General features: G+C 69.7%; 47 protein-coding genes, 1 tRNA gene and 1 pseudogene (2 of these 49 running past the window's edge). 22 read left to right on the forward strand and 27 right to left on the reverse strand.

All coding sequences use genetic code 11. The features are described from left to right. Positions 1-194 carry the end of a heme-binding protein gene (locus G6N10_RS06785; protein ID WP_085100661.1) on the forward strand. Its footprint begins 208 nt before the window's first position, so the window shows 194 of its 402 coding nt (coding positions 209-402); the start codon falls outside the window, past its left edge; the stop codon is at positions 192-194. 15 nt (positions 195-209) lie between these two features. On the opposite strand, the gene G6N10_RS06790 is transcribed toward G6N10_RS06785, so the two are convergent. Together G6N10_RS06790 and G6N10_RS06795 are read right to left on the reverse strand one after the other, a co-directional pair. Continuing rightward, positions 210-1,046 (reverse strand): serine hydrolase domain-containing protein, encoded by an 837-nt coding sequence (locus G6N10_RS06790; protein WP_085100658.1) that lies wholly within the window; start codon positions 1,044-1,046, stop codon positions 210-212. Beyond that, positions 1,043-2,008, reverse strand: a complete 966-nt coding sequence (locus G6N10_RS06795; RefSeq protein ID WP_085100655.1) for a hypothetical protein — start codon at positions 2,006-2,008, stop codon at positions 1,043-1,045. Before G6N10_RS06795 ends, G6N10_RS06790 begins: the two co-directional genes overlap by 4 nt. A 159-nt stretch (positions 2,009-2,167) precedes the next feature. Here G6N10_RS06795 and G6N10_RS06800 point away from each other — a divergent pair, with 159 nt between their 5' ends. Both G6N10_RS06800 and G6N10_RS06805 read left to right on the forward strand, forming a co-directional pair. After that, positions 2,168-3,256: an S-(hydroxymethyl)mycothiol dehydrogenase gene (locus G6N10_RS06800; RefSeq protein WP_085100652.1), complete on the forward strand. Its 1,089-nt coding sequence runs from the start codon at positions 2,168-2,170 to the stop codon at positions 3,254-3,256. Further along, complete coding sequence (locus G6N10_RS06805) at positions 3,253-3,885, forward strand: MBL fold metallo-hydrolase (protein WP_085100649.1); 633 nt, start codon at positions 3,253-3,255, stop codon at positions 3,883-3,885. Before G6N10_RS06800 ends, G6N10_RS06805 begins: the two co-directional genes overlap by 4 nt. Positions 3,886-4,204: 319 nt before the next feature. On the opposite strand, the gene G6N10_RS20570 is transcribed toward G6N10_RS06805, so the two are convergent. Both G6N10_RS20570 and G6N10_RS06815 read right to left on the reverse strand, forming a co-directional pair. Next, positions 4,205-6,223: an Hsp70 family protein gene (locus G6N10_RS20570; RefSeq protein WP_085100646.1), complete on the reverse strand. Its 2,019-nt coding sequence runs from the start codon at positions 6,221-6,223 to the stop codon at positions 4,205-4,207. A 90-nt stretch (positions 6,224-6,313) separates the two neighbouring features. After that, the gene (locus tag G6N10_RS06815) at positions 6,314-7,384 is read right to left on the reverse strand and encodes an NAD(P)H-dependent amine dehydrogenase family protein (protein ID WP_085100643.1); all 1,071 of its coding nucleotides are present in this window, start codon (positions 7,382-7,384) and stop codon (positions 6,314-6,316) included. Between the two features lie 95 nt (positions 7,385-7,479). Here G6N10_RS06815 and G6N10_RS06820 point away from each other — a divergent pair, with 95 nt between their 5' ends. After that, entirely contained in the window at positions 7,480-8,907 is a 1,428-nt protein-coding gene (locus G6N10_RS06820) for a PE-PPE domain-containing protein (protein WP_085100640.1), read from the forward strand. 53 nt (positions 8,908-8,960) lie between these two features. Here the strand turns inward: G6N10_RS06820 and G6N10_RS20335 are convergent, their stop codons facing one another. From G6N10_RS20335 to G6N10_RS06860, 8 genes are all read right to left on the reverse strand, one after another. Beyond that, entirely contained in the window at positions 8,961-9,443 is a 483-nt protein-coding gene (locus G6N10_RS20335) for a TM2 domain-containing protein (RefSeq protein ID WP_407663973.1), read from the reverse strand. A 218-nt stretch (positions 9,444-9,661) separates the two neighbouring features. Further along, entirely contained in the window at positions 9,662-10,444 is a 783-nt protein-coding gene (locus G6N10_RS06830) for a hypothetical protein (protein ID WP_163742300.1), read from the reverse strand. Between the two features lie 192 nt (positions 10,445-10,636). Continuing rightward, the gene (locus G6N10_RS06835; protein WP_163742304.1) at positions 10,637-11,560 is read right to left on the reverse strand and encodes a serine hydrolase; all 924 of its coding nucleotides are present in this window, start codon (positions 11,558-11,560) and stop codon (positions 10,637-10,639) included. Positions 11,561-11,588: 28 nt separating this feature from the next. Continuing rightward, positions 11,589-13,187 (reverse strand): hypothetical protein, encoded by a 1,599-nt coding sequence (locus G6N10_RS06840; protein WP_085100627.1) that lies wholly within the window; start codon positions 13,185-13,187, stop codon positions 11,589-11,591. Then, a complete protein-coding gene (locus G6N10_RS06845) occupies positions 13,184-14,224 on the reverse strand; it encodes a PP2C family serine/threonine-protein phosphatase (protein WP_234810695.1) in 1,041 nt (346 codons plus the stop codon). The genes G6N10_RS06840 and G6N10_RS06845 overlap by 4 nt, the downstream gene beginning before the upstream one ends. Next, positions 14,221-14,928, reverse strand: coding sequence for a vWA domain-containing protein (locus G6N10_RS06850; protein ID WP_234810694.1), 708 nt, complete (start codon positions 14,926-14,928; stop codon positions 14,221-14,223). Before G6N10_RS06850 ends, G6N10_RS06845 begins: the two co-directional genes overlap by 4 nt. Before the next feature lie 116 nt (positions 14,929-15,044). Further along, entirely contained in the window at positions 15,045-15,788 is a 744-nt protein-coding gene (locus tag G6N10_RS06855) for a hypothetical protein (protein ID WP_133055200.1), read from the reverse strand. Between the two features lie 88 nt (positions 15,789-15,876). Then, on the reverse strand, positions 15,877-16,518 hold the full coding sequence (locus G6N10_RS06860) for an N-acetylmuramoyl-L-alanine amidase (RefSeq protein WP_234810693.1): 642 nt from the start codon (positions 16,516-16,518) through the stop codon (positions 15,877-15,879). Between the two features lie 916 nt (positions 16,519-17,434). Here G6N10_RS06860 and G6N10_RS20175 point away from each other — a divergent pair. Next, entirely contained in the window at positions 17,435-18,424 is a 990-nt protein-coding gene (locus G6N10_RS20175; protein ID WP_197745634.1) for a hypothetical protein, read from the forward strand. Between the two features lie 159 nt (positions 18,425-18,583). Then, positions 18,584-20,644, forward strand: a complete 2,061-nt coding sequence (locus G6N10_RS20110) for a hypothetical protein (protein ID WP_179962821.1) — start codon at positions 18,584-18,586, stop codon at positions 20,642-20,644. 11 nt (positions 20,645-20,655) lie between these two features. Here G6N10_RS20110 and G6N10_RS20340 read toward each other — a convergent pair whose 3' ends face one another. Together G6N10_RS20340 and G6N10_RS20345 are read right to left on the reverse strand one after the other, a co-directional pair. Then, on the reverse strand, positions 20,656-21,765 hold the full coding sequence (locus G6N10_RS20340) for a glycoside hydrolase family 3 N-terminal domain-containing protein (RefSeq protein WP_234810704.1): 1,110 nt from the start codon (positions 21,763-21,765) through the stop codon (positions 20,656-20,658). Positions 21,766-22,170: 405 nt separating this feature from the next. After that, a pseudogene (locus tag G6N10_RS20345) lies at positions 22,171-22,779 on the reverse strand (protein kinase domain-containing protein); the annotation flags it as partial. Positions 22,780-22,924: 145 nt separating this feature from the next. Between G6N10_RS20345 and arcD the strand changes: the two are divergent. From arcD to G6N10_RS06915, 8 genes are all read left to right on the forward strand, one after another. Then, positions 22,925-24,406 (forward strand): arginine-ornithine antiporter, encoded by a 1,482-nt coding sequence (gene arcD / locus G6N10_RS06880; RefSeq protein ID WP_085100611.1) that lies wholly within the window; start codon positions 22,925-22,927, stop codon positions 24,404-24,406. 35 nt (positions 24,407-24,441) lie between these two features. Further along, complete coding sequence (locus G6N10_RS06885; RefSeq protein WP_085100608.1) at positions 24,442-25,698, forward strand: arginine deiminase; 1,257 nt, start codon at positions 24,442-24,444, stop codon at positions 25,696-25,698. 25 nt (positions 25,699-25,723) lie between these two features. Continuing rightward, positions 25,724-26,728, forward strand: a complete 1,005-nt coding sequence (locus tag G6N10_RS06890) for an ornithine carbamoyltransferase (protein WP_085100605.1) — start codon at positions 25,724-25,726, stop codon at positions 26,726-26,728. An 8-nt stretch (positions 26,729-26,736) separates the two neighbouring features. Further along, on the forward strand, positions 26,737-27,642 hold the full coding sequence (arcC, locus tag G6N10_RS06895; protein WP_085100602.1) for a carbamate kinase: 906 nt from the start codon (positions 26,737-26,739) through the stop codon (positions 27,640-27,642). Between the two features lie 377 nt (positions 27,643-28,019). Continuing rightward, entirely contained in the window at positions 28,020-29,204 is a 1,185-nt protein-coding gene (locus G6N10_RS06900) for an esterase family protein (RefSeq protein WP_085100837.1), read from the forward strand. 94 nt (positions 29,205-29,298) lie between these two features. Then, positions 29,299-31,794, forward strand: a complete 2,496-nt coding sequence (locus tag G6N10_RS06905; RefSeq protein WP_085100599.1) for a glycogen/starch/alpha-glucan phosphorylase — start codon at positions 29,299-29,301, stop codon at positions 31,792-31,794. Between the two features lie 44 nt (positions 31,795-31,838). Then, complete coding sequence (locus tag G6N10_RS06910) at positions 31,839-33,251, forward strand: NCS2 family permease (RefSeq protein ID WP_085100833.1); 1,413 nt, start codon at positions 31,839-31,841, stop codon at positions 33,249-33,251. A gap of 49 nt (positions 33,252-33,300) precedes the next feature. Then, the gene (locus G6N10_RS06915) at positions 33,301-34,512 is read left to right on the forward strand and encodes an acyl-CoA dehydrogenase family protein (RefSeq protein WP_085100597.1); all 1,212 of its coding nucleotides are present in this window, start codon (positions 33,301-33,303) and stop codon (positions 34,510-34,512) included. A 10-nt stretch (positions 34,513-34,522) separates the two neighbouring features. Here G6N10_RS06915 and stpK7 read toward each other — a convergent pair whose 3' ends face one another. Next, positions 34,523-36,295, reverse strand: a complete 1,773-nt coding sequence (gene stpK7, locus G6N10_RS06920) for a serine/threonine protein kinase StpK7 (protein WP_085100594.1) — start codon at positions 36,293-36,295, stop codon at positions 34,523-34,525. A 189-nt stretch (positions 36,296-36,484) separates the two neighbouring features. Between stpK7 and G6N10_RS06925 the strand changes: the two genes are divergently transcribed. From G6N10_RS06925 to G6N10_RS06935, 3 genes are all read left to right on the forward strand, one after another. After that, a complete protein-coding gene (locus G6N10_RS06925; protein WP_085100830.1) occupies positions 36,485-38,143 on the forward strand; it encodes an SLC13 family permease in 1,659 nt (552 codons plus the stop codon). A 58-nt stretch (positions 38,144-38,201) separates the two neighbouring features. After that, positions 38,202-38,849, forward strand: a complete 648-nt coding sequence (locus G6N10_RS06930) for a cutinase family protein (protein ID WP_085100591.1) — start codon at positions 38,202-38,204, stop codon at positions 38,847-38,849. A 152-nt stretch (positions 38,850-39,001) separates the two neighbouring features. After that, the gene (locus G6N10_RS06935; RefSeq protein ID WP_234810692.1) at positions 39,002-41,887 is read left to right on the forward strand and encodes an MMPL/RND family transporter; all 2,886 of its coding nucleotides are present in this window, start codon (positions 39,002-39,004) and stop codon (positions 41,885-41,887) included. Here G6N10_RS06935 and G6N10_RS06940 read toward each other — a convergent pair. The 5 genes from G6N10_RS06940 to G6N10_RS06960 all read right to left on the reverse strand — a co-directional run bounded on the left by G6N10_RS06940 (position 41,884) and on the right by G6N10_RS06960 (position 47,621). After that, a complete protein-coding gene (locus tag G6N10_RS06940; RefSeq protein ID WP_085100588.1) occupies positions 41,884-42,921 on the reverse strand; it encodes an LLM class F420-dependent oxidoreductase in 1,038 nt (345 codons plus the stop codon). The two genes, G6N10_RS06935 and G6N10_RS06940, sit on opposite strands and share 4 nt — an antisense overlap. Before the next feature lie 12 nt (positions 42,922-42,933). Then, positions 42,934-43,344, reverse strand: coding sequence for a nuclear transport factor 2 family protein (locus tag G6N10_RS06945; protein ID WP_085100585.1), 411 nt, complete (start codon positions 43,342-43,344; stop codon positions 42,934-42,936). Positions 43,345-43,391: 47 nt separating this feature from the next. After that, positions 43,392-44,783, reverse strand: a complete 1,392-nt coding sequence (locus G6N10_RS06950) for a PepSY-associated TM helix domain-containing protein (RefSeq protein WP_085100823.1) — start codon at positions 44,781-44,783, stop codon at positions 43,392-43,394. A gap of 219 nt (positions 44,784-45,002) precedes the next feature. Then, positions 45,003-46,439 (reverse strand): wax ester/triacylglycerol synthase family O-acyltransferase, encoded by a 1,437-nt coding sequence (locus G6N10_RS06955; RefSeq protein WP_234810690.1) that lies wholly within the window; start codon positions 46,437-46,439, stop codon positions 45,003-45,005. A gap of 39 nt (positions 46,440-46,478) precedes the next feature. Then, a complete protein-coding gene (locus tag G6N10_RS06960; RefSeq protein ID WP_085100820.1) occupies positions 46,479-47,621 on the reverse strand; it encodes an alpha/beta hydrolase family protein in 1,143 nt (380 codons plus the stop codon). A gap of 269 nt (positions 47,622-47,890) precedes the next feature. Between G6N10_RS06960 and G6N10_RS06965 the strand changes: the two genes are divergently transcribed. After that, on the forward strand, positions 47,891-48,379 hold the full coding sequence (locus G6N10_RS06965; protein ID WP_085100578.1) for a hypothetical protein: 489 nt from the start codon (positions 47,891-47,893) through the stop codon (positions 48,377-48,379). 181 nt (positions 48,380-48,560) lie between these two features. After that, positions 48,561-48,764 carry a cold-shock protein gene (locus G6N10_RS06970; RefSeq protein WP_085100575.1) on the forward strand — a complete coding sequence of 68 codons (204 nt, stop codon included), beginning with the start codon at positions 48,561-48,563 and terminating at the stop codon, positions 48,762-48,764. Positions 48,765-48,851: 87 nt separating this feature from the next. Here the strand turns inward: G6N10_RS06970 and G6N10_RS06975 are convergent, their stop codons facing one another. The 5 genes from G6N10_RS06975 to G6N10_RS06995 form a co-directional block, all read right to left on the reverse strand. Then, positions 48,852-48,992, reverse strand: coding sequence for an SAF domain-containing protein (locus tag G6N10_RS06975; protein ID WP_163742307.1), 141 nt, complete (start codon positions 48,990-48,992; stop codon positions 48,852-48,854). A gap of 315 nt (positions 48,993-49,307) precedes the next feature. Beyond that, a tRNA-Ile gene (locus tag G6N10_RS06980) sits at positions 49,308-49,381 on the reverse strand. A gap of 86 nt (positions 49,382-49,467) precedes the next feature. Then, entirely contained in the window at positions 49,468-50,271 is an 804-nt protein-coding gene (locus G6N10_RS06985; protein ID WP_109750639.1) for a carboxymuconolactone decarboxylase family protein, read from the reverse strand. A 44-nt stretch (positions 50,272-50,315) separates the two neighbouring features. Next, positions 50,316-51,689: a metallopeptidase TldD-related protein gene (locus tag G6N10_RS06990; RefSeq protein ID WP_085100570.1), complete on the reverse strand. Its 1,374-nt coding sequence runs from the start codon at positions 51,687-51,689 to the stop codon at positions 50,316-50,318. Continuing rightward, positions 51,689-53,203 (reverse strand): TldD/PmbA family protein, encoded by a 1,515-nt coding sequence (locus G6N10_RS06995; RefSeq protein ID WP_085100567.1) that lies wholly within the window; start codon positions 53,201-53,203, stop codon positions 51,689-51,691. Before G6N10_RS06995 ends, G6N10_RS06990 begins: the two co-directional genes overlap by 1 nt. A 171-nt stretch (positions 53,204-53,374) precedes the next feature. On the opposite strand from G6N10_RS06995, the gene G6N10_RS07000 reads away from it, so the two are divergent. From G6N10_RS07000 to G6N10_RS07010, 3 genes are read left to right on the forward strand one after another with little or no spacing between them, the layout of a single operon-like run. Next, positions 53,375-54,241, forward strand: coding sequence for a carbohydrate ABC transporter permease (locus G6N10_RS07000; protein ID WP_085100564.1), 867 nt, complete (start codon positions 53,375-53,377; stop codon positions 54,239-54,241). Continuing rightward, positions 54,228-55,043 (forward strand): carbohydrate ABC transporter permease, encoded by an 816-nt coding sequence (locus G6N10_RS07005; protein WP_085100561.1) that lies wholly within the window; start codon positions 54,228-54,230, stop codon positions 55,041-55,043. Before G6N10_RS07000 ends, G6N10_RS07005 begins: the two co-directional genes overlap by 14 nt. Next, entirely contained in the window at positions 55,040-56,347 is a 1,308-nt protein-coding gene (locus G6N10_RS07010) for an ABC transporter substrate-binding protein (protein ID WP_085100559.1), read from the forward strand. The genes G6N10_RS07005 and G6N10_RS07010 overlap by 4 nt, the downstream gene beginning before the upstream one ends. Before the next feature lie 28 nt (positions 56,348-56,375). Here the strand turns inward: G6N10_RS07010 and G6N10_RS07015 are convergent, their stop codons facing one another. Continuing rightward, a complete protein-coding gene (locus G6N10_RS07015; protein WP_085100556.1) occupies positions 56,376-57,179 on the reverse strand; it encodes a CbiQ family ECF transporter T component in 804 nt (267 codons plus the stop codon). Next, a protein-coding gene (locus G6N10_RS07020; RefSeq protein ID WP_234810689.1) for an ABC transporter ATP-binding protein crosses the window boundary here: on the reverse strand, positions 57,176-57,671 show its final stretch. 1,598 nt of this gene lie beyond the right edge of the window; only the last 496 of its 2,094 coding nucleotides appear in the window; its start codon lies beyond the right edge, outside the window; it ends in the stop codon at positions 57,176-57,178. The genes G6N10_RS07015 and G6N10_RS07020 overlap by 4 nt, the downstream gene beginning before the upstream one ends.

Below are 57,671 nucleotides of genomic sequence, written 5' to 3' on the forward strand. Positions count from 1 at the left end.
CGGTAACCGCGGCGATGAGCCAGCCGCGGCCCGAAGCAGAGGCGAATCTGCGCGGCTATTTCACCGCCAATCCGACCGAGTACCACGACCTGCGCGGCATCCTCACACCGATCGGCGACGTGCAGCGCAACTGCAACATCACCGTGTTGCCGCCCGATCTCGGGTCCGCGTACGCCGCATTCATGGCCGGCTGAGCCCGCAGCGCGGGCCTACCGGGAGCCGAACTCCCGCAGTACGGCGTCGGAGAGTTCCGGCCACCGCGGCCTCGCCCAGTCGTCGAAGTTGCGGTCGGTCAGCACCACCAGCGCCAGGCCGACGGTCGGGTCGACCCAGAGGAAGGTGCCGGACTGGCCGAAGTGGCCGAACGTCGCCGGCGAATTGTTCGTCCCGGTCCAGTGCGGGGACTTGCCGTCGCGCAGCTCGAAGCCCAGTCCCCAATCGTTGGGACGCTGCACGCCGAAACCGGGCAGCACCCCGGCCAGGCCGGGGAACTGTACGGTGATCGCCTCGGTGTGCGTCTGCGGCGACACCGTCGTCGGGACCAGCAGGTCGGCGGCGAACCGGGACAGGTCCGCGACCGTCGACTCCCCGCCGTAGCCGGCGGCCGCGGCTCCCCCGACCAGCACCGAATCGGTCATGCCCAGCGGGGCGAAGATCGCCTCGGCCAGGTAGTCCTCGAAGGCGATGCCGGTCGCGGCCGTCACCGCCTCGGCGGCGACCCGGAACGCGGTGTTGGAGTAGATCCGCCGGGTCCCGGGTTCGGCCAGCACCTGGTCGTCGAGCAACGACAGGCCCGAGGCGTGCGCCAGCACGTGCCGCAGCGTCGAGCCGGGCGGTCCGGCCGGGCTGTCCCAGTCCAGCGCGCCCTCCTCGACGGCGACCTGCACGGCGCGGGCGGCCAAAGGTTTGGTCACCGAGGCCAGCCGGAACCGATGCCCGAGGTCGCCGCGGGAATCGAGCACCACCGGCACCGGGTCGGCATTGGCCACGACCGCGGCGGCAACCGTCGGGACCGGCCAGTCCGCGATGCGGTCCAGGGCACTCATTCGGCAAGCAACCGCAGGATGGCGCTGGCGCTGGCGGCGTCGTCCTCGGCGGCGGCGCCGTCGCCGAGGCTGCGGTGGGCCATCATCATCCACTCGTATACGTCGGCGGTGTCCCGGCTCGGCTGCAACGTCCGATATTCCCGCAGCGCAACGGCCAGCGAATCCAGTGCGCGGCGGTGCTCGCCGGTGCGGACCTGGACCGCACCGCGCGAGTGCGCTGCCCAACCCCGGTAAACCCCGGCCAGCCCGGCCTGCTCCCGCCAACGCTCCATCGCATCGACCCACTCGGCGCTGCGGTCGACGTCGACGTCGCGGCGACTGTGCCGCAACACGGTGCCGTACACCTCCCCGGCCCACTCGATCGGCAACCCGCCGGTGCGGGCCAGCCGTTCGGCCGCATCGAGCAGTTCGTGGGCCCGCTCGGTGCGGCCGCCGGCCAGCGCGGCGCGGGCACCGGCGACCAGCGCCAACGCGGTCACCGCCGGGCTCTGCAACTCCTCGCCCAACGCGCCGAGGGCACGAACCCGGTCATCGAGGTCCGGCGCGGGCGCATCGGCGGCCTGGACGACCTCCAGGTAGAGCAGGTAGCCGTGGGTGGGGGTGGCGGGCGCGCCGCCGATGAGTTCGCGGGCCCGCTGCATCCAGGTGCGCCCGATGTTGCGGTCGCCGCGGGTCAGCCACGCCAGCGCCAGCCCGACGGCCTTGTCCCCGGCGGCCACCGGATCCCGACGGGCGTACTGGGTGAAGACCCGTTCGGACAGCCGGACAGACTCGGCCAGCCGGCCCAGCCGCCACGCCGCGGCGGCCATCGCCGCCAGGTCATCGGCGTCCAGCGGACCCAGTGCGCTGGCCGCGTTGAAGCCGGCGTAACTGGCCTGCCAGTCAGATCCGGCATGCGCGACGCGGGCGGTTGCGGTCAGCTCGGGACGGGGATCGTTGCGGAGATCTGCGGAAGTAGCCATCGTCAGTCCACGGTACTGCCGGCACGCCGCGGAGAAAACGTGCGCCGCACCCGCTCAACGGCGGATATCCACCCGCGCCGGAGGCCCATCGACCCGATTCCCGAACTCATGTGTGGACACCAGTCCAGTTCCCTTGCGCGGGGCGCTAGGTTGATACCCATGAGCCAGACAGTGCGCGGTGTGATTTCTCGCAAAAAGGGTGAGCCGGTCGAGTTGGTGGACATCATCATCCCCGATCCGGGCCCGGGCGAGGTCGTCGTCGACGTCCACACCTGCGGGGTCTGCCACACCGACCTCACCTACCGCGACGGTGGCATCAACGACGAATACCCCTTCCTGCTCGGCCACGAGGCCGCCGGCCGCGTCGAATCCATCGGCCCCGGCGTCACCAACGTCGCCGTCGGCGACTTCGTCGTGCTGAACTGGCGCGCGGTCTGCGGACAGTGCCGGGCCTGCAAACGCGGCCGCCCGCAGTACTGCTTCGACACCTTCAACGCCACCCAGAAGATGACCCTGACCGACGGCACCGAACTCACCCCCGCCCTCGGCATCGGCGCATTCGCCGACAAAACCCTGGTCCACCAGGGCCAATGCACCAAGGTCGACGAGCGCGCCGACCCCGCGGTGGCCGGGCTGCTGGGCTGCGGCGTGATGGCCGGCCTCGGCGCGGCGGTCAACACCGGCAACGTCGGCCGCGATGACACCGTCGCGGTGATCGGCTGCGGCGGCGTCGGCGACGCGGCCATCGCCGGCGCCGCGCTGGTCGGCGCCCGCCGGATCATCGCCGTCGACCGCGACCCCCGCAAGCTGGCCTGGGCCCGCGAGCTCGGCGCCACCCACACCGTCAACGCCGCCGAGCTCGACGCCGTGGAAACCATCCAGGACCTCACCGACGGCTTCGGCGCCGACGTCGTGATCGACGCCGTCGGCCGCCCGGAAACCTGGAAGCAGGCCTTCTACGCGCGGGATCTGGCCGGCACCGTCGTGCTGGTCGGTGTCCCCACCCCCGAGATGACCCTGCAGATGCCGCTGGTGGACTTCTTCTCCCGCGGCGGAGCGCTGAAATCCTCCTGGTACGGCGACTGCCTGCCCGAACGCGACTTCCCCACCCTCATCGAGCTGTACCTGCAGGGCCGGCTGCCGCTGGACAAGTTCGTCACCGAACGCATCGGGATCACCGATATCGAGGACGCCTTCCACAAGATGCACAACGGCGAGGTGCTGCGCTCGGTGGTGGTGCTCAAATGAGCGCGCAGCCCGGCATCGAGCGGGTCGTCACCCACGGCACCTTCGAACTCGACGGAGGCAGCTGGGAGGTCGACAACAACATCTGGATCGTCGGTGACGCCAAGGAGGTGATTGTCATCGACGCCGCCCACGACGCCGCGGCCATCGAGTCCGCCGTCGGCAACCGGCACGTGGTGGCGATCGTCTGCACCCACGGTCACAACGACCACATCACCGTGGCCCCGGAACTGTCCGCCGCCTTCGACGCCCCGATCCTGATGAACCCGGCCGACGAGATGCTCTGGCAGATGACCCACCCAGGCAAGGAATTTCGCACGCTCGGCGACGGCGAGGTACTGCGCGCCGACGGCATCGAGCTGCACACCATCGCCACCCCCGGGCACTCCCCCGGCTCGACGTGCCTGTACGCGCCGGCACTGGGCGCGGTGTTCTCCGGGGACACCCTGTTTCAGGGCGGGCCGGGCGCGACGGGGCGCTCGTTCTCCGACTTCCCCACCATCCTGGGGTCGATCAAGGACAAGCTCGGCAAGCTGCCCGCCGACACCGTCGTCTACACCGGGCATGGGGACACCACCCGGATCGGCGACGAACTGGTGAACTACGACGACTGGGTTGCGCGCGGCCACTGAGCCCTCAGCGGCACTTTTCCGGCGCGCGGCAACCGTGCGCGCGGTCGCCGAGCCACGCGTCGCGGACCAGAAGCGGGGGTCACCCGGCTAGGCCTGCACAGATGTCCGCTGAGAGCGGAGCGAAGTGGATTATCCACATGGACCCCCCGATTTCACCCCATTTGTGCAGGGTTGCCGGGAGCACCCCCGCCGCAGACACGACTCCAAACGGCCCCGGGACCGCCAAGCAGTCACTCTGGTACCACCGGCCGCTTTCGTCACGGGGTAGCGCCCTGAGCTCGGGCTGATTCACCGCCACCGCGTTATTAATAGCCCCGAGCTACCGGTGGTGCGTTGAATTCGGAGCGTCCGCTGACTCAGTGACCGCCGACTCGGTGACCATCGGGGCGGGTTCCGATGGGGCCGGCGCACTCGTGGATGGCTGCGGCGTGGACGCGGGGCTCGAAGGCGCCGGGCTCGACGGCGCCGGGCTCGACGGCGCCGGGCTCGACGGCGCCGGGCTCGAAGGCGCCGGGCTCGACGGTGGTGGTGTGGTGGACTGCGGCGCCGGGGTGGCGGCCGTTTCCGGCGGCTCGGTCTCCCGCGGCGTCGGCGACGGCGCGGGCGTTTCGGTGTTGCGGAAGAACGGCAGCTGCGGCAGGCCCAGGGTGAGGTCCGGGATCTGCAGGTTCGGGATGGGCGGCAGCACCACCGGCACCGGATCGGCCGGCACCACCACGGGTGCGGCCGGCGGCGGCGCCACAACCGGCGGGGCCACAACCGGCGGGGCCACGACCGGCGGGGCCAATGGCGCGGGCGGCCGAACAATCGGCGCAGGTTGCTGGCGATTGACCTGCACGGCCTGAGCCGGTGCAGCGGCCGCCGGGGGCGACACCACCGACTGCGGGGCGGCCACCGGCCGCGGTTCGGCGATCACCGGTGCAGGCGCGGGCGCCGGGGCCGGGGCCGACGACGGCAGCGGCGCGACCGCCGGAGCCTGCATGGTTGCGGTGACCGACCGGGGACCGGACTCCGAGACGGCCGTCAGCCCGACCGCAACCGCGCTCACCCCACCCCCGATGACCACCGCGGCCAAGATCGCCGCGGCGACCGGATGCCGGAACCGCGGCGCCACCAATTCGGCAACCTTGGGAGCCGGCTCGAATTCCAGGTCCGGGCGGGCGACGTCGGGTTCTTCGACCTTCCGCACCGGTGCCGGGACCGACCCGGAAACATCGTCGAACGGCAATGGCTCAGGTACGTCGTCGGCCTCCGACCAGGCCAGCACCACCGGCGCAACCGGTGCTGCCACCGCAGCCTGCGCCGGCCGGGCGACCGTGTGCAGCGCGGTGGCCGTGGTGTCGGCGGGCCCGCGCAGCGCGCGCAGGGCGGCGCCGGTGGCCGCGGTCAATGCCGGATCGGCGGCGGTGACCACCGGAACCCGGAACCGCTGTGACAGCGCGGCGGTGACGGCGGGCATCGCCGCGCCCCCGCCGAGGGTGGCGATCGCCGCCAGGTCGAACACCCGGTTGCGCACCAGGGTCTCCTCGACCGCGTCCAGCAACCCGGTCAGCGACGGGGCGGCCAGCTCCTCCAGCTCCGCGCGGGTCAGCCGCAGCTCACCGTCGGCACCCGGCAGCGCGGTCACCGTCGCCGCGGACAGCCGTTCCTTGGCGATCCGGCCCGCCGCCCGGGCCCGGGTCAGCGCACCGATCATCGAGGTCGCCGAGACGTCGGTGCGGCCCAGCCCGGCCAGCACCTGGTCGAGCACGGCCCGGTCGAGCAGGTCGCCGGAGAAGTCGCCGTGGCGCACCGTCGGGGCCAGCCGGCGGAAGCCGTCGTCGGCGTTGACCAGGGTGATCCCGGTACCCGTGCCACCGAAATCGCAGACCGCGACGGTGCCGTGGATCGGCAGTCCGGGCCGGTGCGCCAGGGCCGTGGTCGCGGCGGCGTCGTCGGGCAGCAGGGTGACGGTGCGGCCCGCCCACTGCCCGGATGCGGCGATGGCACGGCGCAGCGCACCGACGGCGCCGGTGGGCCAGTGCGCGGGGCAGCTGACCGCCACCCGCGAGGGCAGCCGACCGCCGGTCACGGTCGCGGCCAGCTCGTAGAGCGCGGCGGCCAGCAGTTGTTCGCCGGAGTGGGTTTTGCCGTCGTCGGCGACGATGCCGACGGGGTCGCCGACCCGCTCCACGAATCCGCCGATGGTGGCGCCGCTGGGCAGTTGCACGACGGTATCGCGCAGCAGCGCACGATCGGCGGTGACCGCCGCCAGCCGGCTGGCGCCGACCGACAGACCGAGCGCCGGGATGGCGCGACGCGACGCCGGGTCCCCGCCGGGCCGAACCGGTTCCTTCATGCCACTCACCCGCGTCCAGGTTATTAGGCCGACAAACTTCTTTGATCTGTTGTCGGCGCCGGCGCCGGCGGCGTTACAGCCCGAACCGCGTCACCGGATGGTGCCCACCCCCGGGATCAGCGGGAGGTCCAGCGCCGTCACCCAGCCCGGCGGAAGCTCGTTGACCGCCGGCACCGCGTTCAGCGCCCGCAGGCCGGTGGCCAGGCAGCCGGCGGTGGCGGCGTCGCGCCCTGAGCCGTCGGTGAACCGGAACGCGGTCTCCTGCGAAATGCTCGGGGTGCCCTCGATGTCGACGCGGTACACGTCATCCTGGGTGCCCGACGGCCAATCCGGCGCCGCGTCGCTCCCGATCCGGTTGACATGCTCGATCTGGATCCGAGTTTCGCCCCGGTAGACGCCGTTGATGGTGAAGCGGACCGCGGCCACCCGGCCGGGCTCGATGACGCCCTTGACGGTCTCGCGCGGGGTGTCGGTCACCCACTTGTCCCAGGTGGTGGTGATCTCGTCGAGCTCGATACCGGCGGCGTGCGCGATCATCGGGACCGTCGCGCCCCACGCCATCACCAGAACGTCACGGTGTTCGAGCATCGGACGGTACTGCGGCTCACGCCCGATGCCCATCTCGAACTCGTAGTCGCCCTCGTAGTTGGTGTAGTCGAGCAACTCCGACGACCGGACCCGGTCGACCCGCGAACACAGGCCCATCAGCGTCATCGGAAACAGGTCGTTGGCGAACCCGGGATCGATGCCGGTGGTGAAACAGGACGCGCCGCCCTCGGCGCAAGCGGCGGTGATGGGGTCGATCCAGCCGGGCGGGTTCAGCGACATCTGCGGCCACACCCACGGCGTCATCGCCGTCGAACACACGTCGATGCCCGCGCGCAGGAAACGGCCGATCACCTCAATGTTGGCGTCGGCACGTGCGGCGGTCGGGCCGTAGTGCACCAGCGCGTCGGGCCGCAGCGCGATCAGCGCGTCGATGTCGCGGGTGGCGACGACGCCCAGCGGCTCGGGCAGACCGCAGATCTCGCCGGCGTCGCGCCCGGCCTTGTTCGGGTCGCTCACCCCCACGCCGACCAGCTCGAATCCGGGATGCCCGACGATCTCGGCGATCACCATCTTCCCGACGAAACCGGTGCCCCAGACCACCACGCGTTTCATCCCGCCAGCCTAGGCGGACACCGGTTCGGCCAGCGGCGCGATCGGCGGGTCTTGCCGTAATATTTCGCGCGGCGGGGAGCGTGGGAGGGACGAATATGGCGCAGCGGACCGGCGGTCGGCATCGGGCAGGGCGCAGTCGCGGGGCGCGGCTTGGGCGGACGGAGCGCCGGCCTCTGCCGGCGCCGACGGCCGCGATCGCGCTGGCCGGCGTCGCGGTGCTCGGCTTCGCGCCGGGGCTGACGCCGACGGCGGCCGCCGAGCGCGCGCCGCGGGCGCTGGCCACCCAGACCGACCTGGCCGCGACGGTCTACTACCTGCGCGGCACCAACATCGGCAATGAGCCGACCGACGACCAGTACCGCGCGTTCATCGACACGGTGCTGGCCGGTACCGAATCCCCCGCCGGGCCGCAGAAGAACCAAATCGACTATCCGGCCACCATCTGGCCGGTGTCCAAGGGCTATCTGGGCGATGCGAAGTGGAACGACTCGGTCGCCGCGGGCGTCGCCGGGCTGGACGCGGCAGATCCTGGGGCCGGCGATGTGGTGTTCGGCTTCTCCCAGGGGGCGGTCGTCGCCTCGCAGTACAAGGCCCAGGGACCAACCGGCGCGACGTATGTGCTGGTGGAGAATCCGAACCGGCCCAACGGCGGGGTGATGTCGCGGTTCCAGGGATTGACCATCCCGATCATGGATCTGACGTTCAGCGGCCCGACGCCCGACAACGGCGACGAAACCATCGACATTGCTCGTCAGTACGACGGCTGGGCCGACTTCCCGACCTATCCGGTGAACCTGCTGGCTGATCTCAACGCGGTGATGGGCATCGCGCTGGTGCACGGCAAGACCCAGACCGAGCTGACCGAGCAGGACCTGGCCGACGCCAAGGCCGCCGGCGGAATGTACTACCAGGAGCACGGCAACACCACCTACTACCTGGTCCGCACCGACACCCTGCCGCTGCTGATGCCAATCGCCGGCGTCGCCCCGGATCTGGCCGCCGCGCTGGATCCGCCGCTGCGGGCGATCATCGAAACCGGTTACGACCGAAGCGATTACAGCGTCAACACCCCGGCGAAGCTGCTGCCGTCGCCCAGTTCGGTGCAGCACTCGCTGCAGCGGGTGGCCGACGACGATAACCCCACTGAATCGGCGGCAGGGCAGGCCAGCGCCGATCTGACCAGGTCGACGGCAAAAACCTTGGTCGCCGCGCTGAAGCTGAATCCCCTTGCCCCGCAATCGACGACGGCCAGCCGACTGTCACTGCGCAGGTCCGAGGGCGTCGGTCCCGCCGCACCTGGCACCACTCGGGACGAGGCCGAGGAAAACACCGGCGCGGACGCCGCCGACGACAGCCCCGGCGTTGTCCGCAAGCCCCGGCTGCGAATCCCCAAGCTGCCCGGCTTCTCCGCGCTGCGCGCCAAGGAACGCACCAGCGACGGCGACTCCGCCGAAACCCGCAGCGAGCGAACGCGGTTCAGCCGCGGTCCGTCAGCCCGTGGGACCGGCGACAGCGGTCAGTAGCGAGGCCGCAGCCGCGCCAGGCTTCCTGCGTCGGATACCCGGGCGCAGCCCGGTCACTTCCGCAGCTTGCGGCCCTGGCCGTCCTGGACGCTGCCGGTGAGCATCATGATGCCGTCCACGAGCGGCCAGATCGCACCGATTCCGCAGGTGAGCCACACCACCAGCAGCTGAGCGACCGCGATGCCGGTGGTGCCGATGTAGAAACGGCCGACAGCGAAACCGCCGAGCAGCAGCTGCAGCAACCCGGCCGTCATCGCGGACTTGTCCGACAGCGGTTCGCCCGTCATCGGGTCGCGCCCAAATGGGGCCTGCGCGTCGGCGCCGTACGGCGCCGGCGGATAGCCCGGCGCCGGGTAGCCCGGCGCGGGCGCCGGGTAACCGGGAGCGGACGGCGGGACCGGTGCCGAGAACGCCGGGGAGCTCATCGGGGGCGGTGGGGTCGGCGCCGCCGGTTTCGGGTAGCGCAGCCCACTGTCGTAGGGGTCGGCGTCCGAGGCGGCCGGATAGCCGGCGTTCGGCGCCGGCGGCGGACTCACCGGCGGTGGGTAACTCTGCGCCGGTGGGTAACTCTGCGCCGGGTAACTCGGCGGCGGGTAGCCAGACGGCGGGGGGTAGCCAGACGAGGCACCCGCCCCGGAGGTCGGATCGCCGGCGGTATAGCCGGCGCTGAACTTACTGGGCGGAAGGACCGGGTCCTGGCCGCCGCTGTTGTTGTCAAAAGCCATCTTGGCTCCCCGCTCGTTGAATTCCGCCCTCAGGGCCGGGAAAGTTTAGCGATCTCGCGATGCATCTGCATGCCCAGGTACCCCAGAGCGAGCGCCACTGCGACATTGAGCAGCATATCCAGGAACACCACCACCAGCGGGTCCCGGTACAAACCGAACCAGGTGCCGAAGGTCAGGGTGCTGAACCCGCTGAGGACCTTGAGCACGGTGACGACCCCACCGGCCACGCAGATCCCCCACAGCAGGAACTGGTGGCTGAGCTTCGTGCCCAATGCCAGGTAGAGGTAGGCCAAGCCGGCCCACAGCCCGACGATCAGGAAGTCGCTGACGAAGCCGGACGGAATGAGCGAAAAAATCCCGGTCAGCACGACCCCGACGCCGAAGCTGACGTAGACGGCCAGGTCCGCGTTCGAGGCGCGCAGGTTCTGGAACCACGGCTGCCGGATCAGCTGACCCCGCACGCCACTCTCGACCAGGCGGGTGACGATGGTGTCGTTCGGCCTGGCCGCGGCGGGCTGCTGCGGTGCCGTCGGATGCGGGGATCCGACCGGGTATTGCGGCCCCGTCGGCTGCGGCGCCACCGGGTACTGCGGGCCCGTCGGCTGCGGCGCCACCGGGTACTGCGGGCCCGTCGGCTGCGGCCGACTGGGAAATGCCCGGGCGGCCGGCTGAGGGATCGCCATCGGCTGCTGGACCGCCGGCGGCTGCCGGATCGGTTCAGGCTCCGAGATCGACGGAGGGGACGACTGCTTCTGGATCCGCGGCGGCATCGGCGGTGGAGTCGGTGCCGCAGGCACCTGCGGGGTGCCCACCGGATGGGACACCTGCCCGCTTGCGGAACTCGCGATTTTCGGCGGGTTGACCGCCGCCGGCCTCCCGGTGTTCTCGGCGCCCCAGGGTTGTTCGTCGCTGCTGTCCATCACGCAATACCTTCCTCTGTCCTCACCGTTCCGGGCCCGGACATCGCACGCCGGCCCTCACTTCGTTCACCATGGGCATTCCGCTCACCCCGCCGACTCACACCGGCCGCCGGGTAGCCGTTCGAGCTGTTCGGCGAGCCAGTCGGCGATCCGGTTGAGCACCGCGGTACCGTCGCCGAAGCCGCCCGAGTTGGGTATCGCGGCGATGGCGACGGCGACGTCGCCGTTGGGCCCGGAGATCAGTCCGTATTGCCGGACCAGGTACAGCCCGTCGGTGCCGGGCCCCCAGCCGCCCTTGAACCGGGCGCCGTCGATGGTGCCCAAGCCCCACGCCTGGCCCGAGGAGATCTCACCCATCAGCGCCAGCACCGGCTGGTCACCGGGGGTGCACGCCGAATTGGCCAGGAATCGCGCTTGGGATTCCAGCGACCATTGCGTCTGCCCGAAGGCGGAGAAGCCCGGCCGGGTCACCTCAGGCTGGACGCTCACCGGCTCCCCGGCACCGGCAAGCACCGCGCCGACCTTGTCGGCCGCGGCCTGATGCGCTCCAAGCTCATCCCAAATCGCTTGGGCCGCAGCGTTATCTGATTGGGTTATGGCGGCGCGCATGTTTGCCGTGACACCCCGCTCGCCGTCCTGACGCAGCAGCGCGATCGACAGCGGCACCTTGATCGTCGACCAGGCCGGCCCGCTGGACCAGGCGCCCATCGCAGTGCTCTCGCCGGCCCGGCCCACCGGGGCGAACGCGACGCCGATCTGCGCGGCAAGTTCGGCCTCCAACGCCTCGAACCCAGTCGGTGTCACCGGCGCCGGCGTCGGCGCCTGCGGCACCGCCGAAACACCCAGCAGCACCGTCTCGGCCGGCACCGGCGGCGTGACCGGCGCGGTCTCGGCGACCTGCGGCGCCGAGGTCAGTCGCGGACTCAGTACAAAGAAGTACGCACAAATCCCCAGCGCGCATACCGTCACGATCGCCAGTGTGACGACCAGCGGTGCGGACCAGGTCACGGGCTTCGCCGAGCGGTGCCGCCGTCGCTCAGTAGACATAGACCACCGCATTGTTGCCGCCGCGGCAGGTCAGCACACGCTCAACAGCACAGCGCATCGAATAGTGCTTGGTGGTGACCGGACTGAAGGCCTCAACGACGCTGGGAAACGGTTGACCCGTTCCGTTGACCGAATCGCGGACGTTCAGCGCGAACGGGCAGGAGGTGACGTCGTTACCGATCGCCGCGTGCGCGTAGCGTCCCGCCGACGGTCCCCCGCACTCCCGCGCATCCGGTGGCGGCAAGGTGTAGGTCGACGTCGTCGGATAGGTGTAGGCACTCGTCGCCGTCGGCGACCACGTCGAGCCTGCTGTGGCGTCCGAGTCCGAACCGCCCGACATGCTGACGATGACGGCGATCAACACTCCGATCAACACCACCGCGGCGATCGCGACGGGAACGATCACCCGGGTACTGATGCCGCTCGACGGCGCGGCCGGCCGGGATGGGTGGGGCAGAACACCCGGGGGCGGCGCGGACGCCGGGGCCGCTGACGGCGTGACGGCCGGCGCCTGCGCGCGCAAGATGGTCTGACTCGCAGTCTGGGCCCGCTGGGCCTTCCGGCGAGCTCGCTCATCGTCGATGGCACACCACGGGCACGGCTCGGCTTCCACCGGGATCTGGTGTCCGCGAGGGCAATCCATCACCTGAACGTTGGTCAGCGCGCGCCGCCACTCGGCGGCCGTGGGCCGGGCATGGGGGTTGCGGGCGCCGTCGGTGAAGGTCCGCACGAACAGCCGCTGGATGTCCGAGGGCAAGAAGGTGACCGGCGGGGCCAGTGGATGGCTCCGCAGCAGGGAACCCGGCCCGCCGGCCCAATGCCCGGATTTGGCCAGCGTCATCGCGTCGGGTTGGTCCCCGCCGCCGGTCCAATCCCCGCGCAGGAACGGATGATTGCCACCCATCAGCAGCAGATGGATATGCACCGCCAGGGCGAACAGGTCCGACGGCTTCTCCCGGGCGGTACCGGCGAGGTCAACCCCGGCCAGCTCCGGTGCGGTGAACTCGGGGCGCCCGACCGCGCAGAGATACCGGCGCCCGTCCGCGTCGGTGAACTGAATGGAATCGATGTCCACCAGGGTGACCCGGGTGGTGTCGTTGACCAGGATGTTGCGCTCCTGGAAGTCCCCGATCACCGCGTCGACGTGGTGCACGTTCTCCACCGCCAGGCACAGGTTGGCGGCGACGTTGACCAGGTGCAGCCAGGATGCGTGCCGCGGCCACTGGGGTGCCGACGGCAGCGGGTTCATCCGGTCCGACGGGTTGCTGACGGTGTGGATCTCGACGGCGTCGCCGGTGTCGATCCGCGGCATCACGTAACCGAGGTTGCCGTCATCGAGGATGACGGTGTGCAGCGGCCAGGTCAGCACCACAAAACCGTCGGTCTGCACCGCGCCGTCGGGCCGCGAGGCGATCATCGCCGCGACCTTCGCGCACTTGTCGGCCAGGTCCGTCAATTCGGGGTGAAAGATCTTGGCGACCCATTCCGGGTGACCGTCCACCTCGTAGATGGTGCCCTCACCGGCCCGCGCGATCACCGCCCCCAGCGTGATGGGCTGCCCGTCGTCGAGCTTTCCGCTGCCGTTCATCGGCCCGCGTGTCCGCGCTCCCGGCGACGCGAAGCACGCCCGCTGGTCGACGAATCACCGTGTTCGGCAGCCTCTTTGCGTGCTCTGCGGTGCCCGCGCGCCGAGGACCCCTCCCCGGCCGCGACGTGATCGTGCGGTTGCGGCTCGGCGCGACGTTCTTCGGCCGGCGGCAGTTCCCGCGGCGGGGCCGGCGGCGCGGGCGAGCTGACCGTTGTTCGGCGCATCGGCCTGCTCGACGGGTGGAACCGGTCTTCGTGCTGGTCGAGCACCGCGAGCACCATGGTCTTGTCGTCCCCGGTCTGGTCGTCCTGGATGCCGCGCAACAGGGCGGCGAAATCCGCGGCGTCCGCGTTGGATCGCACGTTCTGCCAGGCGCTTTTGAAGAACGGTTCGTAGGGTTCACCGGTAACGATATTGGTGATCTTGTAGCTCATCCCGTCGGTGCTCAGCGCGAAAGCGGTCACGTCGCTGCGGACCTCGGCGCGAAACGCCTTGGTGAACGCCTCGTTGGTCTGCAGGAACCAGGTGGCGTTGGCGTACTCACTCTTGTCTTCGATCAGCAGCGTGGCGATGTTCCCGCGGTCCTCGACCGCGATGACGCCGTCACCGATCTGGGCGAATAGCGCAAATCCCGGTCGTGCCAACGCAATACAAAGCGTGGTCGACAGCTTGGGGACCGGCAGGCCGATGGCGCCGGCGTGCTGGACGATCTTGTTCAGCGCCCGTTCGAAGAGCCAGCGAGCGATCGCCTCGCCGTCCTCCACGCTCGCGGAATAGAAGTCGGAGATGAACTTCCGGTCCATCGCCGCCTCGACGACGGTCTGGCAGGCCACGTGCGAGCCCCAGGCCGAGGTGCCGGTCACCGACCCGGCCCCGTCGGCGACGGCGGCGACCACGTAGTGGCCGGTCACTCCGTAGGCGAACGCGTCGTCGCACCCCAACCCGCGGCTGATGTGCTGCGATCCGGTGACTGAGGCTCCGCAAACCGACCACTCCAGGTGCCCGGGCCGCTCTTCTTCCGCCCCCGGTTGACTCACACAGTGCTCCATCCGCTCAGCGGCGGCAGGGAGATCTGTTCGCGCATCGCGCCGAGCGCTTCGTCACTGCGGGCGAAGTCCGTCGAGTTGGAGACGTTGCTGAGCGAGGCCGACAGCCATTCGAAAAGCTCTTCGTACTTGAGCCCATCCAGCGGCGCCGGGCTGCGCTGGAGCGACAGCCGCGACAGTTGCTGCCAGTCGACGTGCGGTCCAGCACCGACAGCGAAGACCGTCACGCCGCGGGCCGCCTCCACTGCGGTCAGGCGGGCCACCGCCTCGTCGAATCCCTCGGCATTCGCCTGGCCGTCGGTGAGCAGCAGAATCCAAGGGCGGTAGTACTGCAGCCCGGCCGCCTTGTAGGTGGCCTTGCGGTCCTCGAGAATGTCCAGGGCGAGATGAATGCCCGCGGCCATGTTCGTGCGGCCCGACGCGCTGAATCGCGCGGGCGCCAGGGTGCGGGCCTCTTGCATCGGGACCAGCACGGTGGCCTTGGTTCCGAACGTGACGACGGCGACCTCGACCCGTTTGCTGGCCAGAGCCTCGTTGTTCAGGTAGTGGGTGAATGCCGCGAAACCCCGCTCCAGGGCCGCGATCGGGTGGCCCATCATCGAACCGGACACGTCGGCGAGCACCACGCAGGCGACGCGCGGGTCCGGGTTTTCGTCGTTGAGCTCGACGGCCCATCCAGACTGAGTCAACGTCATCCCCCCTTTGTTGTTGCCGCGTGACGCAGATCATCACAGGCGGCGTTCTCAGTGAAAATTAAGTATTACATGCTGGCGTCGGCCGACCGTGCCGACCGGTCGACTGCGGGCGCCGGTCACGGGTAGCTGACGGGTCCGCCGTAGGCCGGGGCGTGTTTGGACTGGCACCAGCGTTTCGTCGACCCCGACGAGGCCAGAAAGATCATCAGGATCACGACGACCAGCCCGATCGCCGCCGAGATCACCGCGATGCCGAACAGCCCCGCGAAGAGGCCCTCGAAGAAATACTCCACATCGCCGAGTTGCACCATCAGGTAGATGACTATCCCGGCCTGTTCGATGAGCGCGACGATACCGCCGAGGACAACCAGACCGCGACCCGCCGAGCTGCGGGTGAACAGCATGATGGCGCCGACGATCAGCATCAGCGCGGTCACCGCCCCCGCGATCCCGGTGATGGTGAGGTAGGCCTTGAAATCGCCGGACGCTCCGTAACCCCCGTAGATCGAGCCGGACATCATGTCCAGGGTGCTGAACGATTCGAACGCCGAGAATCCGCGTGAAAGCCCGATCAACAGCGCCAGAATGCCGGCGGCGATGGCGGTCCCACCGCTGGGCCGCGGCACCATCGGATAGCCCGCGCCCGGGTAGCCGGGGGCCGGGGCGGCCGACGGGTAGGCCGGGGCCGGCGGCGGGTAAGCCGGTGCCGGGTAAGCCGGTGCCGGGTAGGCCGGGGCGGCCGACGGGTAGGCCGTCGCCGGTGGGGTCACCTGTTGCGCCGGCACCTGGGGGCTGGCGCCCAGGTCATCTCCGTAGGAATACCCGGCACCGAACTTACTGGGCGGCAAACTCTCGGTCACGCACATTTTCTAGCACGCCCGATACCCAGAAACCGGCGCAATCCCGGGTAGTTCAGCCGTTCGGCGGACACCATCGGGGGCATTCCGGTCAGCCGCCCGCCTCGATCCGTTGCACGGTGAGGGCAGCCTCCGGGCCGCAGACGGTCCGCAGATCGACCGGGCCCGCCGACAGGATTTCGTCGACCCGCCGCTTGATCTCACCGTCGGCCAGTCGCGCGTAGAGGTTCTCTCCGGGACAGGCCGTCGCGGCGAAGTCGCGGTGCCCGGCCAGGGTTTGGGCAGGCACCTGGAATTTCTGCGACGCCCAGGCGAACGCGAGCGCGGCGCTGTGCAGTTGCGCCTCCGAAGTCTGCTCCTGGTCGAAATCGCCCTCGCAGAGCACCAGGAAGTGCCCCGCCGGGTTGTAGTTGGTTGCGGTGTCTCCGGACAGGTGCCAGTCGCGCAACTCGTAGATGTTGCCATTGCGGTCGATGCCGACGTGATAGGCGATGTCGATCCAGCCCCGTTCGCCCTGGTGGAAGCGCTGATGCTGACGCAGTCGACCCGGCGCATTGCTGTTGTCGCCGAGCACCGCGGCGGTGTGATGCAGCGTCATCCGAGTGATGGTGTGCGGTTGCCCACCCGGATGCGGCGGCATCGCGCCCCATGCGGACCGGCACAACATCTCCGCCTGAGTGCCGGCCTTCGGCGCGACCGTGACCGGCTGCGGAGGTGCCTCCGCGGTGACCACGGTCCGCCCGGCGGTTTCGGGCTGCGTTCTTGCGCATGCGCCGACGGTGGCGGCCAGGCCGAGCCCTCCGGCCAACTGCAGCAGTTGTCGGCGATTGACCGAGCCGGATCCCCCGATCGACGGCGACGAAGATGCGACGTCCATCCGATCACCCTACGGCCGCTGATCGCGTCGTTAGACTTGGCCGCCGGCCAAGTGCCGGGAATTCAACTTATTCGGTGGGGGAAGACAATCGTGGCAGCGGTGATGCGTCTGGACAACGGGCAGAACGTGACGTTGGGGACGGTGATCGCCCGCGCCGGTGAGGGCACCATCTACGAGATCACCGGCCACCCCGAATGGGCCGCCAAGATCTTCCACCCCGACCTCAAAGACCTCGCCGCCAAACGCGCCAAGGTCACCGCCATGGCCGGCTCCCAACCCACCGGCGCAGTCCAATCCGACGGATTCACCGTCCTGACCTGGCCCCTGCACACCCTCACCGGCAACGACGGCACCAGCGGCTACCTCATGTCCCGCATCGACACCACCAACGCCGTGGAAATCCACGCCCTGTCCAACCCGCCGACCGCAACAACCCACTGCCCTCGGCACCCCAATGGACCCCCCACGCCACCTGGCAACACCTCACCAACGTCGCCGCCAACCTCTGCCTCGCGGTGGAAACCGTCCACAGCGTCAACGCCGTCATCGGCGACTTCCAAGAACGCAACATCCTGGTCAACGACACCACCAGAGTCACCCTCGTCGACGTCGACTCCATCCATTCACCGACACCGCCGGCCACCAATTCCTCTGCGCCGTCGGCCGCCCCGAATTCACCGCCCCCGAACTCGCCGGAACCAACCTCGCCACCACCGCCCGCCAAAAACCCTCCGACCTATTCGCCCTGGCCGTCCACATCCACCTACTACTCATGGCCGGCAACCACCCCTTCCTCCGCGGACACTGGACCGGCCCCGGCGACCAACCCGACGCCCTGACCCTGGCCAAAACCGGCCAATGGGCCGGCGGACCCAGATCCCAACTGCACACCCACCCCCTGGCCCCACCCGTCACCTTCCTGCCACCAGACATCCAACGACTGTTCGTCCGCGCCTTCACCGACGGCGCCAACAACCCCAACGCACGCCCCACCGCCACCGAATGGCGCGAAGCCCTCACCCACATCCAAACCACCGAATGCCCACGCGGACACCAAATCCCCGCCGAAGCAGACCCCTGCCCCTGGTGCACCATCGACAACGAACGCACCAACCGACGCCAACAACGCGCCACCCCACCCATCAGCACAGGCCAGGTTGCCGTCAGCGCCAAACAGATCCCTGCCGCCCCTGTCGGCAGCAACCCGCTGATCACAGCGTCCCCTGCTCGGCCCGCATCTGCACCGGGGCGTACCCGAACTCCGGTCATCGCCGCCGCCGTGGTGGCCGGCCTGGTCGCCGTCGGCCTGGTCGCGTTCCTCGGAGCGCGGATGGGCCAGTCGAACACGTCGTCGTCATCGTCCTACCGGCCGGACAACTCCGACTCCGGCTACACCGCCACCACGTCGTCGCCCACCTACGCACCTCCCAGCGGGGACCTCGGCCTGTCCCAACCCATCAGCCGGCCGGAGTGCGACGGGTCCGGGGTGGTCATCCTGGGATCGGTGACCACCCCCGGCGCCTACGCGTCCGGGGTGCAGCGGCTGTTGAACGCCCACCCCGGGGCCTACTACCTGAAGACCGACGTGACCTGCCCGTCGCTGCGGCCCAGGACGCCGGAGGGCAACCTCATCTACGCGGTGTACACCCCGGCCGGACGCACGCAGAGTGAAATCTGCGCCGCGGTACGCCGGGCCGGTGGGGATTCCTACGGCAAGTGGCTGGACCGCAGCACCGATCCGAGCTACATCATTCCCTGCTGATCGCACCGCCGCCCGGGCCAGGACACGGAACCGATTCTGCGGGCGGGTGGGCGCACCCGGCGGCCACGATTGCGATAACGTCGCTAATCAATCGGTCCGGTCGACCCGAGAAACGCAGTGTCGGCGACCGAATGCGTTGCGCAAGAATGGGGACACGGGGTGGCAGCGGTGATGCGTCTGGACAACGGGCAGAACGTGACGTTGGGGACGGTGATCGCCCGCGCCGGTGAGGGCACCATCTACGAGATCACCGGCCACCCCGAATGGGCCGCCAAGATCTTCCACCCCGACCTCAAAGACCTCGCCGCCAAACGCGCCAAGGTCACCGCCATGGCCGGCTCCCAACCCACCGGCGCAGTCCAATCCGACGGATTCACCGTCCTGACCTGGCCCCTGCACACCCTCACCGGCAACGACGGCACCAGCGGCTACCTCATGTCCCGCATCGACACCACCAACGCCGTGGAAATCCACGCCCTGTCCAACCCCGCCGACCGCAACAACCCACTGCCCTCGGCACCCCAATGGACCCCCCACGCCACCTGGCAACACCTCACCAACGTCGCCGCCAACCTCTGCCTCGCGGTGGAAACCGTCCACAGCGTCAACGCCGTCATCGGCGACTTCCAAGAACGCAACATCCTGGTCAACGACACCACCAGAGTCACCCTCGTCGACGTCGACTCCATCCAATTCACCGACACCGCCGGCCACCAATTCCTCTGCGCCGTCGGCCGCCCCGAATTCACCGCCCCCGAACTCGCCGGAACCAACCTCGCCACCACCGCCCGCCAAAAACCCTCCGACCTATTCGCCCTGGCCGTCCACATCCACCTACTACTCATGGCCGGCAACCACCCCTTCCTCCGCGGACACTGGACCGGCCCCGGCGACCAACCCGACGCCCTGACCCTGGCCAAAACCGGCCAATGGGCCGGCGGACCCAGATCCCAACTGCACACCCACCCCCTGGCCCCACCCGTCACCTTCCTGCCACCAGACATCCAACGACTGTTCGTCCGCGCCTTCACCGACGGCGCCAACAACCCCAACGCACGCCCCACCGCCACCGAATGGCGCGAAGCCCTCACCCACATCCAAACCACCGAATGCCCACGCGGACACCAAATCCCCGCCGAAGCAGACCCCTGCCCCTGGTGCACCATCGACAACGAACGCACCAACCGACGCCAACAACGCGCCACCGCACCCATCGGCGCCGGCCGAAGCGTGCCCGCCCCGCGGCCACCATCCAGACCAGCACCGTCCTCAGCGCCACCGGTTGCCCGACCGGCCAATCCGAGCAAGGGCACCCGCACCGGGCTGATCGCCGCGGCGGTCGCAGTCGCCGTCGTCGCCGTGGGCGGGATCGCCTACGCGCTGGGCAGCGGCGGCAGCGACTCCTCGGACGGGCGCCGCGGCGGCAGCTCGCAGGCGTCGGGAACCTGTTCAGGCATCCCCGACATCGGTTCGGGCTCGGCCAGCCTGGGTACCGACGGGCTGGTGATCGATGTCCCGTTGAGCGCCAGCTGCGGCAGCGATGACCTGATGGGCGGTTCCTCGGTGCTCGTCACCGTCTCCGACGGCTACCGCGACGTCGCGTCGGGCCACTTCAACCTCGCCACCAACCCGGTGCGGCTTTCCGGCGGTTCGGCGCAGACTCAGGAGTTCGTCTTTCCCGCGGGAATGTATTGGCGCACACCGGAAATGATCAGCTCGGGATCGCTGGATGTGCAGATCACTGGCTTCTCTCCGGGCGGCTCAGGTGGGTATTCCAGCGGCACGGATCGCGTGCTGGCCGCCGCACCCGGATCACCGGTCCATGAGAGCGTCGACAGCATCGCCGCCTCGACGCTGAGTGAACTGTCCAGCTCCGACTACGGTTACGTCCGCAGCAATCTCGCCGATCGGTGGAATCCGCAGATCAGCTCGAAGCGGGTCGGGCTGGTCGCCGACGGCATCACCTACGGCAGCGCCGACATTCTGCGCGATCACCTGAGCCTGCGGCAGCGCTACCCGGACGTGCGGTTGGTCACCTCCAACGATTGGACCACCTTTTCCGGCTCCGACTGGTGGGTGACCATCGTCGGCAGCCCGTCCTCGGATTCCGCGATCGCCAACGGTTGGTGCGACACGAACGGCATCGACAGCTGGAACTGTTTCGCCAAGCTCATCAGCGATCACCGTGGTTCCGACGGGACCACGGTACTGCGTAAGTAGTCACCGCGCGGTCAGCAGGCCAACTGCGGATTCTTCATCACCGCAACACTTTTCAGTGCCTCATCGACCCGATCGATGGTCAGCTCCTGACTCGCGACGGCCAATTCCAGGCGATCCAGCACGGCGGGCACCTCGGCGGTGCTGACCCACAGCGCGACGTCGGCCCCCGCCTTCAACGACACCAACACCGCCTCGGGCACGCTGTAGTACTGGGTGATGGCGCCCATGCTGGACAGGTCATCGGTGAACACCGGTCCGGTGAACGGCGGCCCGCCGTAACCGCCGTCGCGCAGCAGCCGGTAGACGGCCGCCGACATGCTGGCCGGCAACCCGTCGGTCAGGTCCGGGACCTGCATGTGGCCGACCATCACACCGACCGGCTTGGCCGTGCTCAGCTCCCGGTACGGGATGAGGTCGGAGGTCTTCAGCTCGCTCAGCGGCGGCGTGGTGACGCTGCCGACGTGCGAATCCCCCGTCGCCCGGCCATGCCCGGGGAAATGCTTGAGCACCGGCAGCAGGCCGGCATCGCGCAGACCCCGGGCGTAGGCGCCGGCGTATTCGACGACGGTCGTCGCGTCGTTGCCGAACGACCGGTCGCCGATAACGGTGTTGTCGGGGGCATCGGTGATGTCGACGTCGGGAGCGAAGTCGATGGTGAGCCCGAACGACCGCATCTTGGTGCCGCGGTCCTTGGCGATCTGGTAGACCTGCTCGGCCGAGGACTGCTGGGCCAGTTCCCGCGCGGACGGCTGCGCGCCGAGCAGCGACTTGAGCCGCTGCACCCGGCCGCCCTCCTCATCGACGCTGACGGCCAGCGGCAGCGCCGCGGGGGCGACCTGCAGTTCGCGCAGCGACCCGTCCTGCAGCATGCTCAGATCGCTCCAGCTGGCGATGAAAATTCCGCCGACGTTGTGGTCGCGCACCACCGACCGCGCGTCAGCGATGTCGGTGACCCCCACCATCAGCAGCTGCGCCAGCTTCTGCCGCATCGTCAGCGGCCCGATCGCGGCCTGCAGCGGGCCGCAGGTCGACACCGGGGTTTCCGGGGCGCCGTCCGGGACGGCGGCCCCCACCCCGGCCGCGGTTTCGGAGGTATCGACCGGGCGCGGCTTGCTGAACATGACGACGGCGACGGTCAGCGCCACCACTCCGAGCAGTGCCACCGCGGCAATCAGCAGCACCGAGCGGGTCGAATCCGACCGCGCATCCGGCCGGTGCTCGGGGGTGCCGACCCCGACCGGACCGGCCGCCGGCGCGGAGACGGGCACCGGTGCGAAGGCAGGCATCGGTACCGGGGCCGGGGCCGGGCGAGGGCGGGGCGCCGCGGCGGCCCGCGGCGGCCGGCCCGCGGCAACCAGCGCGTCGGCGAACTCCTCGCAGCTGCCGAAGCGGTCCGCAGGGTCGAAGGCGAACGCGCGGCCGAACACCGCGGCCACCTCCGCCGGATTGCTCTGACCAGCCAGCGCCGGCTCCTCGAAGCCGATGCTGCCGGAGTCGGTGACGACCCGGCCCGCAGCGCCAAACGGTGGCTCTCCGGTGAGCAACTGGAAGGTCAGCGCGGCCAGCGCGAACTGATCGGAGCGGGCGCCCGGCGCCGCGCCGGTGAGCACCTCGGGCGCGGCATAGCCGGACGCCGCATCGCCCTCGCGGTACTGGCCGAAGTCCGCCAAACCGATCCGGTAGTCACCCGAAAACGGGTCGGCGATCAACACATTGCCGGGCCGCAGATTGCCGTGGACCAGGCCGCGGCGGTGCGCGCCATCCAGCGCCCGGCCGATCCGCTCGGCGATCAGATCGACACCGCGCTTCGGCATCCCCTCCGGGAAGCGTTGCTGCATCAACGCCAGGACGTCGATGCCGTCGACATACGTGCTGGCGATCCACAACTGCCCGCGATCGCGTCCGGAGGCCACCGCGCACACCAGGGTGGCGTCGCCGACCGTCGGCGCGGTGTCCAGCGCGTGCTGAACCCGCCGCCGAAACGAGGTGTCGGTCGAGGCGGCCAGGTCGAAGACCTTCAGCGCGACCGTGGCGCCACTCGCCGACACCGCCCGGTAGACGTCCGCGCCGCTGCCGGATCCGAGGATCGCCTCGATCGTAAAGCCAGCAAATTCATCCCCCGGGGCCAGCGCCATGAGCGGATGTTAGCCGACCATCGGCGCCGCCGAACGGACCCCGGCATCCGATCCGCGGGACATGGCCGAATCCTCCCAATTACCGCCACCCCATCGGCTAGCTTCCAGGGAAGTTGCGCCATCGGAGCCACCCGCGGAGATCGTGATGCCTGATACCGACGTTTCGACCGAGAAACCGGCGGCGCCCTCGGCCGGCAAGCTGGGACTGGCGGCGCTGACCGCGATCGTCATCGGCTCCATGATCGGCAGCGGTATCTTCGCGCTGCCCTCGCAGATGGCCGGCAAGGCCGCCCCGATCCCCCTGCTGATCGGCTGGATCGTCACCGGCGCCGGAATGCTGATGCTGGCCTTTGTGTTTCAGACCCTGGCCACCCGCAAACCCAACGTCGACGGCGGCGTCTACGGCTACGCCCGCGAGGGCTTCGGCAACTACATCGGCTTCACCTCCGCGTTCGGCTACTGGGCCTCGGCCTGGATGGGTAACGCCTCCTATCTGGTGTTGTTGATGGCGACGCTGGATCACTTCCTCCCCGGCACCTTCACCGAGGGCACCACCCCGGCAGCGATCCTGGGCGCCTCAATTCTGTTGTGGCTCATGCATTTTCTGACCTTGCGGGGCGTGCAGACGGCGGCGTTCGTCAACACCATCGTGACGATCGCGAAGGTCGTACCGATCCTCGCGTTCATCGCCGTCGCGATCGTCGGCTTCAAGATGGGGCTGTTCAGCGCCGACCTGTGGGGCACCCACACCGAGATCAAGGGTGAGCCGCTCGGCGACACCTTGACCCAGGTCCGGAACATGATGCTGATCACCGTCTGGGTGTTCATCGGCATTGAGGGCGCCGCCGTCTACTCCGAGCGGGCGAAAACGCGCAGCGACGTCGGCAAGGCCACCGTGGCCGGCTTCCTGGCCGTACTGTCCCTGCTGCTGCTGGTGAACTTCCTGTCCTACGGGCTGATGGCGCAGGCCGAACTGGCCGGCCTGCCCGACCCGTCGATGGCCGGGCTGATGGCCCAGCAGGTCGGTCCCTGGGGCGCCGGGTTCGTCTCGGTCGCGCTGATCGTCTCGCTGCTGGGCGCGCTGCTGGCCTGGGTGCTGCTGTGCGCCGAGATTCTGCGGATCCCGGCCAAGGAAGCCGTCATGCCGGCAACGCTGGGCCGGGAAAATGCGCACGGATCACCGGCGGCGGCGCTGTGGCTGACCAACGGCTGCGTGCAGACGGTGCTGATCCTGACATTGTTCTTCGAGAGCACCTACCTGGGCCTGGTGCTGCTGGCAACCTCGCTGATCCTGCTGCCCTACCTGTGGTCGGCCGCCTATCAACTGCTGCTGGCGGTGCGCGGGGAGACCTACGAGCAGGGCGGGGGCCGCGCCCGCGACATCGTCATCGGCGCCGTCGCACTGCTCTACGCCATCTGGCTGGTCTACGCCGGCGGCCTGGAATACCTGCTGACCGCCGCGATCTTCTACGCCGTCGGCACCGTCATGTACCTGTGGGCCCGGCGGGAGAGCCGGCAACCCCTGTTCACCACCGCCGAGCTGGTCATCTTCGTCGTGCTGGTGGCCGCCGGCGCCGTCGGCATCTGGCAGATCGCGACCGGCAACATCGCCGTCTTCTCCGACTGAGTCACCCCTGCTCGATGCGACCGAAAGGAACTCTGATGCCAGATACCGAGGCCCGGGTGGGCGTGTGGTCGGAAATCGGCAAACTGCGACGGGTACTGGTCTGCCAACCCGACCTGGCCCACCAGCGACTCACCCCGGACAACAGTGCCGAGCTGTTGTTCGACGACGTGATCTGGCTGGCGCAGGCGCGCCGGGATCACTTCGATTTCGTCTCCAAGATGGTGGATCACGGCATCGAGGTGCTGGATCTGCAGGACTGCCTGGCCACCGTGCTGGCCGACCCCACCGCGCGAGCCTGGGTGCTCGACCGTCGGCTCACCGATTTTCTGGTCGGCCCGAACATCCGCCGCGAGCTGCGGCCCTGGCTCGATGAGCTGCCCGCCGCCACCCTGGCCCGCTACCTGATCGGCGGCATCGCCTTCCACGAGGTGCCCGCCGAGGTCGCCGGGCCGTTCCTGCGCACCTTCGCCGAGACCGAGCCCGCCGGGTTCGTCATCGCGCTGCTGCCCAACACCCAGTTCATGCGCGACAACTCCTCCTGGGTCTTCCAGGGCGTCACGCTCAACCCGATGTATTGGCCGGCTCGCCAGCAGGAGACCCTGCTGACCACCGCGGTGTACAACTTCCACCCCGCCTTCGCCGGGGAGCAGTTCAAGGTGTGGCTGGGCAACCTCGACGGCCAGACCTACAACCACGGTGCCACCACCCTGGAGGGCGGCGACGTGATGCCGATCGGCAACAACACCGTCGTCGTCGGCATGGGCGAACGGACCTCCCGCCAGGCCATTGCGCTGTTGGCGCGCAGCCTGTTCCAGGCCGGGGCGGCCGAGCGGGTGATCATCGCCGTGCTGCCCAAGACCCGCTCGGCGATGCACCTGGACACCGTGTTCACCTTCTGCGACCACGACGTGCTCACCGCGTACGCCCCGATCATCGACGGGGTCAAACCGATCTCGCTGCGCCCCGACGACAGCGAGCCCGGCGGCATGAGCGTCACTCCCGAGCGCAAGGGCCTGACCGACGTGATCGGCGATGCGCTCGGGGTGAAGTTCAATGTCGTTGCCACCGCAGGAGATATCTACGGCATTCAGCGCGAGCAGTGGGACGACGCGAACAATGTCGTCGCCCTGGAGCCCGGGGTGGTGATCGGCTACGACCGCAACACCCTGACCAACACCGCGCTGCGCAAGGCCGGTATCGAGGTCATCACCATCGACGCCAGCGAACTGGGCCGCGGCCGCGGCGGCGGTCGCTGCATGACCTGCCCGATTCTGCGCGACCCCGCCTACTAGTCCCCCGCACCCAAGGAAGCCGACCATGCCGTTCAACATCCGCAACCGCAACCTGCTCTCACTGGTCCACCACAGCGAGCGTGACCTGCTCTATCTGCTCGATCTGGCCCGAGACCTCAAGCGCGCCAAGTATTCCGGGTCGGTCCGGCACAGCCTGGCCGGCAAGAACATCGCGCTGATCTTCGAGAAGACCTCCACCCGCACCCGGTGCGCCTTCGAGGTCGCCGCCTACGACGAGGGCGCGCACGTCACCTACATCGACCCGACGTCGTCGCAGATCGGGCACAAGGAGTCGATGAAGGACACCGCCCGGGTGCTGGGCCGGATGTACGACGCGATCGAGTACCGCGGGTACGGCCAGGACGTCGTCGACGAACTGGCCAAATACGCCGGCGTGCCGGTGTTCAACGGCCTGACCGACGAGTACCACCCCACCCAGATGCTGGCCGACGTGCTCACCATGACCGAGCACTGTTCGCGCCCGATGCACGAGATCTCCTACGCCTACGTCGGCGACGGACGCAACAACATGGGCAATTCGCTGCTGCTGGTCGGGGCCAAGCTCGGGATGAACGTGCGCATCGGTGCGCCCAAGCACCTGTGGCCGACGCCGGAACACATCGCCATGTGCGAGGACTTCGCCCGCGAATCCGGCGCGCTGCTGCTGATCACCGACGACCCGCTGGAGGCCGTCAAGGGCGTCGACTTTATCCACACCGACGTGTGGGTGTCGATGGGCGAGCCGATCGACACCTGGGGCCCGCGGATCGCCGAACTGATGCCCTACCAGGTCAACAGCGCGCTGCTGGCGGCGTCGGGAAACCCGAGGGTGCGGTTCATGCACTGCCTGCCCGCGTTCCACAATTCCGAGACCAAGGTCGGCGCGCAGATCGCCGCGCAGCACCCGGAGCTGGCCAACGGCATCGAGGTCACCGAGGACGTGTTCGAGAGCCCGGCCAACATTGCCTTCGAGCAGGCCGAGAACCGGATGCACACCATCAAGGCCGTCCTCGTCGCGGCGCTGGCGTAGGGCCCGGCGTGCGCATCGTCATCGCCCTGGGTGGCAACGCCCTGCTGCAACGCGGTCAGCCGATGACCGCGGACAACCAGCGGGCCAACATCCGGATCGCCGCCGAGCGCATCGCCGCGGTGGTACCGGGCAACGAGATCGTGGTGGCGCACGGCAACGGGCCGCAGGTCGGCCTGCTGGCGCTGCAGGCGGCGGCCTACACCGAGGTCGCGCCGTATCCGCTGGATGTGCTCGGCGCCCAGACCGACGCGATGATCGGCTACGTCATCGAACAGGAACTGGGCAACCTGCTGCCCGAACACCAGCAGCTGGCCACCATGCTGACCATGATCGAGGTGGACCGCCGCGATCCGGCGTTCGCCAACCCGACCAAGCCGATCGGGCCGGTCTATGACCGGGAGACCGCCGAGCAGCTGGCCGCGGCCCGCGGCTGGTCCATCGCCCCTGACGGCGACAAGTTCCGCCGGGTGGTGGCCAGCCCGAAGCCGAAGCGAATCTTCGAGATTCGGCCGATCCGCACCCTGGTGGAGAGCGGGGTGGTGGTGATCTGCGCCGGCGGCGGCGGCATCCCGACCATGTACGACGAGAACAACGATCTGCAGGGCGTGGAGGCGGTGATCGACAAGGACCTCGCCTCGGCGCTGCTGGCCGAGGAACTGGGCGCCGATCTGCTGGTCATCGCCACCGACGTCGACGGCGTGTACCTCAACTGGGGTCAGCCCGATCAGCAGCGGCTGGGCGCGGTCACCGCCGATGACCTCGACGGGCTGGAGCTGCCCGCCGGATCGATGGGACCCAAGGTGGCGGCCGCCACCGGCTTTGCCCGGCGCACCGGCAACGAGGCGGTGATCGGCTCGCTCACCGACATCGCCGACATCGTCCGCGGCAGCGCGGGCACCCGGGTGCGGGCGTAGCGCCTTCCTTCCGCCGGTGCGGGGCCTGTTGGTGCCTCCCCTCTCGCCGAGCGCTCAGCCTGCCTCGCCTCCCGCCGAGCGCTCAGCTGTGTACACCGACGCCGGTGTGTCGCGCGCACAGGTGAGCGCTCGCCGCAGTTGCCGGCCCCGCAGCCTGGTGGCCCCGCGGCCGCTGCCCCCGCAGTTGCCGCCCCCGCCGCACAGCAGCCGGAGCCCCGCGGTCACAGCCGTGAATGCGGTTGATAACAAGGCCATCACGCCGCGCGCCGAGCCCATTTCCGCCCCCACCGCGCTGTTAGCTTTGCCGACGGTACGGCAATGGGAGGTCAGGACCGGTGAAGCGGACACTCACGCGACGAGCGACACGAACACTTTCGCTGACCGCCGCCGCCGCGCTGGCGGTGGCCGGGCTGCTGGCCCCGACCGCGGGCGCCTACTCCCGGGCCGGGCTGCCCGTCGAGGTGCTGCAGGTGCCGTCACCATCGATGGGCCGCGACATCCCCGTCCAGTTCCAGGGCGGCGGCCCGCACTCGGTGTACCTGCTCGACGGGTTGCGCGCCCGCGACGATGCCAACGGCTGGGACATCGAGACCGCAGCATTCGAATGGTTCCACGACTCCGGGCTGTCGGTGGTGATGCCGGTCGGCGGCCAGTCCAGCTTCTACACCGACTGGTACGAGCCCGCCAAGGGCAGCGCGGGCACCTACACCTACAAGTGGGAGACGTTCCTGACCCAGGAACTGCCGACCTGGCTGGCCGCGAACCGGGATCAGGATCCGCTCGGCAACGCCATCGTGGGCGTGTCGATGGCCGGCGGCGCCGCGCTGACCCTGGCGACCTGGCATCCCCGCCAGTTCCTGTTCGCCTCCTCCCTGTCGGGCTTCCTCAACCCGTCCTACGGGCTGTGGCCGACGCTGATCGGCGTAGCGATGAACGACGCCGGCGGCTTCAACCCGCGCAACATGTGGGGTCCCAGCAGCGATCCGGCCTGGCAGCGCAACGACCCGATGGTCAACATCCCGCGGCTGGTCGCCAACGGCACCGCGCTGTGGGTGTACTGCGGCAACGGCACGATGGCGGAGTTCGACACCGGCAGTGACTTCGGGCTGAACTTCTCCGCGTCGTATCTGGAGAACATCACCATCTCCACCAACAAGGAGTTTCAGCAGCGCTACCTCGCCGCCGGCGGTCGCAACGCGATCTTCAACTTCCCCTCCGGCGGCACGCACAGCTGGGGCTACTGGGGCGCGCAGCTGCAGCAGATGAAGCCGGAAATCCTCAAGGTGCTGCGGGTCGGCGAGTACGCACCGGCCCCGGCACCCGCCGTCCCCCCGGCACCGGCGGCCGCACCGGCCCCCGCGGGCACCGCACCCGCCGCCGCACCGGTCGGCACCGCACCCGTCGGCACCGTCCCGGCAGGCACCGTCCCGGCAGGCACCGTCCCGGCCGCCGCCGCACCCGTCGGCACCATCCCGGCTGCCACCGCGCCGGTTCAGGCCGCCCCAAGGGTCCCCGTCGCCACCGCCCCGACGGTCCCCGTCGCAACGCTGCCGGCCCGCTGACACACCGGTTGTCCGTCCGTGCTGCAACCCGCCCGGTGCAGTGTTAGTTTCCCCGCACGGGGGTCACAGCTAAACGCCGGCAAATGGGAAGACGATGAGCGACACATTCGACACTGAACCGAAGACCGGCCCGACCGGCCTGAGCCGAACCGGCATGACGGCGGACGCCCTGCGCGCCGCGATCTCCGACCACCTGCTCTACTCGATCGCCCGGCCGCCGGCGATCCTGCGGACCGAGCACTATTACCGCGCGCTGGCGCTGGCCGTCCGCGATCGGGTACAGGCCCGCTGGATGCCGACCACCCAGAATTTCCTGGACCTGTCCCGCAAGGTCACCTGCTACCTGTCGGCGGAGTTCCTGATGGGGCCGCAACTGGGCAACAACCTGCTGAACCTGCAGATCGAGGACGCCGCCCGGGAGGCGCTGGCCTCCCTCGGCCAGGATCTCGACGAGGTGCTGGCCTGCGAGGAGGAACCCGGGCTCGGCAACGGCGGCCTGGGCCGGCTGGCGGCCTGTTATCTGGATTCGCTGGCCACCCTGCAGCGACCCTCCATCGGCTACGGCATCCGCTACGAATTCGGCATCTTCGACCAGGAGATCCACGAAGGCTGGCAGGTCGAGAAGACCGACAACTGGCTGGCCCACGGAAACCCCTGGGAGATCGCCAAACCCGACGTCAACTACCAGGTGTACTGGGGCGGGCAGACCGAGCAGTACGTCGACGTCGCCGGCCATTTCCGGGTGCGCTGGGCGCCCGCCCAGATCATCAAGGGCATCGGGTACGACACCGCCATCCAGGGCTACAACGTCACCAACTGCAACACCCTGACGCTGTTCAGCGCCTCGGCCGTGGAATCCTTCGCGCTGGAGGCCTTCAACACCGGCGACTACTACCGGGCCGTCGAGCAGGAGGTCGCCGCCGAGACGGTCACCAAGGTGCTCTACCCCAACGACGAGCCCGACATCGGCAAACGGCTGCGCCTGCTGCAGCAGTACTTTTTCGTCACCTGCTCGCTGCAGGACATCCTGCGCATCCACCTCGACGTGACGTGTCGGCCGCTGAGCGCACTGCCGGATTCCTTTGCCGTGCAACTCAACGACACTCATCCCTCGATCGCCGTCGCCGAACTGATGCGGCTGCTCATCGACGAGCACCACCTGGCTTGGGACGACGCCTGGGATCTCACCGTGCGCACCTTCGCCTACACCAACCACACCCTGCTGCCCGAGGCCCTGGAGACCTGGCCGCTGAGCCTGTTCGGCGAGTGCCTGCCCCGGCACCTGGAGATCATCTACGAGATCAACGAACACCTGCTGAATCAGGTCCGCGACCGGTTCCCGGGCGATGACGACCGGGTCCGCCGAATGTCGCTGATCGGCGAGGACGGCGGCAAATGCGTGCGCATGGCGCACCTGGCCACCGTCGGCAGCCACTTCGTCAACGGCGTTGCCGCGCTGCACTCCGAACTGCTCAAAGCCAGTGTGCTGAAAGACTTTTACGAGCTGTGGCCGGAGCGATTCGGCAACATCACCAATGGGGTCACGCCCCGCCGATTCCTGGCTCTGTCCAACCACGGACTGCGCGACCTGCTCGACGACACCATCGGCACCGGCTGGCTGACCGACCTCGACCGGCTCCGCGAGCTGGAGAGCTACGCCGAGGACGAGTCCTTCCGGACTCGCTGGCGCAAGGTCAAGCGCGCCAACAAGGCCCGGCTGGCCGAGTACGTGCACACCACCACCGGCATCGAACTGGATCCGTCCTGGATGTTCGACATCCAGGTCAAGCGGATCCACGAGTACAAGCGCCAGCACCTCAACGCGCTGCACATCATCACCCTGTACCACCGGCTGAAGACCAACCCGAAACTGGCGATCCCGCCGCGCGCGTTCATCTTCGGGGGCAAGGCCGCGCCCGGCTACTTCATGGCCAAGCTGATGATCAAGCTGATCACCGCCGTCGGCGCCACGGTCAACAACGACCCGGACGTCAACCGGTTCATGAAGGTGGTGTTCCTGCCGAACTTCAATGTGCAGAACGCGCACCTGATCTACCCGGCGGCGAACCTCTCCGAGCAGATCTCGACGGCCGGCAAGGAGGCCTCCGGCACCGGCAACATGAAGTTCATGATGAACGGCGCCCTGACCATCGGAACCCTCGACGGCGCCAACGTCGAGATCCGCGAGGAGGCCGGCGAGGACAACTTCTTCCTGTTCGGTCTGACCGTCGAGCAGGTCGAGGCCCTCAAGGCCACCGGCTATCGCCCGGCCGACTACATCGAACGCAGCCCCGAACTGACCGGGGCGTTGCAGTTGATCGCCGAGGGTGCCTTCACCCACGGCGACACCGAAGTGCTTCGCCCGCTGCTGGATTCGCTGGTGTTCCACGACCCGTTCCTGGTGCTGGCTGACTACGCCTCCTACATCGCCTGCCAAGACCGGGTGTCCGAGGCGTGGCGGCGTCCGGAAACCTGGTCCCGGATGGCGATTCTGAACACCGCCCGCAGCGGCAAGTTCTCCTCCGACCGCGCCGTTCGTGAATACTGCGACGAGATCTGGAATGTGGGCCCGATGAGCGTGACGATGTGAGCCGAAAGGCCGCCGACCGGCCGGCGGTCCAGCCGGACCGGCCGGTGAGTCGGCTGGACCGGTTCTTCGAGATCACCGCCCGCGGTTCCACCGTCGCCACCGAACTGCGCGGCGGGCTGGTCACCTTCATCGCGATGGCCTACATCATCGTGCTGAACCCGATCATCCTGTCCGGCACCGCCGACGTCGAGGGCCACCAGCTCGGCTTCGCCCAGGTGTCCGCGGTGACCTCGCTGGCCGCCGGGGTGATGACCATCGCGTTCGCGGTGATCGCCCGGCTGCCGTTCGCGTTCGCCGCAGGCCTGGGCATCAACTCGTTTCTGGCCAGTTCGGTGGTGGGCTCACTGACCTGGCCCGAGGCGATGGGCCTGGTGGTGATCAACGGCCTGATCATCGTCGCGATGGCGGCCAGCGGCGTGCGCAAGATGGTCTTCGACGCGGTGCCGATGCAGCTGAAGCTGGCGATCACCGCCGGCATCGGGCTGTTCATCCTGTTCATCGGACTGGTCAACGCCGGCTTCGTCGGCTCCACCGGAAGCCCCTCTCCGCCAATCGGATTGGGCGCGCACGGCGCAGGCTCGATCAACAGCGTGCCGACCGTGGTGTTCGTCGTCACCCTGCTGGTGACCGGCGTGCTGATCGCCCGCAACGTCCGCGGCGGGATCCTGATCGGGCTGGTGATCGGCACCGTCATCGCCGTCGTGGTGGAATCGGTGCTGCACCTGGGCCCGGCGACCGAGCACCCGGGCGGCTGGGCACTGTCGGTGCCGGCGCTGTCCGGGTCGCCGCTGGCGCTCCCGGACCTCACGCTGCTCGGCGACGTCAGCTTCACCGGGTTCGGCCGGATCGGCGTGATCGCCGCGCTGATGCTGGTGTTCACCCTGGTGTTCACCAACTTCTTCGACGCGATGGGCACCTTCACCGGGCTGTCCCGCCAGGCCGGCCTGGCCGATCGGGACGGCAACTTCCCGCGACTGCAGTCCGCGCTGGTCGTTGAGGGCGCCGGCGCCGTGGTCGGCGGCCTGGCCTCCGCGTCGTCGAACACCGTGTTCGTCGAGTCCGGCTCCGGGATCGGCGAGGGGGCACGGACCGGGCTGGCCAGCATCACCACCGGCCTGCTGTTTCTGGCCGCGATGTTCCTGACGCCGATCGCCGCGATTGTGCCCTCGGAGGTCGCCGCCGCCGCGCTGGTCGTGGTGGGCGCGATGATGGCCTCGCACCTGCGCGACATCAACCTGTCGGATTTCTCGGTGGCCCTGCCGGTGGTGCTGACGGTGGCGGTGATGCCGCTGAGCTACTCCATCGCCAACGGCATCGGCGTCGGGTTCATCTCCTGGGTGGTGGTGCGCTCGGCGGCCGGCAAGGCCCGCGAGATCAGCCCGCTGCTGTGGCTGGTGGCCTTCGGCTTCCTACTGTTCTTCGTCCGCGGCTGGATCGACTCGCTACTGAGCGGCTGAACCCGAACGGCTCAGTGCCGCAACGCAACACCCATGAAATGAGGAACCGGTGACCTTCTCCCTGCAGCTGTCCGAGGACAACATCGCGGTGCGCGACTGGGTGCACGAGTTCGCCGCGGGGGTGGTGCGCCCGGCCGCTGCGGAGTGGGACGAGCGCGAGGAGACGCCCTGGCCGATCATCGCCGAGGCCGCCAAGGTCGGGCTGTATTCGGCGGAGATGTTCGGCCAGCAGGCCGCCGACCCGGCCGGGCTCGGCATGCTGCTGGTCTTCGAGGAACTATTCTGGGGCGATGCCGGCATCGCGCTGTCGATCCTGGGCACCGGACTGGCCGCCGCGGCGCTGGCCGGCAACGGCACCCCCGAGCAGCTGATCGAGTTCCTGCCGCAGATGTTCGGCACCCCCGATGACCCCAAGCTGGGGGCCTTCTGCTCCTCGGAGCCCGACGCCGGGTCCGATGTCGGCGCGATCCGCACCCGCGCCCGCTACGACGAGGCGAACCGGCAGTGGGTGCTCAACGGCACCAAAACGTGGGCCACCAACGGCGGCATCGCCGACGTGCACGTGGTGGTCGCCTCGGTGTACCCGGAGCTGGGCTCGCGCGGGCAGGCCAGCTTCATCATTCCCGCCGGCGTGCCCGGGCTGAGCCAGGGCCAGAAGTTCAAGAAACACGGCATCCGCGCCTCGCACACCGCCGAGGTGGTGCTGCAGGACGTCCGGATCCCGGAGAACCTGATCCTGGGCGGCCGAGAGAAGTTTGAGTCCCGGGTCGCCCGGGTCCGGTCCGGGGGTTCGGCGCGCGGCCAGGCCGCGATGAAGACCTTCGAACGCACCCGCCCGACGGTCGGCGCGATGGCCATCGGGGTGGCCCGAGCCGCCTACGAGTACGCCCTGGAGTACGCCGGTCAGCGTGAACAGTTCGGCCGCAAGATCGGCGAGTTCCAGGCGGTGGCGTTCAAGCTCGCGGACATGAAGTGCCGGATCGACGCGGCCCGGCTGCTGGTGTGGCGGGCCGGCTGGATGGCCAGCAACAACGTGCCGTTCGACAATGCCGAGGGGTCGATGGCCAAGCTGGTGGCCAGCGAGGCCGCCGTCTACGTCACCGACGAGGCCATCCAGATCCTCGGCGGCAACGGCTACACCCGCGACTATCCGGTGGAGCGGATGCACCGCGACGCGAAGATCTTCACCATCTTCGAGGGCACCAGCGAGATTCAGCGGCTGGTCATCTCCCGGGCCGTCACCGGGTTGTCGATCCGCTGACCCCGCCGCGTCAGCGGGTCGCGCCGTTGACGACGGGCCGGTCCAGCACGCCCTGCTCCACGCCCCACTTGGTGGCGATCGCGGTGTACTCGCCGGTGGCGATCAGGTGTTCCAGGCCCTGGCGCAGCGACTCGGCCAGCGCGGAGTCCTTGGCCACCGGCCAGCCGTAGGGTGCGACGTCGGTCATCGATCCGGCGGGCTCCAGCTTGCCTGCGCTGAGCTTGACCGCGAACCCGGTGACGGTGGAGTCCGCCGACAGCGCGTCGATGTCCCCGTTGAGCAGCGCGGCGGTCACCTCGCTCTGGTCCGGGTAGACCACCTTGTCGATCGGGTCCAGCCCGGCGGCCACGCATTCGGCGCTCTTGGCGGGCAGTTCCGTGGTGGCCTGCAGCGCTCCCTCGGCGACACCGATGCGCAGTCCGCACGCCGCGCCGGGATCGGCGGTGCCGCCGGCCCGGCGCGCCCACAGGGTCCCGGCATCGAGGTAGGTGACGAAGTCGACCGAGCGTTCCCGCGCCCGGGTGTCGGTGATCGAGGACGCACCGACGTCGAGGCTGCCGTCGCCGACCGCGCCGGTGATCGCCTCGAAGGCCATCTCCCGCCACTCGGTCCGCAGGCCCAGCGTGCGGGCCACCGCGTTGAGCAGGTCGATGTCGAAGCCGACCAGCTCGCCCTCGTCGTTCTTGAACTCATCGGGCGCGTAGGGCACGTTGACGCCGACGATCAGCGTGCCGCGGGACTTGATCGGCTCGGGCACCGCGGCGGCGAGCGAGGCCACCCGGCCATCCGGCGCGGCGGGTGCCACCGTCGGCGCGGGCGGCTCGGCCCGCCGGTCCTCGGATCGGCCGGCCAGGAACACCCCGGCCACCAGCGCGCCCACCAGCACCGCCGCGCCGGCCAGCACCCAGCGACCGCGGCCGAGCCGACCGTTTCGCGGCGCACTGTGCCGGCCGGTGCCACTGCGCCCGACGGCCTCGCCCGCGCGGGACACCGCGTCCGAGAGCGCCGCACCGCTTTGATAGCGCCGCTCCGGCTGCTTGGCCATGCCCGTGGCGACGACGTCGTCGAACGGCGCCAGCCGGGGATTGACCTGCGAGGGCCGCGGCGGGGGCTGGCGCAGGTGCGCGGCGATCTGCTGTTCGAGGCTGTCGCCCTGGTACGGCCGGACCCCGGTCAGGCATTCGTAGAGCACCGCGGTCAGCGCGTAGATGTCCGACCGCGGGTCGGTGACGGTGTTGTCGAAGCGCTCCGGCGCCATGTAGGCCAGCGTGCCGAGGGTGTTACCGGCCGTCGTCATACCGGCGTCGGTGGCGCCGCGGGCCAGACCGAAGTCGATGAGGTAGGCGAAGTCGTTGTCGGTGATGATGATGTTGGCCGGTTTGACGTCGCGGTGGATCAGCCCCTCGGCGTGCGCGGCGTCCAGCGCCGCACCGATCTGGGCAACGACCTTCGCGCAGAACTCCGGGGTCAGCGGCCTGCCGTCGTCGGCCAGCATCTCCCCGAGGGTCTTGCCCTCGATCAGCCGCATGTCCAGGTAGAGCTGCCCGTCGATCTCGCCGTAGCCGTGGATCGGCACGACGTGCGGTTCGTTGAGCCCGGCCACCGCGTGCGCCTCCCGGCGGAACCGCTCCTGGAACGCGGCGTCCTGCGCGTTGCCCGGCGGCAGTACCTTCAGTGCCACCTCGCGGTTGGTCTTGGTGTCATAGGCGCGGTACACCTCGCCCATGCCGCCACGCCCGAGCCGTTCCCCCAGCCGGTAGTGGCCGAACGGCTTCCCCTCCACGCGATCTCCTCATGCGGCCAGCCGAATCCTCACGCGGCCAGTCCAGTGGAATGAAAGCTACAACACCGCGGGTCGGCGGCGGCGCCGAATCGGCCACCGCGACGGTCGGCACCGGGCCGCCACCCGGCGCGCACGCAACGAAAGCCGAGTGCATGCGTGGCCGATAATGCGTAGCCGATAATGCACGCCATGGCCATCCTCGCCGCGGTGATCGTCATCGCCACCCTCGCCGTCATGGCCAGCGGCCGGGTGCCACCGATCCTGGCGCTGATCTGCGGTCTTTCCGTCGCCGGGCTGGCCGGAATCGCCACCCCCGGGGAGCTGTTCAGCGGGCTGTCCAACGGCGGTGTGATCACGGTGGCCGCGATGCTGGTGATCGCCAAGGGCGTGCTGCACACCGGGGTCATCTCCCGGGTGACGTACCGGTTGCTCAACGGGGTGGACAGCTCACTGCACGCGCTGGCCCGGCTGATCCCGCCGGTGGGGTTCATCTCGGCGCTGATCAACACCACCCCGATCGTGGCCATGCTCATCCCGGCGACCCGCGAGCTGGAGCAGCAGTCCGGGGTGCCGGCCCGCAGCGTGCTGCTGCCGATCGCGCACGCCACCACCCTGGCCGGCTCGGCCACCCTGATCGGCACCAGCTCCAACCTGCTGATCGCCGGCCTGGCCGCCCCGGCCGGCGTCCAGCTGACGATGTTCTCCTTCGTGCCGATCGCGGCGCCGGTGGCGCTGGTGGGGTGGGTGGTGCTGCTGATCACCGCCCGGCCGATGCTGCGCGGCGCCCCCCACGCCCGCGATCGGGAGTTGTCCTGGCGCGCGGAGATCCCGATCGCGCCCAGCGCCAATGCCGTCGGCCGCACCGCCGCAGACCTCGGCGTTTACGCCACCCCGGAATTCGAGCTGATCGGGGTGCAGCGCTGGGGCCAGCACGCGCCCGCCGAATCCGTGCTGGAGGAGGACGATGTGCTGGTCTACCGGGCCACCGAGGCCGGGGTGCGGATGCTGTGGGCCAGCCCGCGGTTCGGGCAGTCCCCGCAGGACCTCTACATGGTGTCCATCGCCACCGACGAGCAGGCCACCGTTCGCGACCTGGAGGAGGATGAGGACGTCGAGGTGGTGGCCGCCGAGACCGATCGGCTGCTGCGTGACACCCCGGCCCGGCCCGGGGAAATGTGCATGGTGACCGCCCGGTCGGCCGAGGTGCTCAACGACCATCCGCTGGTCGGGCTGTGGCAGAAGGTGGCGGGCAAGGCGCCCGAGACCGGCAAGACCTGGATCGCGCTGAGCATTCTGGCGGCGGTGATCGCCGCCGGGTCGTTCGGCCTGGCCCCGATCGAGCTGGTTGCGACGGCCGGGGCCACCCTGATGGTGGTCACCGCGGTGTTGACTCCGCGCTCGGCGGTGCGCGCGCTGAACTGGAACCTGCTGGCGATCATCGCGGGTTCGGTGGGCCTGGGCGTGATCGTGGTCAACAGCGGCCTGGGCAAGCACATCTCCGACGGACTGCTCGCGCTGGGGCGGGGCAACACCGCGCTGGAGGTGCTGGCGATCGCGGTGGCCACCACGGTGCTGACCAACGTGGTCACCAACGCGGCCGCCGCGGCCATCCTCACCCCGATGGCGTTGGTGGTGGCCGAAACCATGAGCCTGGACCCGGTGATGCTGCTGACGCTGATCGGGACGTGCATCTCGTTCACCTTCCTTAACCCCTACAGTCACCAGTCCAACCTGATGGTGATGAAGCCGGGCCGCTACACCAACGCGACGTTCTTCCGGTTCGGTCTGCCGCTGACCACGGTGTGTCTGGCCACCGCCGTCGGGGTCGGTTTTCTCGCGCTGGCGTGAACCGTCGGTTAGGTCACCTAATTCGTTGCCGGGGCCGATCTCATGCGAGGATGCCAGGATGCTTTCGCGCCTCTCCCTGGCCGGCCTGATCGCCGCCGCCACCGTGGTTCCGTTGTCTGTCTCGGTCGCGCCGACCGCCGTCGCCGAGGACTGCCCGAGCGTGGAATTGGTGTTTGCTCGCGGCACCGCCGAACCGCCCGGCCTGGGCCGCGTCGGCGACGCCCTCGCCGCGGCGCTGCGGCCGCGGGTCGGCTCGCTGGGCACCTACGCGGTGAACTACCCGGCCAGCTACAACTTCCTGACCACCCAGAACGGCGCGACGGACGCCGCCGGGCACGTGCAGTGGATGGCCGACAACTGCCCGAACACCCGAATCGTGCTCGGTGGCTTCTCCCAGGGCGCCTCGGCGATGTCCATGTTGGCCGGGGTCCAGCCGGTCGGTGACCGCATCGGCATGTTGGGATCGGCGCCGGCACTGGCCCCCAACCTGGCCAACAACGTGGCCGCGGTCGCGGTGTTCGGCAACCCCAGCCGCCGGTTCGGCCAGCCGCTGTCGTCCAACGGGCAGTTCGCCGGGCGCACCGTCGACCTGTGCAGCCCCGGCGACCCGATCTGCTCGGAAGGCTCGGACCGCTCGGCGCACAGTAACTACGAGTGGGCCCCGTACCCGGACCAGGCCGCGAACTTCATCGCCGGCCGCATCTGACCCACGGCGCTCAGCAGCACGGGCCCGGTCGCCGTCACGGCAACCGGGCCCGGCTTCGCTGAGCCCGCGGCGAGGTGGGCCACCGTCGGGGCTACGTCTCTGGTAAGACTGGTACCCGGCCTGTGCCGTCCCAGGGAGGAGCCCCGCGAACCGTGCCGGACACCGCCGTCGTGCCCAGCACCGACACCAGCACTCACCGAGGAATCGGGCGCTTCCTGCGCAAATACGCCATCGGGGTGATCCTGGCCTGGCTGGTGCTGATCGGCCTGCTCAGCACCACCGTTCCGCAGCTCGAGGTGGTCGGCGAGATGCGGTCGGTGTCGATGAGCCCGGACGACGCGCCGTCGATGGTCGCGATGAAGCGCGTCGGCCAGGTCTTCGACGAGTTCAAGTCCGACGCCTCGGCGATGATCGTGCTGGAGCGCGACGGCCTGCTCGGCGACCCCGACCACGTGTTCTACGACGACATGGTGGCCCGGATGAAGGCCGACACCGAACACGTCGAGCACGTGCAGGACTTCTGGGGCGACACCATCACCCAGGCCGGCGCGCAGAGCAACGACGGCCAGGCGGCCTACGTACAGGTGTTCCTGGCCGGCAACATGGGCGAGGCGCTGGCCAACGAGTCCGCCCAGGCCATCCAGAAGCTGGTCGCCGACCTGCCCAAGCCCGACGGGCTGCGGGTCTATGTCACCGGCAGCACGGCGCTGGCCGCCGACCAGCAGGTGGCCGGCACCAAGAGCGTGCGGATCATCGAGCTGACCACGTTCGCCGTCATCATCTCGATGCTGCTGTGGACCTACCGGGCGATCAGCAGCGTGCTGATCATGCTGTCGATGGTGGTGATGCTGCTCGCCGCCGCCCGCGGCATGGTGGCGTTCCTGGGCTATCACAACCTGATCGGGCTCTCGACGTTCGCCACCCAGTTGCTGGTGACGCTGGCCATCGCGGCGTCCACCGACTACGCCATCTTCCTGATCGGCCGCTATCAGGAGGCCCGGTCCAAGGGGATGGACAAGGAGTCGGCCTACTACGACATGTTCCACGGCACCGCGCACGTGGTGCTCGGCTCGGGCATGACCATCGCCGGTGCGCTGTTCTGCCTGCACTTCACCAACCTGCCGTACTTCCAGACCCTCGGCATCCCAATCGCGGTGGGCATGGCGGTGGCGGTGCTGGCCGCGCTGTCGCTGGGCCCGGCGATCATCACCGTCGCGACCCGGTTCGGCAAACTGCTGGAACCGCGGCGCGCGATGCGCATCCGGGAATGGCGGCGGATCGGCACCATCGTGGTGCGCTGGCCGCTGCCGGTGCTGCTGACCACCCTGGCGCTGTCGCTGGTCGGCCTGCTGACGCTGCCGGGGTATCACACCAACTACAACGACCGGAACTATCTGCCCGCGGACCTGCCGGCCAACGAGGGCTTCGCCGCCGCCGAGCGGCACTTCTCCCCCGCCCGGATGAATCCCGAGCTGCTGATGATCGAGACCGATCGCGATCTGCGCAACCCGGCGGACTTCCTGGTGATCGAGAAGGTGGCCCGCGCGGTGTTCCGGGTTCCGGGCATCGGCAGCGTGCAGGCCATCACCCGGCCCGACGGCAAGCCGATCGACTTCACCACCATTCCGGCGATGCTCAGCCGCAGCGGCGTGCTGCAGGACCTCAACCGGCCCTACCTCGACAAGAGCACCGACAACATGCTCGAGCAGGCCGAGCTGATGCAGGGCTCCATCGACACCATGAACGCGATGATGACGCTGATGGGCCAGATGATGGGCACCATGTCGGTGATGACGACCAAGATGCACACCATGGTCGACGACGTCACCCAGCTGCGCAATCACCTCGCCGATTTCGAGGACTTCATCCGGCCGCTGCGCAACTACCTGCATTGGGAGCCGCACTGTTTCAACATCCCGGTGTGCTCGTCGATCCGCAGCATCTTCAACGCCCTGGACAAGGTCGACCCGATGATCGACAACATCTCCAGCATGGTCGTCGACATGGACCGGCTCAACGAGTTGATGCCGCAGATGCTGGCCACGCTGCCCGCCCAGATCGCCACGATGAAGTCCTCCAAGGCGATGATGCTGACGATGTACCAGACCCAGAAGGGGATGGCCGATCAGGGTGAGGCCATGCAGGCCAACCAGACCGCGATGGGCGAGGCGTTCAACAAGGCCAACAACGACGACTCGTTCTACGTGCCGCCGGAGATCTTCACCAACGCCGATTTCAAACGCGGCATGGAAAATTTCATCTCGCCCGACGGTAAATCGGTGCGGTTCATCGTGTCTCACGACGCCGACCCGCTGACCTCCGAGGGCATCAAGAACATCGATGCGATCAAGCACGCCGCGAGGGAGGCGATCAAGGGCACCCCGTGGGAGGGCTCCAAGATCTTTCTCGGCGGCACCGCCTCGGTGTTCAAGGACCTTCAGGAGGGCAACGACTACGACCTGCTGATCGCGGGCATCGCGGCGATCAGCCTGATCTTCATCATCATGCTGCTGATCACCCGCGCCATCATCGCGTCACTGGTCATCGTGGGCACCGTGCTGATATCCCTCGGTTCATCGTTCGGCCTGTCAATCCTGTTGTGGCAACACATCATCGGCATCGACCTGCACTTCATGGTGATGGCGATGGCGGTGATCGTGCTGCTGGCCGTCGGCGCCGACTACAACCTGTTGCTGGTGGCGCGGCTCAAGGAAGAGCTGCCCGCCGGCATCAACACCGGCATCATCCGCGCGATGGGCGGCTCCGGTTCGGTGGTCACCTCCGCGGGACTGGTGTTCGCCTTCACCATGATGTCGATGGTGGTCAGTTCGATGACCGTGGTCGCGCAGGTGGGCACCACGATCGGGCTGGGCCTGTTGTTCGACACCCTGGTGATCCGGGCGTTCATGACGCCGTCGATCGCCGCGCTGATGGGCCGCTGGTTCTGGTGGCCGCAGCTCGTGCGACGCCGGCCGCTGCCGTCACCGTGGCCGAAGACGCCCGAGACCGCGGGCGCGGGCGCCGGCCCGGACGGTTAGCAGAGCTCGCGCAGCGCCTCGATCAGCCGGGCGCGCTCCAGCGTGCTCCCGGCCAGCGGGACCACGTTGAGGACGGTGACCCCGGACTCCCGGAACGCCGCGACGCGGTCCCGGACGAAACCGGCCGGACCGATCAAGGACACGTCACGCACCAGCTCGTCGGGCACCGCCTTGGCGGCGGCGTCCTTGTCGCCGGCCAGGTAGAGCTGCTGGATCCGGTCGGCGGCCGCCCCGTACCCGTAGCGGGTGGCCAGGTCGTGGTAGAAGTTCTTGCCCTTGGCCCCCATGCCGCCGATGTAGAGCGCCAGGTGGGGTTTGATGAATTCCCGCAGCGGCTCGACGTTTTCGCCGATCGCCAGCGCCGGCCCGGCGTAGACATCCAACGTTCCCAGCGCCGGGTCGCGGTTGGCCCGACCGGCGGCCAGCGCCGCACCCCACACGTCGTTGGCCTTCTCCGGCAGGTAGAAGATCGGCTGCCAGCCCTCGGCGATCTCGGCGGCCAGCGCCACGTTCTTCGGTCCGAGCGCGGCCAGCAGGATCGGAATGCGTTCGCGCACCGGTTCATTGATCAGCTTCAGCGGCTTGCCCAGGCCGGTGCCCTGGCCATCCGGCAGCGGAATTTGATAGTGCTTGCCCCGGTGTTCGAGCCGTTCCCGGCGCCACACCTGCCGGCAGATCTCGATGACCTCGCGGGTCCGCCCGATCGGCGCGTCGTATGGCACGCCGTGAAAGCCCTCGATGACCTGCGGGCCCGAGGCGCCCAGGCCGAGGATGAAGCGGCCGTCGGAGACGTAGTCCAGGCCGGCGGCGGTCATCGCGGTGAGCGTCGGCGTGCGGGTGTAGAGCTGAAGCACCCCGGAGGCCAGCTGCACCCGTTCGGTCTTGGCGGCCAGATAGCCCAGCGCGCTGACCGCGTCGAAGGAGTACGCCTCGGGGACGAACACCACGTCGAGGCCGGCGCGTTCCAGATCGGCGACCTCGGCCGCGACCTCCTTGAAGCCGCCCGCGTAGTTGATCCCCAAGCCAATCCGCACGTTCGTTCTCCTCTATCGGGCCTCGCGCGCGACGGCCTCGACGGCCTCGCGCTGAATCCGCTCGAACTGCTCGGCCATGGCGGCGGCCAGGGCGGTCGCGCCCGACAGCGGACGCACCATCACCATAAAGTCATCGATCAGCCCGTCGGCGTTGACGTGCAGAAAATCACAGCCGGTGAGCCGCTTTCCGGCGATGGTCGCCTCGAACAGCAGCGCGTGATCGTGGCCGCCCGCGTCGTTGATCTCACGCAGGTAGCGGAAGTCCTCGAAGACCCGCAGCACGCCGCGCAGGATGGCCGCGGTGATCGGCTTGCCCGGATACGGCCGGAACGCGACCGGACTGGTGAACACCACGTCGTCGGCCAGGCAGGCCTCCATCGCCGCGGCGTCACGGGCCTCGACGGCCGCACGGAATCGCTGCATCCCACACCCCATAACCGCTTAGTCAACTAATTGAGTACCGGCGGAGCCTATCCACCGGTACCGGCACTGTCCAGATCCGGTCGCCGGCGCCGACCGGCCAGCACCCCGGCGGCGACGTCGACGGCCACGAACCCGGCCAGGCTGATCCCCAGCAACGGGACGAACCAGCCGACGACCGCGGCGACGGCCAGCACCGCCACCGCGGTGGCCGGAGCCAGCGTGCTCAGCGCCCCGCGCCGCGGCGGCCGGCCGACCGCGCCCGGGCCGCGGGTCGGGCGGCGCTGCCACCACATCCGGTACCCGGCCACGATCACCGCCGTCAGCGCGGCCGCCAGCCCCAGCAGGGCCAGCTGATTGGGCAGCCCGAACAGGGTGCCCATGTGCAGTTGAATCCCCCAGGCCGCCAGCTTGGCGGCCAGCGGCCAGTCGGCGAACCAGGACACGTCGGTGATCTCACCGGTGGCCGGGTCCACCGCGACGGAGTTGTTGGACATCACCCAGGGCGCCCGGATCTGCCCGACGGTGAACGCCGACTGGGCATCCGCGGGCATCCCGACCTCCACGGCGCCGCCGATCCCGGCGCGCCGGGCCGCCGCCACGACGGTGTCCAACTCGGCCACCCGGACGGCGCCGGGCGTGACCGATACGGCCGGTTCGGGCGCGGGGCCGTGGCCGTGGCCGGCGGGGGCGCCGGCGGGGGCCGCCGGCGGCCCGGCCAGCGCGGTGCTCACCGTCGGGGTCGTCCAGGACAGCGCGGCGCGCAGCGCATCCACGTTGGCGCCGGCGTAGGCCGACCAGGTCAGCCCGGTCGCGGACAGCATCACCAGCCCGACGGCGATCCAGATCCCCAGCACGCCATGCCAATTCAGCGTCCGGCGCCGACCCGTCGCGCCGCGCTGCACGGACAGCAGCCGGGCCGAGGACGCACCAGTGGCGCGCATCCGCCGGTACCGGGCGACCCACAGCCACAGCCCACCGAGGGCCACCACCCACAGCCAGGACGCGGCCAGCTCGCTGTAGAGCCGGCCGGGCTCACCCAGGTGCAGGCTGCGGTGCAGATTGTCCAGCCAGGTCCGCACCGGCAGCGCGCCGCTGCTGCCATAGACCGCCAGCGTGCCCTGGGACCGCGCGGTGGCCGGGTCGACGAACACCGCGAGGGTCTGGGACTCCCCCAGGCTGGGGTCGGCGAACATCACCCGGGTGGTCTGCCCGGCCGCGGCGGCCGGGCGGACCGCCACCGCGACCAGATCCGGGCGCACCTGCTGGGCGGCCCGCACCTGATCGGGCAGCGGCAGCGCCGGGCCGTCGGTCTGGGCGCGCAGCTGGTCCCGGTAGCTCCACTGCTCCAGCGTCGGGGCGATCGCGTAAAGCCCGCCGGTGACCGCGGCGATCAGCAGGAACGGGCCGACCAGCACCCCGGCGTAGAAGTGCAGTCGCATCAGCAGCGACCGATGCGCGCCGGTCGGGCCGGTGATCGACGCGACGGTCTCGGTTTCGGTGATCGACAAACGGGGGCCTCACTGTCGAGCGCCGCCGGAACCGGTGTCCGGGCGCGGATCCAGCGGTTACCGTTTCACACCGCGCCGACCTGCGCAATCACCAGAAAAACAGCCGGATCACCCGGAACTTTTCCGCCCCGGCAGCCGACTAATGCGGTTTCACCAGCCGATCGCGGCTGCCAGCTCGGCCAGCGCGGTCTCGGTCAGCGGGATCAGCGTGTCCACGTCGGGCACCAGGCTGCGGCCCGCAACGTAGCCGAACGAGACGGTGTCGGCGTAGGAGCAGATCGTGGCGTTGAGGCCGAAGCCGTCGAACACCGTGGAGACCGGGTACAGCGCGTCCAGGTGCGCCCCGTTGTAGTACATGTGCTCGCGCGGGCCGCGGACGTTGGAGATCGGCAGGTTGTAGCCGGTGCGCCACTTCACCGTCAGCGGAAGCATCGACAGCAGCAGCGTCGGCGCCAGGCTCGGCGCCGTCAGCAACATCGAGGCCGCCGACCCCCGGCGCGCCACCTGGTCCTTGGCCCACGCCATCGACCGGTGGATCAGCGTCAGCCGCTCCGCCGGATCGGCCAGATCGGTGCCCAGCGGGCACTGCTGCAGCCCGAACATGTTTCCGCTGTCGGATCCGGCGCTGCCGTCCGGGGCGCCACCCTCCCCGGCGCGCACGCTGATCGGGCAGATCCCGATCAGCGAACTGTCCGGAAGTTCGTCGTGGGCCAGCAGCCAGCCGCGCAGCGCCCCGGAGACGACGGTCATCAGCACGTCGTTGATGGTCACCGGATCGCCGCTGCCGGCGCGGGCGGCGTCGGCGAGCTCGCGGAACCGCTGCAGCGGCCAGCTGCCGCCGGCCGCCGCGCGTTTGAAGCCCAGCGAATCGTTGAACCGGGTGAACGGGGCGCTCATCGGCACCGGGCTGATGCCCTCGACGGCGGCGCCGAGATAGTCGATCCCGCCGCCGATGATGTTGCGCGCCAAGTCGATCGACGACGCGGCCGCGCCGGCGACCGCGGACAGCGCCGACGCCGGGTCGGGCAGGCCGTGCTCGGGCCGGGCCGGCTCGGGAGCATGCTCGCCGGCCGAGTAGAAGGGTTTGACGTCACGGGCCTCGGGGTCCGGACTGAGCCCGTCGGCAATCATCTGCATGCCCTCCACCCCGTCGACCAGGGTGTGGTGCAGCTTGATGTAGAGGGCGTACCTGCCGTCGTCCAGGCCGTCGATGAGGTACGCCATCCACAGCGGCCGGTGCCGATCCAGCGGCAGCGAATGCAGGTCGGCGACCAGCTGCCACAGCTCGGGCTCCCCGGACCCGGCCGGCAGCACCCGGCGCTGCACATGGCTGTGCAGGTCGACCTCGACGTCCTCCCAGACCCAGCGGCCGAGGGTGTCCAGGCCGATCCGCGGGCGCTTGCTCAGCCGGGGGTCGACGCCGCCGAGGTTGATCAGGCCGTCGCGGTACAGGTCGTCGACGTAATGCCGATCGGATCCGGGCGGCGGGGTGAAGATCATCAGCGCCGCGACGTGCATCGGGTTGGTGAGCACATCACCGGTCATCATCGCCGCATCGATGGCGGCCATCGGGCGGTTAGCCGCCATCACGTCACGCTCCTGCCGGTCGAGGTCTTCTTCGGCAGGCTAGCGCTTTCCGACCAGCCCGGACTGCACAAGCGCGGCATCGACGAACTTCTGCACCGGGCGGGCGGTGAAGAACCCGGTGTGGCCGCCGCGGTACCAGACGATTTCGGGTTTGCCCCAGTGCTCCCAGAGCCGGACCACCTGGTCGCGCGGGTGCACCACGCGATCGGCGACGCCGCCGTAGATGAACCGCCCGGCCATCGGCACCTTGGGCTGCATCGACAGCGGCGAGACCATCGCGGCCAGCGGGCGGGCGGCCTCGAGGGTCTTGCTGCGCGGGTCGTCGGGGCGGAAGCCGGCGTGCCGGCCCAGCAGGCCGACCAGGTCGGCCACCGGAACACCCAGGATCGCGCAGGTCAGCCGCGGATCAACGCTGGCGACCAGCGAGGACACGTAGCCGCCCAGCGAGATGGCGTTCAGGCCGATCGGGGCGGCCGGTTCCTGGCTGCGAATCCAGGACAGCAGCCGGCGGACGTCCCAGACGGCCTGGCCGGCGAAGTGGATGTCGTCGAGGACCTCCTCACCGGGGATGGCCTTACCCTTGGGCAGGTCCTTGGCCCGCGGTCCGTGCAGCGGGTTGACCGGCAGAATGACGTTGAGACCGAAGTCCTCGTGCAGGTGCCGGGCCCGGAACAGCGCCAGGTCGATGCCGGCCCGGCCCATTTCGGCGCCGTGCACGCAGACCAGCCAGGGCCGCGGCTCGTCGTGGCGCAGCAGCAGTCCGTACACCTTGGCGTTGGAGGTGTAGGACTCCCAGCGCTCGGCGCCGGGTGCCCCCGGCTCCAGCTGGTAGCCGCTGTCGAAGACGAAGCGCTGGTAGGAGCGTCCCCGGCCCTTGACCTTGTGGAATTCGATGTCGCTGAGCTGCGGCGGTGCGGCGAAGAAGCCCTCCGGGTTGTCCAGCCAGCCCTTGGCCCCGTAGAAGTCCAGCGCGGCGTGCACCTCGGCGTCGATCCGCTGGAAGGCCCGGGGCCGACTCAGCGGCCGCTGGGTCCGCAGCCCGGTCAGCACGATCTCGTCGCGCAGCGCCTGGCTGAGCAGCGCGACGGTCGGCCGTGCGACGGGCAGCTCGCTTTCGCCACTGCCGAGGTAGTGCCGCCAGGCCCCCGCGTAGAACCGTCCGGTCCGGGTCACCGGGCCCAGCGCGGTCTCCACCGCCGCGGGCAGCTGCCGCCGGCGGGCAGTTTTCGGTGCGGCTTCGGCGTCCGGCCGGGGCGACGTTTCCGGATCATTCACCGAATCGGTGCCTGAGGTTTCCACCGGTCCACCTTGGCCGACCCCGGCCGTTCCGGCAAATCTTGGCGCCTCAGGCGGCGGGCGAAATTCGGCGGCTGCGCGGCCACAATGTCGATTCCACACTTTCCGGCGCCGGCCGGTCCTACCATTTTTCTCCTACGGGAGCAGGTGTCACCATGACGATCATCGGTAATTCCGCCGCCCTTGCCGTCGCCGCGCTGGCCCTCGGCCTGGCCGTTTCGGGGTGCACCGGTTCCTCGGAGTCCGGCGGGCCTGCCGGGACGACGGCCACCGTGCACGCCCCGGAGGTCGCCGCGGCCACCGACACCGATCTGGCCGCGCTGGTACCGAGCCCGGCGAACGCCACCACCAGCACCGGGCCCGACCGGATCGCCGATGGCGGCATTCACCTGCACTACCAGGTCGGCGGCGCCCCGGGCGCGGTGCTGGCGGCCTACCGGGCCGCGCTGGCGGACCGGGGCTGGACGGTCACCACGATCATCACCTCCGAGGGCGGCAACGGGGGCGGTGCGACCTACACCGGCACGCACGGCTCGGTGTACGGCGTCTTCGACGGCGGCGGCTTCGACTCGACCACCTACATCGACGTGTGCACCTGGCCGACCAAACCGGCCGAACCGAACTGCACCCGCGGCAAACGCTGAACGGTCCCCGAACCGCCGGTGACCGCTCGCGCCCGGGCACCCGGCCTGGGCTGCGGCGGCCGAGAACCACGGGCCGACGGATCGAGATCGGATTCGGGGAGCGCCTGGCACCGGCCGTCGTGTTATGCTGCCCACGCGCGCATTTTGGTTGTCGCGTTTTCAAATGAGAGAAGTAAATTCAATGGCACAGGGCACTGTGAAATGGTTCAACGGCGAAAAGGGCTTCGGCTTCATCGCCCCGGATGGCGGCGCGGCTGACGTCTTCGTCCACTACTCCGAGATCCAGGGCAGCGGATTCCGCTCGCTCGAGGAGAACGCTCGGGTTCAGTTCGAGGTCGAGCAGGGCGCCAAGGGCCCGCAGGCCGTCGGCGTTTCGGTCATCTGACCAAAACCCAGACTTCGGAAAGCTGGTGCGGCGCACGCCGCACCAGCTTTCTTTTTTTGGTTCGGTTGAGTCTGCGCCGAGCGCTGGTCACTGCCCGGGGCGGTCGGAGTGCCGCCCCGACTGCTTCTTCGGGGCATCCGAAAAGACCAGTGGCGCAACATCATTGTCGTTCACCACGGCCGGGGCCGTGGTGTCGTCCGGGTGCGAAAAAAGAACCTTCGAATCCATTGCGTAATTCCTAAGCGTCGAGTCCGTCGCCGCCGGGCCGGCAGCGGGGCGCGGCGCACAGCAGAACGGAATTGGGGGCGGGCCATTCGGCCTCATCCACCTTCGACGTTACACCCCGGGACCGGCGGTCCGACCACACCCGCCGCCATCGGCGAGTTCCGCGGATCGGATCGCCGCGAACAATCACGTCAGTCCCGTTGCGCGCGAATCGGTTCCGGCGCTGTAGCGGGTTAATCGGCGGTTCGACACGGCCCGCTTCGGGCGCTTCGACCCGGCCCGCTTCGGGCCGCGTCGGCGCGGCGGGCGAAACTCGTGTGGGGCGGGCGGGGCTCGAACCCGCGACCAAGGGATTATGAGTCCCCGGCTCTAACCAACTGAGCTACCGCCCCCGGCATAGCGCGGCATCATGGTCGCACGCCCAGCCCGATCGGCGTGCACGAGGTCCCGCACCCCGACCCGCCCGGCCCCCACCGGGTTACCCGTAGATCGGCAGACCGTCGGGTCCGATCCGGTACCCCTCGGTGCCCTCGGAGACCCGCGCGGCATCCGCACCGAGGGACACCGCGATCTTGTTGCACGAGTTGCGCAGCACATCGAAGGTCAGCTCGACGGCGGCGTCCCGGTCGTAGTGCGCCAGCAGCTCGGCGCCGTCGATCTGGGCCGGGGTCCAGAGCAGCGCGTCGGTGTAACGCAGCGCCGCCCGGTGCGCCGGTGACAGGACCGAGCTGTGCGAGTAGTCGTCGATGCCGTCGTACAGGTCCTCCGAGCCGCCGGCCTCCAGCGCCGAGCGTTCCCGCAGCGATTTGCACAGCCGGCAGTTGTGCGCCCGGGCGACCCGCAGCCGCACCACCTCGGTGCTGACCGGGTCCAGGTCCGTCAGCTGCCCGATCCGGCCGACCATCCGGCCCAGCAGCAGCGCCGCCGGATCGGTGTGGTGGTCCCAGTCGCCGGCCTGCGGGGACCAGTCCACGCCGAGCGATCGCAGACCGGCCGCCACCCGGGGCACGAAGTCGGCCAGGTAGATCAACAGCGTCACCGTGGCCACGTCGGCGCCCAACGACTCGGTGTAGGCGGCGCGCTGGGCGGCGGTGATCGCCGAAACGTCGGCGGAGAACTGCTCGGCGAACTCGGTGATCATCGGATCGACCGGCCCACCTCGGGATTCGGCGGGCAGCGGCGGGCACCCGATGGTCGCCGCGCACACCTCGCGCACCGCGGCGTTCAGATCGGCGAATTTCGGCGGCGACAGCGCCACCAACCGGGTCAGATCAGCCAGCACCCCGCCAGTATCCGCCAAATCCGGCGGCTTGTCCCGTCGTACGGCTACTGCGCCTGGCTGACCGACGACATGTGGAAGTCCGGAATCCGCAGCGACGGCATCGAGGCCCGGTTGAACCAGTCGCCCCACTCCCGCGGCAGCGTCTTCTCCGCCCGGCCCGCCTCGGTGGCGCGGCGCAGCAGGTCCAGCGGCGACTCGTTGAACCGGAAGTTGTTCACCGCGGCGCTGACCTCACCGTCCTCGATCAGGTAGACCCCGTCCCGGGTCAGCCCGGTCAGCAGCAGGGACGTCGGATCGACCTCCCGGATGTACCACAGGGTGGTCAGCAGCAAGCCCCGCTCGGTGCCGGCGACCATGTCGGCCAGCTCCGCATCACCGCCGGTCATCAGCAGGTTCGACGACGGAATCGCCACCGGCACATCGAATTCCAGCGCCGCCGCGCGCGGATAGGCCAGCGCCGCGATGGAACCGTCGCGGATCCAGTCCACCCGGGTCAGGTCCAGACCGTTGTCGAACACCGACGTCGTCTCCGACGAGCTGCCCACCGCCAGAAACGGCGTGCACTCCAGCCCGGGCGCGGCCGGATCCGAGTACATGGTCAGGCCCAGGTCGGTCAGCCGCTCCCCCACCCGGGTCCCGCCGCCGGGCGCGGCCAGCGCGGTGCGCCCCTCCTGGGCGCCGCGGCCGTCCATCGTCCAGCCCAGGTAGATCATCATGTCCGCGACCGTCGAGGGCGGCATGATCGTCTCGTAGTGCCCGGCCGGCAGTTCGACGGTGCGCTGCGCCCAGCCCAGCCGCATCGCCAGCTCGGCGAGCAGATCGTCGGTCGCGACGTCGTCGAACCAGGGTGTGCTCACCCCGGCCCACGCGCTGGCGCCGTTGCGCTTGGCGTTGATCTCCACTGACCCGGTCGGCTGCACCGAACGCCGCCGCAGCCCGGTGGAGGTGGCCAGCCAGGTGGTCTCCACCACGTGATGGGCGAAACCGTAGAGGGTGTCGGGGCCGGTGAAGCCGCGCGCCAGCGCCTCGGCGACCGGGGCGAACACCTCCGCTCCGGTGCCCGGCGCCGGTTCGTCCCAACCCACCCCGGCCGGGTCGGCGGGCAGCAGCGGGAAGCTGTCGCGGGCCGCGGGCGCCGAGCGCGCGGCGGCCTGCGAGGCCGCGACCAGCGCGGGGATCGCCTCGCGGTCGACCTCGGCGGAGGCCAGTGAGCCGACGTGCGCCCGGCCGCCGCGCCGGACGATGGAGATCACCGTGGTGGTGCGCGAGGTCGAAACCCCGTTGGTGGTCATGGTGTTTCCGGCCCAGCGCAGCGCCGCGGTGGCGGTGTCGGTGACCAGGACGATGGTCTCGTCGGCACCGCCGGCGCAGGCGGCGGCCGCCAGCGCCAGCTCGACGACCTGTGCGGCGGGGATCATCAGTGCCCCGCTTCGGCAACGGTGTTGAGCACATTGACTCCCCTGAACAGGGCCGACGGACAGCCGTGACTGACGGCGGCCACCTGGCCGGGCTGGGCCTTGCCGCAGTTGAACGCGCCGCCCAGCCGCCAGGTCGACGGCCCACCGACGGCCTCCATGGAGTTCCAGAAGTCGGTGGTGCTGGACTGGTAGGCGACGTCGCGCACCTGACCGGCCAACCGGCCGTTGCGGATTCGGTAGAAACGCTGGCCGGTGAACTGAAAGTTGTATCGCTGCATGTCGATTGACCAGGACTTGTCGCCGACGATGTAGAGCCCGTCGTCGACCCGCGAGATCAGGTCCTCGGTGGCGATGTCCTCGGCGGCCGGGGCCAGCGACACGTTGGCCATCCGCTGAATCGGCACGTGGTGCGGGGAGTCGGCATAGGAGCAGCCATTGGACCGGGACCGGCCCAACCGCGGCGCGAACACCCGGTCCAGTTGGTAGCCGACGAAGATGCCGTCGCGCACCAGATCCCAGGATTGCGCGGCCACCCCCTCGTCGTCGAAACCGATGGTGGCCAGCCCGTGCTCCACGGTCCGGTCGGCGGTCACGGTCATCACCGGCGAGCCGTAGCGCATGCTGCCCAGCTTGTCCGGGGTGGCGAACGAGGTCCCGGCGTAGGCCGACTCGTAACCGATGGCCCGATCGTATTCGGTTGCGTGCCCGATGGATTCGTGGATGGTCAGCCACAGGTTGGTCGGGTCGATGACCAGGTCGGTGACCCCGGCGGTCACCGACGGCGCCTTGGTCTTCTCCGCCAGCAACTCCGGCAGCCGGGCCAGCTCGGTGCTCCAGTCCCACACCCGGTCGCCGGCGACCACCTCCCAGCCGCGGCCCATCGGCGGGGCCAGGGTGCGCATCGACTCGAAGTGCCCAGCGGCCGGATCCACCGAAACCGCGTCCAGGGTCGGCAGCACCCGCACTCGCTGCTGGGTGATCGAGGAGCCGAAGGTGTCGGCGTAGAAGGTTTGTTCCTTCACCGCGTGCAGCCCGGCCGAGACGTGGTCGACGCCGTCGGAGGCGAGCAGTCGGCCCGAGTACTCGGCCAGCACGGCGATCTTTTCGGCGCCGGGCACCTCGAACGGATCGATCTCATAGCTCGAGGTCCACATCGCGTTCTCGTACACCGGCTCCTCGGCCAGTTCGATCGCCTCGGCGTTGAGCGCGGCCAGGCTGTTGGCGACCTCGACCGCGCGCCGCGCGGTGTCGGCGGCCACCTCCGCCGAAAGCTCGGCGTGCGAGGCGAATCCCCATGTGCCGGCGACGATCACCCGCACCGCAAGGCCCAGCTCGCGGGTGAGCACCGAGGTTTCCAGTTCGCCGTCGCGCAGCTGGATGATCTCGCTGGTGATCCGGTGTACACGCAGGTCGGCGTAACTGGCACCGGTCTGCACCGCCGCCGACAGCGCGGCGTCGGCCAGCGCCCGGTGCGGCAGGGCCAGGAAATCGGCGTCGATGGTTCGGGCTGTCACGGGTTCTCACGGTATCCGGCCGCGCGGTGATCGCCGCGGATATCGGGGACTTCGGGCTTCTCGCGCCGCCGGGCGTGCACAATTGGGGTGAAATCGGCACCCCCAAGTGGATTATCCAGTTGGCGGCGCGCACAGCGGACATCTGTGCACGCCGCGCGGTTTAATGGCCGAATGATCCGGCGGCGCGAGACCACGCTGGCGTACGCACTGCTGGCGCCCAGCCTGTTTGGGGTGCTGGCCTTTCTGCTGCTGCCGATGCTGGTGGTGGTCTGGCTGAGCCTGCGCAGCTGGGATCTGCTCGGCCCCATCGAGAATGTCGGCCTGGACAACTGGGGTTCGGTGCTCACCGACGCCGCGTTCGGCAACTCGCTGCTGGTTACGCTGGGGTTCATTGCGCTGGTGGTGCCGGCCCAACTGCTGCTCGGGCTGGGCATCGCGGCGCTGCTGGCTCGAGAACTGCCCGGCAGCGGGTTCTTTCGCACCGTCTACGTGCTGCCGTGGATCTGCGCGCCGCTGGCGATCGCGGTGCTGTGGCGCTGGATTCTGGCCCCGACCGACGGCGCGGTGTCGGCGATGCTGGGGCACCGGATCGAATGGCTGACCGACCCGGGGCTGGCGCTGCCGGTGGTTTCGGCGGTGACGGTGTGGACCAACGTCGGCTATGTGGCGCTGTTCTTCCTGGCCGGGATCCTGGCCATCCCCGCCGACGTGCTCGATGCCGCCCGCATCGACGGCGCCACCGGGTGGCAGCGGTTCACCCGGATCATCATGCCGATGCTGCGACCGACGCTGTTCTTCGTCGCGGTGACCGGGGTGATCAGCGCCGCGCAGGTCTTCGACACCGTTTACGCGCTGACCGGCGGCGGCCCGCGCGGACGTACCGACCTGGTGGCGCACCGGATCTACGACGAGGCGTTCGGGTCCGCGGCGATCGGGCGGGCCGCGGTGATGGCGATCGTGCTGTTCGTCGTGCTGGTCGCCATCACCATCGCCCAGCACCGCTACTTCCGCAGGCGGATCAGCTATGACCTCACCTAGGTCCGGCTGGATCTACCTGGCGTTGGCCGCGGCGGCGGTCATCACCGTGGCCCCGTTCGGGCTGGGCCTGCTGACCTCGGTGACCTCGGCCCAGCAGTTCGCCACCGCGGCCCCGCTGTCCTGGCCGTCCCCGCCGACCCTGGAGAACTACGCCGCGCTGTCGGGGGCCGGGTTCGGCCGGGCCGCGATGGTGACCGCGCTGATGACCGCGGTGATCCTGGTCGGCCAGCTCAGTTCGTCGGTGCTGGCCGCGTACGCGTTTGCCCGGCTGGACTTTCCCGGTCGCGACGCGCTGTTCTGGGTGTATCTGGCAACGCTGATGGTGCCTGCGACGGTGACGGTGGTCCCGCTGTACCTGATGATGGGTTCGCTCGGTCTGCGAAACACCTTCTGGGCCCTGGTGTTGCCGTTCGTGTTCGGGTCTCCGTACGCAATCTTCCTGCTGCGCGAGCACTTTCGTTCGATCCCGCGGGACCTGGAGCGCGCCGCTCGTCTCGACGGCGCCAACACCCTTGATGTGCTGGTGCATGTGATCCTGCCGGCCAGCCGACCGATCCTGGTCACCCTGGCGCTGATCACCGTGGTTTCGCAATGGAATTCGTTCATGTGGCCGTTGGTGATCACCAGTGGCGGCAAGTGGCGGGTGCTCACCGTGGCCACCGCCGGGCTGCAGTCCCAGTACAACGCGCAGTGGACGACGGTGATGGCCGCGACCACGGTGGCGATCGTGCCACTGCTGGTGCTGTTCGTGGTCTTTCAGCGGCACATCGTGCGGTCGATCGTGGTGACCGGGCTCAAATGAGGACGCGATTTTCCACCCGGCTGGCCGTCGCGCTGGTCTGCCTGTTCGCGCTGTTGCTCGGCGCCGCGGTGCTGCTCGGCCGCGAGCCCGGCGCCTCCGGTCGGGTGGTGCTGACGCTGCGACTGTGGGATCCGCGGGTCGCCGCGGCCTACCGGGATTCGGTGCAGGCGTTCGCCGCGGCCAATCCCGATATCGAGGTCCGCATCGACACGGTGCCCTACGCCAACTATTTCGACACCCTGCGCACCGATGTCGCCGGCGGCGCCGCCCCCGACGTGTTCTGGCTCAACAGCACCAACCTCGCCGGGTACGCCGACAGCGGGCGGCTGCACCCGATCGATCCACGGCCCGGGTGGGAACCGGCCGTCGTCGACCAGTTCACCCGGGCCGGCACGCTGTGGGGCGTCCCGCAACTGACCGACGCCGGGATCGCGGTGTACTACAACGAAGACCTGCTGGCGGCCGCCGGCCTGACGCCGGCCGACCTGGCCGAGCTGAGCTGGGGCGACGGTGCGGCCGACACCCTGCGGCCGGTGCTGGCCAGGCTGACCGTCGATGCCGCCGGGCGGCGCGCCACGGACCCCGGATTCGATGCCGGGCGCACCCGGATCTGGGGGTACAACGCCGCCAATGATCTGCAGGCGATCAACCTCAACTTCGTCGGCTCGGCGGGCGGCAGCTTCGCCGAGGGGGACGCGTTCACCTTCGACAACCCGGCCGCGATCACCGCGTTCGAGTACCTGGTCGGGCTGATCAACACCGATCATGTCGCGCCGCCGGCCAGCGACACCAACGACAACGGGGATTTCTCCCGCAACCAGTTCCTGGCCGGCCGGCTGGCGCTGTTCCAATCGGGCACCTACAACCTGGCCAACATCGCCGATGCGGCCGGCTTCCGCTGGGGGGTCGCGCCGATGCCGGCCGGGCCGGCCGGGCGGGTCAGCGTCACCAACGGCATCGTCGCCGCCGGCAACGCCGCCAGCGTCCACCCCGATCGGGTGCGACGGCTGCTGGACTGGCTGGGCAGCACCGAGGGCAATGCGTTTCTGGGCGCGGGTGGGGCGACGATCCCGGCGGTGCGGCAGGCCCAGCGCGGCTATTTCGACCATTGGTCGGCCCGCGGCGTCGACGTGCGGCCGTTCTTCGAGGTGGTCGACGGCCCGCACATCGAGGTGCCCGCCGGGGCGGGCGCGGCGGCCGGGTTGACCGCGATCAGGCCGTTCTTCGACGAGATGTTCCTGGGCCGACTGCCGGTGCCGTCGGCGCTGCGGGACGCGCAGGCCGCCGCCAACCGGCGCTCTTAGGCCGGCGGTTCTTCAGGCCGGCCGTTCTTCAGAGCAGCGCCGCCAGCACACACACCGCGGCCACCACGACCAGCGCCAACGCATCGCGCCGGGCCGGGCGGGCGGTCGAGGCGGAGATCTGCCCGATGCCGCCGCGCGCGGTGATCGCGTCGCCCATCTCGTCGGCGCGGCGCAGGGCCGCGGTGATCGCCGCCACCAGCAGGTCGACGAGTTCGAAGCCGAATCGGCGCCAGCGCATCCGGCGGGTGGGCAGCTGCGCGCGGGGCCGCAGCCGTCGGGCGGCGTAGAGCACCCGGAACTCGTCGACCAGCATCGGGAAGGACCGCAGCGCCAGCGCGGTGGCGGTCGCCCACTCGTCGACCGGGATCCGCAGCAGTTTCAGCGGGCGGCCCAGGGTGGCGATGGCCGGCGCGATGTCGGCGACGTTGGTCGTCCAGGACACCATCATCGACAGGCCAAGCAGCACCACCGCCAGCAGCGTGACCCGGGTGAACGCCAGCAGGCCGCCGAGCGCGACGTCGATGCCGAAGACGTGCACCAGCGGCTCCCCGCCGCCGAGCGCGGCGGTGCCCGCCCCGATGGCCAGCAGCACCCACATCAGCTTCGGGATCGACGGCAGCGCACCGAACGGGACGCGGGCGATCCGGGCGGCCACCAGCACCACGGCCCCGACCAGCAGGATCGGCAGCCAGCCCGGGAAGAAGGTCAGCAGCACCGAGAAGGCGAACACCGCGATCAGCTTGGTGCCGGCCCACAGCTCGTGGATCACCGAGTTGCCGGGCACCGGGCGCAGCAGCACCACCGGCCGCGACTGTTTCTCCGCGCGGCTCATGCGCCACCTCCGGCCGCCGCGGAGGCCGGTTCCAGCACCCCGCCGTTGAGATGCAGGATCCGCGGGCACAGTCCCTGCAGGCCGACGAAGTCGTGCGAGATGACCACCACGGTCAGTCCGGTGTCGCGGCGCAGGTCCTCCAGCAGCCGCAGCAGCTTGCCCTGGTTGACCGCGTCGACACCGGCCAGCGGCTCGTCGAGGATCAGCACCCGGGGGCGGCGGGCCAGCAGGCCGGCCAGCACGACCCGGCGCATCTGCCCGCCGGAGAGCTGGTCGATGCGCCGCCGGGCCAGCGACCCGTCCAGGCCGACGGTGGCCAGCGCCTCGGTGATCCGGCGGCGGTCCCCGGGCGAGAAGCCGGCCGCCGAGGCGACCTCGAGGTCCACCCGGGGCCGCATGAGTTGCAGCCGGGCGGCCTGGAAGGCGACCGCGACCTGGCCGTGCTGCTCGCGGGCGGGTCGGCCGGCCACCAGGCATTCGCCGGTGGTCGGG

It is taken from the genome of Mycolicibacterium fallax (assembly GCF_010726955.1).
GTDB classification, from domain to species: Bacteria; Actinomycetota; Actinomycetes; order Mycobacteriales; family Mycobacteriaceae; genus Mycobacterium; species Mycobacterium fallax.

Coding starts and splice junctions, on each gene's coding strand:
- G6N10_RS06905 (WP_085100599.1), top strand. CDS start 29,299: ATGAGCGACACATTCGACACTGAACCGAAGACCGGCCCGACCGGCCTG.
- G6N10_RS06805 (WP_085100649.1), top strand. CDS start 3,253: ATGAGCGCGCAGCCCGGCATCGAGCGGGTCGTCACCCACGGCACCTTC.
- arcD (WP_085100611.1), top strand. CDS start 22,925: ATGCCTGATACCGACGTTTCGACCGAGAAACCGGCGGCGCCCTCGGCC.
- G6N10_RS06850 (WP_234810694.1), bottom strand. CDS start 14,928: ATGACGTTGACTCAGTCTGGATGGGCCGTCGAGCTCAACGACGAAAAC.
- G6N10_RS07000 (WP_085100564.1), top strand. CDS start 53,375: ATGATCCGGCGGCGCGAGACCACGCTGGCGTACGCACTGCTGGCGCCC.
- G6N10_RS20570 (WP_085100646.1), bottom strand. CDS start 6,223: ATGAAGGAACCGGTTCGGCCCGGCGGGGACCCGGCGTCGCGTCGCGCC.
- G6N10_RS06950 (WP_085100823.1), bottom strand. CDS start 44,783: ATGCGACTGCACTTCTACGCCGGGGTGCTGGTCGGCCCGTTCCTGCTG.
- G6N10_RS07015 (WP_085100556.1), bottom strand. CDS start 57,179: ATGAGCCGCGCGGAGAAACAGTCGCGGCCGGTGGTGCTGCTGCGCCCG.
- G6N10_RS06975 (WP_163742307.1), bottom strand. CDS start 48,992: ATGGATTCGAAGGTTCTTTTTTCGCACCCGGACGACACCACGGCCCCG.
- G6N10_RS07005 (WP_085100561.1), top strand. CDS start 54,228: ATGACCTCACCTAGGTCCGGCTGGATCTACCTGGCGTTGGCCGCGGCG.
- G6N10_RS06790 (WP_085100658.1), bottom strand. CDS start 1,046: ATGAGTGCCCTGGACCGCATCGCGGACTGGCCGGTCCCGACGGTTGCC.
- G6N10_RS20340 (WP_234810704.1), bottom strand. CDS start 21,765: ATGTTCAGCAAGCCGCGCCCGGTCGATACCTCCGAAACCGCGGCCGGG.
- G6N10_RS06800 (WP_085100652.1), top strand. CDS start 2,168: ATGAGCCAGACAGTGCGCGGTGTGATTTCTCGCAAAAAGGGTGAGCCG.
- G6N10_RS06795 (WP_085100655.1), bottom strand. CDS start 2,008: ATGGCTACTTCCGCAGATCTCCGCAACGATCCCCGTCCCGAGCTGACC.
- G6N10_RS20175 (WP_197745634.1), top strand. CDS start 17,435: ATGGCCGGCAACCACCCCTTCCTCCGCGGACACTGGACCGGCCCCGGC.
- G6N10_RS06955 (WP_234810690.1), bottom strand. CDS start 46,439: ATGGCGGCTAACCGCCCGATGGCCGCCATCGATGCGGCGATGATGACC.
- G6N10_RS06925 (WP_085100830.1), top strand. CDS start 36,485: ATGGCCATCCTCGCCGCGGTGATCGTCATCGCCACCCTCGCCGTCATG.
- G6N10_RS06990 (WP_085100570.1), bottom strand. CDS start 51,689: ATGATCCCCGCCGCACAGGTCGTCGAGCTGGCGCTGGCGGCCGCCGCC.
- G6N10_RS06890 (WP_085100605.1), top strand. CDS start 25,724: ATGCCGTTCAACATCCGCAACCGCAACCTGCTCTCACTGGTCCACCAC.
- G6N10_RS06930 (WP_085100591.1), top strand. CDS start 38,202: ATGCTTTCGCGCCTCTCCCTGGCCGGCCTGATCGCCGCCGCCACCGTG.
- G6N10_RS06965 (WP_085100578.1), top strand. CDS start 47,891: ATGACGATCATCGGTAATTCCGCCGCCCTTGCCGTCGCCGCGCTGGCC.
- G6N10_RS06820 (WP_085100640.1), top strand. CDS start 7,480: ATGGCGCAGCGGACCGGCGGTCGGCATCGGGCAGGGCGCAGTCGCGGG.
- G6N10_RS06945 (WP_085100585.1), bottom strand. CDS start 43,344: ATGCAGCGATTCCGTGCGGCCGTCGAGGCCCGTGACGCCGCGGCGATG.
- G6N10_RS06885 (WP_085100608.1), top strand. CDS start 24,442: ATGCCAGATACCGAGGCCCGGGTGGGCGTGTGGTCGGAAATCGGCAAA.
- G6N10_RS06970 (WP_085100575.1), top strand. CDS start 48,561: ATGGCACAGGGCACTGTGAAATGGTTCAACGGCGAAAAGGGCTTCGGC.
- G6N10_RS07010 (WP_085100559.1), top strand. CDS start 55,040: ATGAGGACGCGATTTTCCACCCGGCTGGCCGTCGCGCTGGTCTGCCTG.
- G6N10_RS06840 (WP_085100627.1), bottom strand. CDS start 13,187: ATGAACGGCAGCGGAAAGCTCGACGACGGGCAGCCCATCACGCTGGGG.
- G6N10_RS06815 (WP_085100643.1), bottom strand. CDS start 7,384: ATGAAACGCGTGGTGGTCTGGGGCACCGGTTTCGTCGGGAAGATGGTG.